We start from the raw sequence: 56,181 nt of genomic DNA, 5'->3' as shown, positions 1-56,181 counted from the left end.
CCAGAGGTGATGGTGGCGTAGGAATGTGCCACCGACAGGCGGCGGTTGGGGAAGAAACCTGCGATCCAAGCGGAGGTGGCCACGGAAATGTGTAATGCACCATCGGCGACTTCGCCGGAGCCAAGGGCCGAGGCCATCACATCAGAGGTGCCGCCGAGGACTTTAACAGAAGCGTCCAAGCCCAGCTCCGCGGCGGCTTGGGCCGTGAGGGGGCCGACGATGCTGTCAGCCTGCACAATGGGTGCAAGTTTGCTGCGGTCAATGCCAGTCAGGGCACAGAGGCTGTCAGACCAGCCTTCACGGCCGGTGCGGCTGTCCATAACCCAGCTCAGGTTGGCGCTTTCGGGGCTAGTGGTCATCTCGCCGGTGGCGCGGTGCACCAACCAGTCTTTCACATCCACCATCCATCGGGTTTTGGCGTAGATCTCTGGTTCCTGTTGCATGACCCAGAGCATCTTGGCCGTTGGGTCCATGCCGTTTTTGGCCGGTGCCCCATTGGCCAGACGCAGCCATTTCAGCAGGCGCGGCAGGTTGTAGCCATGCACCTCGGGGAAGCCGCCAGTGAGCTTCTTGCCCAAAGGCGCGGCACGTTTGTCGAGCCATGTCAGACAGGGGCGCAAGGGGGTGCCATTGGCGTCTGCGCAGATCACACCGCAGAGCTGTGAGGAAAATACCAGCGCTGCGGTGCGTTTGGATAGGTCTGGCAACTCCTGACGCAATGAGGCCAGCGCGTGGGCCAAAGCACCCCACCAGTCCTCCGGGGATTGCTCGGCGATGCCGCCGGTTTTCAGAACCAGTGGGTAGCTTTCGGTGACACGCGCCAAAACCGTGAGGTTGCTGTCGACAACGCCAACTTTCACGCCGGAGGTGCCAAAGTCGGCTGATATGACCAAATCGCCCTGTGTCACTCACCTCACCTCAAATACTGTCGTCATAAAAATAGTGCCTTTCGCAGGCAAAAACCCTGTCACCGGTGTGACATGGGGTCGGCAAGTTTGGCAAGGGGCGGAAGGCCTTAGGTTGGGCCGGCCAGTGCTTGTGCGTATAATTCCACATATTTGGGACCAACGGTGGACACATCAAAGTTCATGGCATGGGCGGAGGCCCAGTTGGTCAATTGAGCGCGCTTGTCAGGAGACTGTGCCAGCTTGATGAGTTTTTGCGCCAGCGCGCCAGCGTCTCCCGGGGGCACCAGCAGGTCTTCGCCCGTGCCGGTCATTACGGTGGCAAAACCTTCGTTGGCAGCGGCGACCGGAAGTGTGCCGGCGGCCAAGGCTTCAATCAACACAAGGCCAAAGCTTTCGCCATGCAAAGCCGGTGCCGCGAAGATGTCAGCGGAGGCGATCAAGGTGCGGGCGTCTGCGTTATTGGGAGGCGGTCGGAAGGTCACGCGGGTCAAGTCCTCGGCTTGGGCGCGTAGGGCGGTTTCCTCCTCGCCATGCCCGCCAATGATCAATTCGGCGTCGGGGACAGTGGCGACGACTGCGCGCCATGCATCGAGCAAAACGGACACGCCCTTGCGGGCTTCCAAGCGGCCCATATAGACCACGCGGAAGGGGCCTGACGGACCAGCAGCCTCTCCTGCTGTACGCCATTCCGAGAGGTCGATGGTGGGCGGCAGGATGGAGGGTAGCGGATTGGCCCCGGAGGTCTCCCATTGGCGATATGGTGCTTTGGAAGGCACAATAACCCGACTGATGCGGCGATTGAAGTAATGACCCACGCGGCGCAGGGCGGCGGACATCGGGTCAAAGCCTGTGTTTTCTGGCAGGGTGGCATGGAAGGTGGCGATGCTGGGCAAACTGAGCGCCCGCCAGACTTGCCATGGCAAAAGTGGTGTCCAGGGCGTGTGCATGTGCACGACCTCGGCGCCCCACTGGCGTAGCTCCGCCACGGCGGCTTTGAGTTCTGCTCGAGTGGCGCGGCTGACCTCAAAGCTGGTGCCGTGGATCGACCAAGGACGGGCACTGCCCACTGTCATGAGGTCGGTCTCGGTGTGATTGGGATCACCCGGAGGGGCGACGATGCGCACCTCATGACCTTGTGTGCGGCACCAGGTGGCAAGATCGCGGATGTTGGTTTGTACGCCGCCGGGGCGGTCCATGGCGTAAGGCGTCAGCTGCACAATTTTCATGGGCGGCTCCTTGCGGCGCGGCGGGGGGCTGGCAGGTATCCGGCCTGATGCAGTTGCAGGAGTGCGCATAGGCAGAGGGCAAAGAGTGCCGGCAGGGAGGCTGCGAGCATGGGCGGGAGCACACCGTGGATGCCAAGCGCCCAGAAGACTTTCACCGACACTACAGAGAGGTAGCCCACGGTGGCGAGTGCCAGCAGTTTGAAGGGGGACAGGCGGCGGTCTTGTGTGCCGAGGCTGGCGAGGCTCACGCCAAGAAAGGCAAAGATACCGGGCAGGAAGAGCGCAACCTTGCGCACGGCCAGTGCAGTGGCGGCGTCCTCTGCGGTGGGGGCTGCGGGCGTGGCCTCAGCGGCGACAATGGCGCGGGCGGCATCGTTGGGGAGGTAGTAGCCGTCGACGCCAAACCAGCGTAGTTTGTCCAGCGTGACGGCGAGCGGCATGTCGACTTGTGGTTCAAAGGTTGGAGGCGTGTTGGCGGCCACGTTCCAAGTTGTCACATTTGTTAGTGTCCAGATACCTGAGCGAAAACTTGGGGAGGCGGTTTGTGCATGTAGAATGTGGGTGATGTCCGGCCAATTGGCGGCTTCAAACAGCATCACGTCGCTGAGGGCGGCCTCTGGTCCACGGGTGACAGTCGCGCGAAGTGCGCGGGTGTCGGAGAACATCCACTGGGTGCCCACATCGGTCTTAAAGTAGCGGTTGCCGTAGTCGCCGAGATTGGCCGCGACCTGCGCCTGCACAGCTGCGGGGCGCAGCCAGTTTTCACCAACCATTTGCACAGTGCCCAGCAGCAGGCCGGAGATCATCAAGGCGGTCAGTCGCAGGCTGGGGCTGGCCCCGGCTGCGGACAACACCACGTCGTCCAACCGTTGGTGGCGCAGTAGGGTCACGACAAAGCCCCCCGCGACACAAGCCATGGTCAGAAGGCGGGTGGTAATGTCGGTAGTGCGGTAGCCAATGTATGGGAAGAGCACTTGCCAAAGACTGTTGCCAGTTGCCTCGGCGCGGGCGCGCACGGTATCGAGCCAGTTGGCCAAATCAATGGTCAGCGCGACCACCAACAAGACAAACATCATAAACCCAATGGCAGCCAGATCGCCTCGCACCATGGCGCGTACGGCGAGGCCGGTGTGGCGCCGCCAACTCATGTGCGGCCTCGTTGCGGGGTCATCAGCGCCTCGCCGCGCCAGAGCAGGTAGGCAAACGGTGGGCCGAGGTACAGGAGGGTTGCCAAAAGGAGGATGGCTGGTGTCGGAATCAAGATGGACCATTGCGCCAGCAAGGCGCGGCTGGCTACATCACAGGACATCATCAGAAGCGCGGCGAGCGGAAGGGCGGCGTGGCGCCATGGACCCGCGCCGCCAACCACCAAGGCCGCCAGCGCAAGAAGACCCGCCATGGGCACCATCAGCGCACGGGTAAAGAGGCGCGTCAGCTGGGCGGGTTCATTGGTGTTCAGATCAAGAAGTTGTTCAGCGGTCGTGCGGATATGGCTGGGTGCGGGCAGGGCGTCTGACATTTGAAAGGCAAAGCTGGCCTGTGTGGTGGTGAAACGGTTGAGAGGTTTGATCTGATCGTTGGGGTAGGGCGCTTCGAGCACGGAGAGCGATTGAAGTGTGATGGTGTGGGTGTCCGCCGGGGCTGGGTCGGTGACCTGCCAATCCTGGGACAAAGCCAGCCGCCAATTGCCGGTCACATTGGGTTGAAACACAAACAGCTGACCGCGGGTTTGTGTGGCGGCTCTTGGGGGGCTGGCAATGAAAGTGGTGTCGCGGATGGTTTGCACGGTGGTTTGAGGGCTGCCGTTTTGAATACGGGACAAGACGTGGTTTTTTTGCAAATCGGCAAGTGCAAGGCGTTCGCCAAACTTGGCCATCGGCAGGATGAGACCGGCATTTAGAAAACTGAGCGCGCCGCCGAAGATGCCAAGTGCCAGCACAAAGGCAATCACGCGGGCCCAATGGATGCCAGCGGTGGCGAGGATCACCAGCTCGCCGCGGTTGCGGGCGTCTTGGGTGGCAAAGTAGGTGGCGATCAGCAGGCTGATGGCAAGGGCCAGGTCGAGGATCTCTGGGGTTTTGAAACTGAGCAGATGTAACACGTCGCGGGCGGTTCCGCCGTAGCGCAGCGCGTGTTCCATGAGTGTGGTGAAGCTTTCGGCAAGAAAAATCGCTTCGATCACCAGAAGCAGCAGCAAAAGCCGCAGAATCAACGGTTTGCCCAAGACGCGCACAATCGGCAACCTTGGGAGAGGCAGCGCGAAACGGCGTTTTGAGGGGCGTTGGTAGCTCATGATCTGAGTGTCACTGTCAAAGTGGGGGCTGGCAAGCCTCTCACCACAGTTGTGCGAAGATGTGCAGCGCGGTGAGGCCTGCGCCAGCGGCAATCCAGCTGTCGAGACTGTCCAGAAGACCGCCCTGGCGGGGCAGGACTTGCGGGTAGTCTTTCACACCTGCGATGCGCTTATGGCGGGAGGCGGCGAGGTCGCCAACCACGGCCAAGGTGCCGACAAGCAGCGCGGTGAAAGCGGTGAGCAGGAGCGGCAGGCTGAGGAAGGCGGCGGTTATGAGGGACAAGGCTGCAAGGGAAGCAGCGCCACCAAGCAAGCCTTCGAAGGTTTTGTTGGGGCTGAGGGTGGGGAAAGCTTTGGTGCGGCCCCACATGGCGCCGAAGAATAGCGCAAAGCTGTCAAAAATTTCGACCATCAGATAGGCGGCGAGCAAGAGGGCTGCGAGGCCCGGTTCTATGGTGCCGGAGGCAAGCAGACAGGCGGGAAGCACTGGGTAAACCAGCATGTCGAGCACCTGCATGTTGCGGCTGTCAGGCCGCTTGGGGATCATGATCAGGCGGGCAAAGCAGAGCAGCCAGAGACCCAAAATGGCCACGGGGGCGATAGAGACCAGCATCGACATCAGTGCCAACATGCCCGAGGACAGACCAAAGGCAAAGCTTGTGCTGCGCTCGCCTGTGCGGACTTGCGACACTTCAAAGCTGACGCGGGCCGTGATGATGGGCAGGGCAATGAGCAGGGCTTTTTCGCCAAATAGGAACAGCGCCGTCATCACGGCGATCAGCGCGGTGGCTGTGCCTAGGATTTTGCAAAACTCAACGGCGTCTTTGCGGCGTGCAGGCATCATAGCAAGCACTCCAATGATGCCAAAGCCAAAGGCGTAGATCGCGGCAATGGCAGCGGCCACTTGAGCCAGAGTCAGGTCAGTCATTTGGCCTCGTGTTTGCGGATGATGCGCCGTTGGTGCCAGCGCAGGATTGGGGAAATCAGGCTGCTGAGACCATTGAGCAGAAGCATCTGTGGCCCTGGCGTGACCACTGGTTTTCCGTCTTCCATACCTTTGATCAGGTGGCCTGCCACGTCGACCGGTTGCCACAAGCCACCACCTTCGGTGATTTCTTGCGTTGCTGCGGGCTTGGTGCGCTTTTCGGCTTCAAGCTGTGGTGTGTCCGTGTCCGGTGGATAGATCAAGGTTACCGAAATATTGGTGTTTTCCAGCTCCAAATGCAGGATTTCTGCCAACCCACGCAGGGCAAATTTGGAGGGCGCATAGGCCCCATAGCCGTAAATGCCAAAGAAGGCTGCACCTGAGGCGATCAGGCCAAAACGCCCGCCACCTGCCGCCGCCATCGGGCCGCGCAGGGTTTCGATAAAGGTGAGCGTTCCGAAGTAGTTCACCTCCATGTGGCGCTTGTGCTGCTCAAAAGGCTGCTCTCTGAACAGGCCTGGTTCTGCAATGCCCGCACTGGCGATGGCCATGTCTGGTGGCCCCAATTTGCGGATTGCCATCTTGAGCGTCTCGACAAAGCTGTCCCGATTGGCGACATCCACGGCAAAAACCTCGACTTCAATGTCAGGAGCGGCTTCCAGAAGTGCATTGCGCGTGTCCAGAAGTTTGGCGGCATCCCTTGCAAACAACGCAAGGCTATGCCCCTTGATGGCCAACTCCCACGCCGCCGCAAAACCGATCCCACTGGAGCCGCCAGTTATGAAGGCCGTGGGCATCAGGGGCCTTCGTTGACAAAACGCAGGACAACGTCGTGGGCGTCGGTGTCTTCGATCTGTTCTGGCGGGTGCTTGAATAGGAAAGCGCAGGCCTCGGAAATCGGGCCGGCCAGGCCGCGGTCACAGGCAATACGGGCCAGACGGATGGCCACCAGAGCTTCGGCGGCGGCGTTGGGGCTGTCCTCTACATCAAGGCGTACTTCGATGTTGGTGCGGGCGCCGCCAAACAGGCGGCCTTCAAGACGTACATAGGCCACTTTTCGGTCTTTCAGCCACGGTACGTAGTCGGATGGGCCGATGCGGATGTCTGTGTCATCCAGGCGCTGCTCCATGGCCGCTTGCACCGCTTCGGTTTTACTTTCGCGCTTGTTTGTGAGGCGGGCGTTTTCGCTCATGTTGAGAAAATCGGTATTGCCGCCGACATTGAGCTGATAGGTGCGGTCAACTTCCACGCCACGCATTTCGGCCAGATTGGCAAGGGTGCGGTGCAGGATGGTAGCGCCCATCTGCGCTTTGAAATCATCGCCAAGAATCGGGACGCCCGCCGCGCGGAATTTCTCCGCCCAGACTGGATGGGAGGCAATGAAAACCGGGATGCCGTTGACAACGGCCACGCCCGCTTCAAGCGCACATTCGACATAGAATTCAACAGCCTGTTGAGAGCCAACCGGCAGGAAGACCATCATCACCTCGGCATCCAGCTCTTTGAGTTTGGCGACGATCTCGTCTTTTGTCAGGGCATCAGCGTCAGATAGGCGGAAGCTGCGGTCGGCGGGATTGGCCAACATATGTGCCGCAACCCCGTCCAAATCCGGGCCGCGCAAGACCGGTCCGTTTTGGTCGTCGAGGTCGGTGTGAAATTGTTCCGTACAATTGGGGGCGGCAAAGGCGGCTTCGCCCAACGTCTTGCCAACTTTGCGGCTGTCGACGTCAAATCCGGCGACCAGTTCCACGTCGCCGGGCGTGTAGCCTGCCAGCACTGGAAAACTGACCCCAACGGCCTCGTCCCCGAAGGCGCGGCAGTAGGACACGCCTTGGATCAGTGAACTTGCACAATTGCCAACACCAACAATGACGGTGCGGATGGGGGACGATACAGGGGCGTGGGTCATTCGGTATAAGCTCCGCCGGAAACGGCAATAGTATGAGTCACATAAAGACCGGTTAGCGGGTCATTTGTATAGAGTCTTAGGCGCGTGACTTTGGGAAAAAGACCGGATTCATCCACGTCCAGATAAGCGTAGATCAAGCGGTAGTTCCGATTGTTGATCTGGGCAAAGAGCGCAGCGGAAAAGGGCCCGGTTTGGCGCAGCTCCAACTCTTGCGACTTCAAACCGTTAAACGTCAGGCGTAAGGTGTTTGGTGTGTCGGACTTGCGCAACCTGACACCAAAACCAAAGGCACGTTCATACCACCGCAGCGGCATGACCTGTCCCTTTTCCTGAAAGCGGCGCCAATAGACCGCCACAGGTGTGTTGGCATCCAGATTGCCCGCTGCGTCAAAATGTGCGGTGTAAACCACGGTGTTGGCATTGATGGTGCGCTGCAAAAAAAACAGCTGATGCACATCGGTCGGATGGCGGAACTGCGGGTTCACATGAGGCAGGTGCGATGTTTTGGTGAGGGATTGGGGTGCCAGTGATGGCTTTGCGGTTGTGGCGGCAGTGGTCAGGCACAAGCACACGAAGGCCAGAATGGAAAAGGTCCAGACTGCACTGAGCGCCCGGCAACTGCGCGGCATGGTCCTGATGGCGTTCCCAGTCATGCCGCTATTCCGCACTGAGCCGTTGTCGGGTGGCTGTGGCTGTGGTCAGCGCCGCCGTAACGGCGGTTATCACCCGATCAATGTCGGCTTCTGAATGGGCCGCTGAAATGAAAAAGCGGATGCGCGGCATGTCTTTGGGGATGCCAACATGCACCACGGGCGGTGCATAAATGCCTTGTTGCATCAACGCCTCGGCCACAAATACACAGTCATCCGGCGTTTCAAATAGAATGGGCACCACCGCCTCGCCAATGGCCGTACCGGTGTTCAGCCCAGCGTCAGCAGCCTTCTGCATGAAACGTTGTGAGTTGGCGCGCAGTTTGGCCACGCGCTCCGGTTCGTCCCGCAGTAGGCGCAGAGCGGCATGGGCGCTGGCGGTTGTGGCGGGTGGCAGTCCGACTGAATATACAAAGCCCGGCAAGCAAAAGCGCATCCATTCGATCACATCGGCGTTGGCGGCGATGAAGCCACCGGAGGATGCAAAACTTTTGGAAAGGGTGCCAATGGCGACGTCCACCCGTGTCGGGTCTTCGCCAAAATGCTCGCACAATCCACGTCCGGTTTCACCCAGTACGCCGTAAGAGTGCGCTTCGTCCAGCAGAAGCCAGGCGTCATAGGCGTCTTTTAGATCCAGAAGACGGGGCAGATCGGTGATGTCGCCATCCATGGAGAACAGGCCGTCAGTGCAGATCAAAACACGGCCATAATCGGCGCGGTGCGCGTGTAGCAGGCGTTCGAGATCGTCAAGATCGTTGTGGGCGTAGGTTTCCATACGGGCTTTCACGCCGCGCGCGCCCACCATGATTGAATTGTGCGAGAGTTCATCCACCAGCACCAAATCGCGCGGCCCAAGCAGCAGGCCAATCACCGAGACATTGGTCAGGTAGCCGGAAATGATGGACAGCACGCCGCCCACGCCCAGGAAATCCGCCATGTCCTCTTCAAGGGCGCGGTGTGCAAGACGTTCGCCGCCCACAAGACGAGAAGCGCCCACTCCGGTGCCCTGGGCGTCAAGTGCGTCCTTGGCTGCGGCCACGGTATTCGGGTGATGCATCAGGCCCAAGTAATCGTAGTGCGACATGGACAGGTAGCCATCCGGCCACTGATCTGAGCGGGCTTCCAAGGTGTCGGTGGGCACAAAGTACGGGTGCCCGTTTTCGATTAGTGCGCGGCCGCTCAAACGAAAGCGACGTTCGGCAAAAGCGAGGAAGCTGGAGTTTGGTGTTGTCATTAAAATCTCTGCAGCCAAAGCTGCGCCAATTGCCAAAGGGTCTGGTTCAAAAATGGATCCAAAGAACACGCCGAACGTATATGCGCTTAGTTTAATATGACTGTTTAGTCGCATTCGGTCCAGAACATTGCAAGTAAAGGATTGCTTGACTGAAGGAAGAGGAGCTTAGAAAGGCGCTCTCAGCACATAAAACGGCCGCGAAGGGTGGTTGTGATAGGTCTAGACGCTTGCTCCGACTGGGATAATCATGTTGAGTTGACAAAAGGCGCTCCGCCACTTGGTGGATAATAACGAGGGCGTGACGAGGGAACTTGGTGTGACGGCACTTCTGACAGTAGAAAACCTGAGTATTGGCTTTGGGGGGGATGCCCCTGTGGTCGAAGATGTCAGCTTTTCCGTTAAAGCGGGCAAGACCCTGGCGTTGGTTGGGGAAAGTGGCTCTGGCAAGACGTTGAGTTGTCGGTCCGCGTTGCGAATTCTGCCGGCGGCGGCGCAGATGCGATCTGGTTCCATTGTGTTGCGTGATCGTGAGGGAGGGCACCCGGTTGACTTGATGGACATCAGCGAGCGGCGCATGCAGGACATTCGCGGCAATCGTGTGTCGATGATTTTCCAAGAACCGATGCGTTCCTTGTCGCCATTGCACCGAATTGGCAATCAGGTGTCTGAGGCGTTGAAGCTGCATCGGGATTACAATGCGGCAGAGCGCAAAAACCGTGTGCTAGCGATGTTTGAGCGGGTTGGTTTTGTTGATCCAAAGCGGGTTTATGAAAGCTATCCATTTGAGTTGTCCGGCGGCATGCGGCAGCGGGCGATGATCGCCATGGCCATGGTGGGTCGGCCAGATGTTCTAATCGCAGATGAGCCAACCACAGCGCTGGATGTGACCACACAGGCGCAGGTGCTGGGGCTGATCAAAGACCTTCAAGCCGAATACGGCATGGCGGTGGTTTTGGTGACACACGACTTGGGCGTGGTGGCCAACATGGCGGATGACGTGGTAGTGATGAACCGTGGCCGGGTGATGGAAAGTGGTCCAGCGGAGTTGATCTTGGGCGATCCACAGCACCCCTACACCAAAGATTTGATGGCGGCGGCCCCGGAAATTCCGGCCACGCCCGCAGATCGTCCAGACGAGGCAGATCGCGACTACATTTTGGAAATGCGCGATGTGAACAAGACGTACGTTCTGAAAGGCAGCGCACCTTGGAAACCCAAAACCGTTGTGCAAGCGGTGCGTGGTGTGGATTTTGGTGTCGAACGGGGCAAGACTTTGGCCGTGGTTGGGGAATCCGGCTCTGGTAAAACCACCTGTGCCCGGATGGCGCTGGGCGCGGAACGGGCGGACGCAGGCGCGTCGATCCTGTTTCGGGAGACGGCCGGGTCCGAGCCCGTGAACCTTCAGGATCTGGATGGCGATGCCAGATTGAAATTCCAACGCAAAGCGCAGATGGTATTTCAGGACCCGTACAGCACGCTCAACCCCCGTATGCGGGTGAAAGATGCGCTGTGTGAGCCAATGGAAATTCACGGCATCGGCTCTCCAAGTGAGCGCATTGATCGGGCGGTGGAAATTCTCAAATGGGTGGGGCTGAACGAAAACATGCTCACCCGCTATCCGCATGCGTTTTCCGGTGGTCAGCGGCAACGCCTGTCGATTGCCCGCGCGTTGATGTTGAACCCGATTTTGCTGGTGTGTGACGAGCCGACCTCGGCGCTGGATGTGTCGGTGCAGGAACAGGTGTTGCAGCTTCTTGAAGACATTCGTGATAGGCTGAACCTGAGCTATCTGTTCATCAGCCATGACCTTGCCGTGGTGGCACGGATTGCGGATGAGGTGGCGGTGATGCGTTCGGGTCTGGTGGTGGAACAAGGCCCGCCGGAGCAGTTGTTCTACAATCCAAAGCACCCATACACCAAAGCGTTGATCGCAGCGCAGCCAGAGCCGGATATCGACCGGCCGATTGACCTCAAAATTGTGGCGCAGGGGGCGGGCGAGCCGTCTAGCTGGCCTGAAGAATTCAGATTTGTCGGAGCGGATGCCCCACCGCTGACCGAAACCGACCCCGGACATAAGGTGCGTTTCCATGTTTAAAACCCCGATCCTAGCGGCGGCATTTGCTGTCTTGGGCCTGAGCGTCGCGCAAGCGGCGGATTATCAGGAGAGCACGTTCTGGCAATCCGATGTGGATGCAGGAAGCCTGCCGCCGGTGGCGGAACGGGTGCCAGACACGCCCAAGATTGTGGACCTCACACTGCGCAATCGCGAGCTAGGGCAACAAGGTGGCACGCTGCGCACTATGGTGACCCGCTCCAAAGACGTGCGTCAGATGGTGGTCTATGGCTATGGGCGTTTGGTGGGGTTCAACGAGCGTTACGAGTTGGTTGCGGATATTCTCAAAAGCTTTGAGAACGAAGACGATAAGAAGTTCATCTTGCATCTGCGCCCCGGCCACAAATGGTCTGACGGGCACCCGTTTACATCTGAGGATTTCCGCTATTTCTGGGAAAACGTGGCCAACAACGAGCTGTTGTCACCGTCTGGGCCAGTGGATTTCCTGCGAGTTGAAGGTGAGCTGCCGAAAGTCAGCTTCCCGGATGAGCACACCGTTATTTATGAATGGAGCAAGCCCAATCCGCAGTTTTTGCAGATGTTGGCCGAGGCCCGCCCGCCGTTTATCTACCGTCCGTCGCATTATCTGAAGCCGTATCACGCGGATTTCACCGACGAAGAGGAACTGCGCGAGCGGCTCTATGAAGCACGGGTGCGCAGCTGGGCGGCGCTGCACAATCGCCAAGACAACATGTATAAATTCGACAATCCGGACCTGCCCACGTTGCAGCCCTGGATGATGGCAACCAAAGACGGCAAAAGCCGGTTCCTGTTTGTGCGCAATCCCTACTATCACCGGGTCGACACCAGTGGCGTGCAATTGCCTTACGTTGATGTGATCGAAATGCAGGTGGTGGCACCGGGGCTGGTGGCAGCGAAAGCCAACGCCGGTGAAGTGGATCTTCAGGCACGTGGGTTGGATTTCAAAGACGCGGCGATCCTGAAAAAAGGCGAAGCGTCCGGCGGCTACAAAACCAAGCTATGGGGCAATGGTACCGCAAGTCAGATCGCGATTTATCCAAACCTGAACTACAATGATGATGGCTGGCGCGAGGTCATGCGTGATGTGCGCTTCCGCCGGGCGCTGTCGCTGGCGATCAACCGCAAGACCATCAACAAAGGCCTGTATTTTGGTCTCGCCAAACCTGGTGGCATGACGGTTCTGCCAATCAGCCCGTTTTTCAAAGAAAAGAACCGTGACGCTTGGGCGATCCGTGACCTGGAAATGGCCAACGCGCTGCTTGATGAAATGGGACTCGACAAGCGCAACAAAGATGGCTTTCGCCTGTTGCCGGATGGACGTCCGGCCTGGGTGGTGATTGAGACAGCTGGCGAGCGACAAGAGGTAGAGAATGCGCTGCAGATTATCACCGACAACTGGGCAGATATCGGTGTAAAGTTGATCATGCGCCCGTTGGAGCGCGATATCCTGCGCAACCGGGTCTATGCAGGCGAAACCATGGCCTCGACTTGGTTTGGCTGGGACAACGGTCTGCCGCAGCCCTATACATCGCCGTCTTATCTTGCGCCGTGGGATCAAGCGTTTCAGTCCTGGCCCAAATGGGGGCAGTATCATCAGAACCACGGCGCGGTGGGCGAGCCACCAGACCTGCCAGCAGCGATTGAGCTGAACGACTTGGCACATCAATGGACCAAGGCGTACTCTTCGGTGGATCGTGGTCTGATCTGGCAGAAGATGGTGGATATTCACGCGGAAAATGTCTTTGCGATTGGTATCATAAACGGCGCACCACAGCCGGTGGTGGTCAACAACAGACTGCGCAACGTGCCAGAGAAAGCCATCTGGGCTTGGTCGCCGGGCGCACATTTCGGGGTGCACCGCCCTGATGAATTTTTCTTCGCAGAATAGGAGCGCAGAATGGCCCTGCTGCGGTTTGCAGTCTTCCGGTTCCTGACCATGCTGGCGACACTTGTTGTGGTATCGGTGCTGGTGTTTTTGATCATCACCTTGCCGCCGGGGGACTATCTGTCCAACCAGATCAACGAGTTGCGGGCAACCGGACAATCAGCAGGCATCGCCAAGGCAGAATTTCTGCGGGCGGAATACTCGCTCGATCAACCGTTGTACAAACAATACCTGATCTGGGCCGGATTTATGCCGGGGCCACACGGATTTGCCGGGCTGTTGCAGGGCGAGTTTGGCTGGTCGTTTGAGTTTGACAAACCAGTGGCTGATTTGGTTGGCGGGGCGCTGTGGATGACCGTGTTGGTCAATCTGGCGGCGGTGCTGTTCATTTACGCGGTGGCGTTGCCGCTGGGGATTCTGGCCGCGGCAAAATCCAAAACCTGGGTGGATTATACTTCGGCTTTTGTCGGCTATCTGGGGTTGGCGACGCCCAACTTCTTGCTGGCGCTGATCTTGTTTTACTACGGCAATCGCTACCTCAATTTGCCAATTGGGGGTCTGATGGACCCGCAATACGAAGGCCAACCGATGAGCTTTGGCAAGATGAAGTCGGTGCTCATTCACTTGATCATTCCAACCTTTGTGATTGGCACCTCGGGCGCGGCGGCGATGATGCAGCGGCTTCGGGCTAACCTGCTGGATGAGTTGGGCAAACCTTATGTGGAAACCGCCCGCGCCAAAGGCATGAGCGAGCCGCGTATGTTGACGAAATACCCGCTGCGGGTGGCGTTTAACCCATTTGTGGCGGACATTGGTACGCTGTTGCCGTCGTTGATCTCTGGCTCGGTTTTGGTCTCGGTGGTGCTGGGCTTGCAAACAATTGGGCCGCTGTTGTTGACCGCATTGAAGTCACAAGACCTGTTCCTGTCGGCCTTTGTGCTGATGTTTGTGGCGCTGCTGACGTTGATTGGCACCTTGGTGTCTGACCTGTTGCTGGCGCTGCTGGATCCGCGCATTCGATTTGGAGGGCGGGAGCGATGAGCATGCAACCCGATGGGCGCTACGTCGATCAGGCGCCGTATGATCCCGAAGCGGCTGCCGAAGCACGCAGTGCTGAGCTGGACATGTCCAATGCGCGGTTGTTGTGGCTGCGGTTTAAGGAACACAAGTTGGGCCTGATTTCCGGTGCTTTCCTGCTGTTGGCCTATCTGTCGCTGCCGTTTGCTGGATTTTTTGCGCCCTATTCCCCCAATGAGCGGTTGGAAGATTACATCTACGCCCCACCTCAGATGGTGCATTTTATGCATGAGGGGACGTTTGTGGGCCCGCATGTCTATCCAACCGTGGCGGAAATGGATCTGGAGACCTTCAGCTGGAAATACGTGCAGGACACAGAAACGCCAGCCATGTTGGAGTTTTTTTGTGAAGGCTCCGATTACAAACTGGCTGGGTTGATCCCGTCCAACACCCATCTGTTCTGTGCCCCTGAGGGCGCTACGTTGTTCCTGTTTGGCGCGGATCGGCTTGGGCGGGATGTGTTCTCGCGTATCTTTTATGGGGCGCAATTGTCGCTGACCGTGGGCCTTGTCGGCATCACCGTGTCCTTTGTGATTGGCATCGTGTTGGGCTCAATTGCGGGCTATTTTGGCGGCTTCCTTGATTGGATCATCAACCGTGTGATCGAAGTGCTGCGCAGCCTGCCAGAATTGCCACTTTGGTTGGCCTTATCAGCCGCCGTGCCCTCACATTGGGGGCCGGTGTCGGTGTTTTTCATCATCTCGATTATCTTGGGGATACTCGATTGGCCCGGATTGGCGCGCGCAGTGCGCTCCAAATTCCTCAGCCTGCGGGAAGAGGAGTTTGTCAAAGCTGCCGAAATGATGGGCGCGAAACCCAGCCGTGTGATCAAGAAACACCTGCTGCCCAACTTCCTCAGCCACCTGATTGCCAGCGCAACGCTGTCGATCCCGGCGATGATTTTGGGGGAAACCGCCCTGTCCTTCCTGGGGCTTGGTTTGCGCGCGCCTGCGGTGAGTTGGGGGGTGATGCTGAATGATGCGCAGAACCTGGCGTCGATTGAGATCTATCCTTGGACGGCGATCCCGATGCTGCCAATTGTGATTGTGGTGCTGGCGTTCAACTTCTTTGGTGATGGTTTGCGCGACGCAATGGACCCGAACCGGAGCTGACGCTGCGGTTCGGCGAGTTCGAAAAACAAATTAGTGACAGGCTGAGAACGCTGGGCGGCGCGCCGCTGTGCTGAGCGTTTTACGCGTGCCTTCAAACGCCGCTCGGGCGGTGTTGATGAGGGATTGTTCCGTGCGGTTCCACTTGGCAGTTGCTGTCAGCGCCGTCTGCCGTGGTTTCGTCTTTTCGATCTGTGGTGCAGTATTGGCGGTTTGTTCTGTTTGTGCCGCCTGCCACGCTTTCGCGGCTTTGCGGGCCATTGCGTCGCGCTGACGACGCCAAGCTTGGCACTCTGCAGCTTGACGGGCTGTCCGTGAGCGGCGACGGGCGCGTGGCTTTGGCTGCTCATCTTTGAGCGCGCGGTGGTGGGCCACAGCATCATAGGCTGCGTTGATCTCACTCATGCGCCGCGAGGCTTCCTCAGGATTGATTTTGGCTAGGTCAGGATGGTAGCGCCGCGCCAGTTTACGCCAGGCTGCCTGCATCTCTTTTACCGAGGTTGTCGGTGTCACCTGCAAGAGGTCGTAAGCGTATGTGAGATCCTGTGCCATGCGTAAAGTGTCGGGCTTTTACCGGCATTCTTCAAGTATTTGGCTAAAATTCTAAGTATCTTCTTAAGGGCGCGTTTAGGAGTATGCAGTCTTTGGTAAACATTGCTGCCAAAGAAACAGGGCACGCGCCTTGTGTGCGTGCCCTGTTGTCTGTGTCCATTGTGACCGGGAAGCCGGTGCTTACCGATCGTCGCCGCCGTCGGGTCCACCTTCCATAGCGTCCTCGTCAATGGCGGCTTCTACTGCCCCAACCACTGCCTCGCGTTGTTTAGGGGTGAGATCTTCGGCGTTGGCGTCATCAGCAATGCGCACAGTGACCTCACGGTGGGCAAACTTGATGCCTTCGCGGGCAAACAGTTCGCGGATGTCCTGGTAGACACGCTTGCGCACCAGCCATTGGTCGCCCGGTTTTGTCATGAACTTCACCCGGATGATCATGGCGCTGTCTTGCATTTCGATCACGCCCTGAGATTTCAGGGGTTGGATGAAGTTGTGCCCAATCACCGGATCATCGAGCAGCTCAACACCTAGGTTCTTGACCAATTTACGCACCCGCTCCACATCCGTGTCATAGGTCACTCGCAGTTTCAGCTTCATGATCACCCAGTCGCGAGAATAGTTGGTGAGATGCTGAATTTCACCAAATGGGATGGTGTGCAAAGGTCCCAGGTGGTGGCGCAGTTGGAAAGACCGGACCGAAATTTTCTCAACCGTGCCTTTCACGGCTCCAATGTCGATATATTCGCCTTTGCGGAAAGCGTCATCAAATAGGAAGAACGCGCCGGAGAAGATATCACGCACAAGGGATTGCGCGCCAAAGCCCACAGCCAAACCCACGACACCAGCACCGGCAAATAGCGGGCTGACGTTCACGCCCATCTCCAGCAACACAATCAGCACGATGGTGACCACAATCACCAGCAGGATGGTGTTGCGAAAGAGCGGCAGAAGCGTGGCAAGACGCGACGCACTTGCACCGCCGCCTTCATCGCCAAGCTCGGCCTCTTCAGCCGGGTCACCCTGCTCTTCGCGGATTCTTCGGTCGATCCAGATACGGAAGGCGTGAAATCCAATGTAGCCCATGAACAGGATGACAATCACATCCAGCACGCGCCCGCCCAGCATTTCGTCGTCAATGATGCCATCTGCATCAAAGATATAGAGCGCTGCATAGAGGCCTGCGACCAGAGCCAGAACACCTGAAATCCGGCGTGCCAGTTCCTCAAAGGTGTGCATCTGACGATGGTCAATCAGGTTCTCGAGCTTGAATAGCTCTTCTTCCTGATGCTCACTTAGGCGACCTTCCTCATCAGCCTCTTCGCGCAGTGCATCGGCGGCGTCGTTCATTTCGGTGACGGCGCGGTTGCGCTCAAAGTAGCGTTCAATGCCGTAGTTGATGGTGGCGTACACCACGAGAACGGCTGTGAGGATAGCATAGGCACCCGCAATCAGCGGCATGCCGGTGTCATTGCCCAGGATGAGATCCCAGGACATGCTTGCCCAGCCATAGAACACGTACAGAATGAACAGCGGTGCCCAGAATGTGCTGGCCCATCGGGTGGCCAGTGGCACTCGGTTGGCTTCGCGGCCATTGCGGATCGCATAAGAAATGGCACGATAATTTGCGAAGACAAGCGCGATGTTGCCAAGCGCAAAGAGGGTCGATAGCAGAAGCGTCATGACCGCGGAGACGTCATAGACCAAGCCCAGTTCACTAAGCCATTCGCCAAAGATCATTGTGGTCACATCAACAACACCTAGGCCCGTGACCCAAAGGTGCAGTTTCTTTGCATCGTGGGTGGAGAATGGCGGCAGGCGGTACTGTGGCAAAAATGGCGACAGGATCATGCGCCATATCAATGCGATCAGGCGGGACAGTGCATAGGCGGCAAAAATCGAGGCATTGGTGAAGCGCACGGCGGTGTCATCAGAGGTGCCAAAGATCAGGAAGCCAAGCAGCACGGCAACCGCCATACTGACAAACACACCCAAGACACCGGCAGCAAAGCGCACCACAAGGAAAGGTAGCTTCTGCGTGTAGCCTTCTGGGGCTTCTTTAACCAACGGGATAACAAATCGGGCCGCCAGTCTGCGGCCGTAAATCTGCCGTTCAAAGATAATGCCAACGCCAAGTAAGGCAAGGGTTATGAACAGCTGTTTGGCAAAGAACAGGATGCTGCCGTCCGGGCTTGAAGCACGCAGGATGAACAACACCTCATTGATCGCAATTGGCAGGTGCCTAATGCGGTCCTGAAGCACCTTGTTGAAGCCTTCTAGCTCCCACTGAAGGCGCATCACCGAGGTCATGGTGGTGGTTTCATTAACCTCCTCCACGGCTTCGCTTGTCTCCTCGGACATTTTGGACGCGCCGTTGCCGTCCAGAATGATGACGGTCATGCCGTTTTCATTGGCTTGCTGTACAAGCTGAGACATGGCGTCGTTGGCGGTGCCGTCGTCCGCGTCCTGCGCGTGTAGGCCCGCGAGAGGCAAAAAGAGACATACCGAAAGAACGGCAAGCAGTAATCGGATCATGAGGTGGGCTTTCCTGTCGTCGTTTCTTGGTCTTACAGGAACTGACACGCGCCGCAAAACAGATAAGCGGTGGGCGTTGCGATTTTGGCCCGCTTCGCGCCTGCCTTACATCGCTTTGGGGGTGACATTCTCAGGGAAACCGGATAGCGCGAGTTGCTAGGGAATGATGCGCATTTTCACAAAGGCACGAGAGACGTGAGCCTGACAAAAACAGAAAAAATAGCCGTTTTGGGGCTGGGTTATGTAGGCCTGCCGCTGGCCTTGGGGTTGGCGCGCGCGGGCTTTGATGTGGTGGGGTTTGACACCAACACCACGCTGGTGGCGCGCCTGCTTGACGACCGCGACCCAAATGGCGAGGTTTCGTCTGAAACTTTGGCCAAAAGCACTGCGCTGTTTAGCCACGATGTGGATGATTTGGCGGGCTGCACCGCGTTCATTCTTGGCGTGCCAACGCCAATCACCGACGCCAAGGAGCCGGACCTTGGGCCGGTCTTGGGGGCGTGCAAAACAATTGCCCCCTATCTGACGTCCGGTGCGTTGGTTGTTTTGGAAAGCACGGTTTATCCGGGTGTGACCGAGGAGGTCTGTGGACCGGCGTTGGCAGAGGCCAGTGGTCTTGAGGTTGGCAAAGACATCAAGCTGGGCTATTCGCCGGAGCGGGTGAACCCCGGCGATGCAGAGCATTCGCTGGAACACGTGGTGAAAGTGGTGGCGGCGCAGGACGCTGAAACGCTGGACCGTGTGGATGCGATCTATCGCCCGGTGATCAAGGCGGGTCTGCATCGGGCCAGCTCAATCAAAACCGCAGAGGCGGCCAAAGTAATCGAGAACACCCAGCGGGATTTGAATATTGCGTTGGTGAACGAGTTCTCGCTGATCTTTTCGCGCATGGGTCTGGACACGTTGGAAGTGTTGGAGGCCGCTGGCACCAAATGGAACTTTCTGAAGTTCACGCCGGGTCTGGTGGGCGGGCACTGCATTGGCGTGGACCCTTACTACCTGACCTATCGCGCGGAGCAGTTGGGCTATCGTCCTGAGGTGATCCTTGCGGGCCGTCGCATCAACGACACTATGGGCCGCCATGTAGCGCAGGAGTTGATCAAAGGTCTGCTTGCCAAAGGCACCAATGCCTCCGGCGCCCGTGTGCTGGTGATGGGGCTGGCGTTTAAAGAAAACTGTGCGGACACACGCAACTCGCGCGTGGTGGATATTGTCGAAGAGTTGAAAAGCTACTCGGCAGATGTAGATGTCTGGGATCCTTGGGTGGATCCCGACGTTGTCGAGGCGGAATACGGGTTTTCGCTGATTGATCAGCCTCAGAATGCCACTTATGACGCGGTGGTCGTTGCCGTTGCGCATCGCCAGTTCCGCGAGATGGACAGTATGGCGATAAGAGCCCTCGGAAAGCCGGACGCTTTGCTTTACGATATCAAAGGGGTTTTGCCGAAGTCCGAGTCGGACTGGCGGCTGTAAGAGCGAGGCGGGTGACGTGTCCGAGGCGATTTCAATGACAGGTGATCTGGCGGCCAATGCGTCGCCACGCGTGCTGTTTTACAGCCACGACACCTATGGTCTGGGCCATCTGCGCCGTTCGCGCGCGCTGGCAACCGCGATCACACAAGCCGACAGCCGGATTTCCGCGTTGATCCTAACCGGGTCTCCTGTGGCGGGCCGATTCCCGTTTCCGGACAATGTCGACCACATTCGTCTGCCAGGTGTGACCAAGACGCCGGATGGCGACTATGAAAGCGAACGCCTTGGCCTGCATATTGATGAAACCACCGCGCTGCGGGCCGGTCTGATCAAAGCAACCGTGGAGCATTTTGATCCCGACATTCTGATTGTGGACAAGGAGCCCACTGGCTTTCGCGGCGAGCTGTTGCCCGCGCTGGAATGGCTTAAAGCCAAACGCAAAGCGCATTTGGTGCTTGGCCTGCGCGATGTTTTGGATGCGCCAAATGTCTTGGCTGCGGAATGGGATCGCAAAGGGGCCTTGGAGGCCGCAGAAAAATACTACGACGAGACATGGGTCTACGGGCTCCGCTCGATCTATGATCCGGTGGCTGGGCTTGACCTGTCTCAAAACTTCCGCTCACGGATGAAATACACCGGGTATTTGCATCGCGAGGCGCTGAGCGAAGGCGACACGCCGGAGCAGCCATATGTGTTGATCACGCCCGGTGGTGGCGGTGATGGCGCTGGCATGGTGGATTTGGTGCTTGCGGCTTATGAACAAGACCCGGACCTGTCTCCGCGCGCCATACTGGTCTACGGGCCTTTCCTAAGCGGGGACGTGCGGGCCGAGTTTGAAGAACGTGTGGCCAAGCTAAATGGACGGGTTCAGGCGGTTGGTTTTGAAAGTCGTATGGAAACCCTGATGAAAGGCGCTGCGGGCATTGTCTCAATGGGCGGCTACAATACCTTTTGCGAGGTGCTGTCGTTTGACAAACCTGTGGTGATTGTGCCGCGCACACGTCCACGCATGGAGCAACATATCCGTGCCAGCCGCGCCGAAAGCCTGGGCCTTGTGCGCATGCTGGATGAGAAACGTGACGGGTTCACCCCGCAGGCGATGATTGCTGCCATTCGCGCGCTGCCCGACCAACCAAAACCAAGCCACGCCTTTGTACCCGGTCTTCTTGATGGGTTGGACGTGGTGTCTGAACGTACTTTGGCAATGCTAGGTGTTGCCCGATCTCAAGGCGCTGCATGACTTCTGAAAGACCTAAAGTGGCGGTGGTGGTCAAAGGTTGGCCCCGCCTGTCAGAGACATTTATCGCGCAGGAAATTGTGGCCCTGGAAGAGACGGGATACGACCTGTCGATGTGGTCCTTGCGGTTCCCAACCGACAAGAAACGCCACCCGTTACATGAGCGCTTGCAAGCGCCGGTACATTATCTGCCAGAGTATCTGCATCAAGAGCCGCTGCGGGTTCTGAAAGGCGTGTTGGCAGGGCTGTTTAAGCCGCGTTTCTGGACCGCGGTTGGCGCTTGGCTGAAAGACCTGCGCCGCGACCTGACCCGCAACCGCCTGCGCCGTTTTGGGCAGGCCTGCGCGCTGGCACGGGAATTGCCGGACGACATTGACCTGCTCTATGCGCATTTCATGCACACGCCAGCCTCGGTGACCCGTTATGCGGCGATCATGCGCGATATGCCATGGTCAGTTTCGGCCCATGCCAAAGACATCTGGACCTCGCCTGAGTGGGAAAAACGCGAGAAGTTGCAGGAGAGTACCCATGGTGCCGCGTTCCTGGCGACCTGTACCAAAGTGGGCGCGGATCACTTGGCAGAGTTGGCGGATAAGGCGGACCGGGTGGAGCTGGTCTATCATGGCTTGGATCTGACCCGCTTTCCGGAGCCGCCCACCCAGCGGCGTGACGGTGAAAGTGTGCGCTTTCTGTCCGTAGGGCGTTTGGTGGAGAAGAAAGGTTTTGACCGTCTGATCTCTGCGCTGGCGTTGTTACCCAAGGATCTGGACTGGCATTGGGAGCACATTGGCGGTGGTGGTGATGGCAGCCTGCTGAAGGTTCAGGCAGAGACGCTGGGCGTTGCGGATCGGATTACCTGGCGTGGGGCTTGTGACCAGCCTGAGGTGATCGAGGCGATGCGCGTGTCGGACGTGTTTGTGCTGCCCAGCCGGATTGCCGAAGACGGTGATCGCGATGGGTTGCCAAATGTGCTGATGGAGGCGGCGAGCCAGAAGCTCTGCCTGTTGTCCACGCCGGTGTCGGCCATTCCGGAGTTCATCACCGACGGCGAACATGGCGTGTTGTCCAGCGATGCGCCGGAAGCACTGGCGGCCGCGATGGAGCGATTGGCGCGGGATGCGGGGCTACGGGAGCGCCTTACAGAGGCGGCTTATGGACGGCTGACGGCGCATTTCCTGATGCAGCCGGGCATTGCCCAGCTGGACGCGCGCCTACAAGCGGCTGCGGCGAAGGCCTAATCTCATGGGGCAGGTTGCATTCTACGCCCCACTCAAATCACCGCATCATCCGGTGCCATCTGGCGAGCGCCAGATGGCGCGCAATCTGATGCAGTTGCTGACACGGGATGGCGTTGCGCCGACGTTGGTGTCTGAGCTGCGCAGTTTTGACAAACGGGGCGATGCGGCGGTTCAAGCCGAGCTTTTGGCTCAGGCAGAGGCGGAGATACCGGCGTTGATCGCGCGCGGGCAAGCCGAGGGCTGGGGCGTCTGGACCACCTATCACAGCTACTACAAGGCACCGGACTTGCTGGGCCCAACTGTGAGCGCGGCTCTGAATATTCCATATGTGTCTTTTGAGGCGACGCGGGCGAACAAGCGTCTGGGCGGGCCTTGGGATGCTTTTGAGCAAAAGGCACAAGCAGCCTGTGATGCGGCAGACGTACTGTTTCATTTCACGGAACGGGACGCAGTGGCGCTGCGCGATCATCTGACGGACGGGCAGCAACTGGTGCATCTGCCACCGTTTTTGGCGCAGGAGGATTTGCCGACCCAAGCGCAGCCGGATGCGCCGATCGTTCTGGTGGCAGGTATGATGCGCAAGGGCGACAAGCTGGCGTCATACAACATCATCGCTGAGGCTTTGGGGCATCTGACTGGCGACTGGCAGGTCGAGATTGCTGGCGATGGGCCGTGTCGTGCGGATGTGGAAGCCCAGATGGCGCCATTTGGCGAGCGTGTGCAGTTCTTGGGCCAGCTGGACGCAGAAGGCATGGCCGCCGCGTACAGCCGCGCAGGTGTCTTTTTCTGGCCCGGCGTGAACGAAGCCTTTGGCATGGTCTATCTTGAGGCACAGGCACATGGCGTGCCGGTGGTGGCACAAGACCGCCCCGGCGTGCGCGATGTTGTGGCGTCAGCAGGGCTTGTGGCAGATGACACACCGGAGGCGCTTGCAGCGGCGCTTTGGTCGGTGTTGAATGACGCCGAAACCCACACGCAACGGGCGCAGGGCGCACGGGAGCTGGTGCAACAGCGCCACCTCCTGGAAGCGGCGCGGCGGACCGTGTGGGATGTGCTGAACCCATTGATGAAAGAGACATTATGATCCGATTGGCCATGCTGCGGCACGGACACACACATTGGAACCGCGCCGGACAAATTCAGGGACGCACGGACATTCCTTTGGACGATGAAGCGCGTGAAATCTTGGCGGAGTTCAAGCTGCCAGCGGGCTGGGAAAACACCAATCTGGTGGCGAGCCCATTGCTGCGCGCCCAAGAGACCGGCGAAATTGTGACTGGGCGTAAACCGGATGTGATTGACGCCTTGATCGAGATGGATTGGGGTGACTGGGAGGGCAAAAAGGGCGTGGAGCTCAAGGCCGATCCCAGCAACGGATTTCGCGATATTGAGCACTGGGGCTGGGACTATCAGCCACCCGGTGGGGAAAGCCCGCAAATGGTGTGGGACCGTCTGGCGCCGTGGCTGTTTGGCTTGCAGAGCGATTGCATTGCGGTTTGTCACATCGGCATTATGCGGATGATTTTGGCCAAGGCACACGGCTGGGATTTTGACGGACCCGCCTCTTTTGCTGTGAAGCGCAATCGGTTGTTTGTGGTGGAAATTGAGGGGGATACGGTTAAAGTCGCAGACCCTGATATTGTGCGGTTGGAAAGGCGCAACGCATGAAAGTTTTGATCGCTGTCACTCATCTTCTGGGCACCGGGCATCTTTCACGCGCGCTCACACTTGCCCGTGCCTTTACGCGGGATGGGCATGAAGCGGTGGTCCTGTCAGGTGGTATGCCTGCCCCCCACTTGGACAGCAAAGGTGTTGCGCTGGTGCAATTGCCGCCACTGGCATCAGATGGCGTGGATTTCACTAAATTGTTGACCGAATTGGGTGTTGAGGCGGATGCCGCCTACCGTGCAAAACGGCAAGCCATGATGGTGAAAGCGGTGGCAGACATGGCGCCGGATGTGGTGATCACCGAGCTGTTCCCCTTTGGGCGGCGCAGCCTGACGGCAGAGTTCGAGGCCCTATTGGAGGCTGCACACGCCTTGCCTCAGCGTGCGCTGGTTTTGGCTTCGGTGCGGGACATTCTGGCGCCGCCGTCCAAAGCAGCCAAGGCCGTTCGCGCGCGTGAGGTGGTCAAGCAGTATTACGATGGCATTCTGGTGCATGCAGATCCCGACTTGACCAAGCTGGACTTGAGCTGGCCCCTAACCAGCGATGTGACTGCGATGCTGCGCTACACAGGCTACGTGGCGCCAGCTGCGCCACAACAGCATCCGGACAATGTTGGCGCCGGTGAAATTGTGGTCAGCGCCGGTGGCGGCGCTGTGGGGCAGGCATTGTTTGAATGTGCGATCAAAGCCGCCAAGCGCAGCCCGTTGCGCTGGCGTCTGTTGGTGGGCGGCGCCAATGCCGAGGCGCGGATTGCGGCTCTCAAACAGTTGGCTGATGATCCAAGTATCACAATCGAACCGGTACGCTCCGATTTCCGACAGATGCTGCACCATGTGACCGCGTCGGTCAGTATGTGTGGCTACAACACCGCGCTCGACGTGCTGCAAACCGGAGTGCCAGCGGTGTTTGTGCCGTTTGATGACGGTGGTGAGGTTGAGCAAACCCTGCGCGCGCGGGCTTTGTCCAGTCAGCCCGGCATCGAAGTGCTCAGTGCCACAGACATGACGCCGCAGAGCCTGATGGCGGAGATCAAACGCGTCGCCTCTAAAGACCGCCGCAGCCCGTCTGGCCTACGGATGAATGGTGCCGCTGAAAGCGTGCGCATTGCGCACTCCATGCTGGCGGAGCTGCGCGGGTGATTGTGGACTGGACGCCTTTGCAAGCAGAGCTGGCGCAATGGCGTGCTGAGGGTTTGGAGTTGCCAATTTGGTGGCGCGATGATGACGCCATCGCGCCAACAGAGGCCCTTGATACGCTTACAGCATTGAGTGAGGCTGTTGGTGTGCCAGTGCATTTGGCTGTTATTCCCAAGGACGCAACCGACGAACTGGCGGGAAATATTGCTGAGTGTTTTGTGCCTGTCGTGCATGGTTGGGCGCATGTCAGCCATACGCCTGACGGAGTGAAGAATGCCGAGTTTGGGGCGGGGCGCCCTGCCGGCACGGCGCTGCAAGATGCCTCCGAAGGCCTTGTGCGGCTGAAAAGCCTGTTTGGCGACCGAGTTGCTCCGATGTTTGTGCCGCCGTGGAACCGGATAACACCGGAGATTGTTGCGGGATTGGCTGAGGCGGGATATGACGCGGTGTCGACCTATAATCCGCGCCAAACTGCGCTTGCCGCGCTAGGCGTGGCGCAGATCAACACCCATATCGATCCGATTTATTGGCGAGGGCACAGAGGCTTGGTCGAGGCGGAGACTTTGGTGTCTCAAGCCGTGACGCTGTTGCAAGACCGCCGCGCAGGCCTCACGGACAATCAAGAACCCTTGGGATATCTCACGCACCATCTTGTGCATGACGCCGATATCTGGGAGTTTTCGCGGCAGTTTTTGCTGGAAATTTGCGAGGGGCCGGTGCGGCTTTATCGCCACGACGGAAAGGGTATTTCATGAGCCGTTTGAACAGCATGATGCGCCGCCTTGCGGCACAAGCCGAAGGGCTGGAATGGGGTGCCACTATGGTGGACAGTCTTGAGGGAGATTTTCTGGACATGGGGCTGGGCAATGGCCGCACCTATGACCACATTCGCGAGATTGCGCCAGATCGCCGGATTTGGGTGATCGACCGCGCGTTGAACTGCCACCCTTCCTGTGTGCCACCTAAGGAAGATTTCCTGCAAGGTGAGGCAGAAGAGATGCTCAAGAAAATGGCCACCGATGGCACGAAAGTTGCCATGGCGCATTACGATTTTGGCTTTGGAGATAAGGCCAAAGACGTGGCCGAGGCGGCGCGCCTGTCTGCGTTCATCAAAGAGATCATGCTGGCCGGAGGTGTGCTTGTGTCTGGTCAGCCGCTGGTCGGCTTTGAGCAGGTGCGCGGGCCAACCACCGTGGCGCCAGAACGGTATTATTTCTACAGAACATAAAGAAGCGCCCGGTCAGTGACCGGGCGTTATCTTATTCAGCGGCAGGAAGCTTAAATTCGGCAGCTTCCGCGCGGCTCAGCATCGAGCCCATCTTGCGTTCTTTCAGAACCTCCCGCGCTTTGGCGTAAATCGGATCTTCCCAGAAAATCAAACAGCCGTTGCAGCCTTTGCCGCAGCAGCCTTCGGTGCCTTTGCGATTGGTTTTGAACCGCTTGGTGTTGGTGTCAGCTTCAATCGCCTCGACCAGCGCATCGCGGCGACGTTTGTAAGCGGTCTCACCGGTGCTGTCTTTGACTTCCATCGCCAGCGTGGTCTTGTCGAGTTGCAGGCGTTTCCACTGCTCTTCGGTCAGCGCACGCTCCTTGCGGATCACGGTCATGGGCGGGAAGTTGGTGCGCAGGTCGTCGATGTCTTCATGCTCAAACAGCGAGAATGGCAGGCGGATCACCGATTTGGTGGAGCCGTGGATGACCTCTTTGGTCTCGCCTGTTGCGGCGATCTCGTAGTCATAAGCGCGCAAAAGAATGGTGTTGCGGGCGATGGGCGAGACAATTTCCAGAACGTCACCGGGCTCTAGCTTGTTTTTCACTTCGACAAGGAAGGCGTCATCAGCAACATCGGTGACAAAGCCGGCATATTCCCATTGGGCAATCGCTTGGGTTTGCTCATAGCCATGGGCAAGATTGGTCAAACGGCCTTTGTGGAAGGCCAGCGTGTAGCCGCGGTTGCCCACGGTGCCCAGCTCTTCCATGTAGTCGGCGGCGTTCCAGTTCTCTGGATCGGCGTAGTAGTCATCAATTGCCATGCGGTACGCGCGGGCGACCACGGCGGCGTAATACTCCGATTTTCCGCGCCCTTCGACCTTGAGACTGTCCACGCCAATGCGCAGGTAGTCATCAAGCTTGGGCATCAGGCACAAGTCTTTGGAATTGAGGATATAGCTGCCACGTTCGTCTTCCTGAATCGGGAGGAATTCGCCGGGGCGCACGCCTTCCTCAAGCAGGAATTCAAACATATGCAGGTTGTCTTCGTCGACAATCAGTTCCTGCACGGTGCCGTCTTTTAGACGCATGTGGAACTTGTAGTTCCAGCGGCAGGAGTTGGCACAGTTGCCCTGGTTGGCGCCGCGCTCGGCCATGAAATTCGACAGTAAGCAGCGACCAGAATAGGTCATGCACATGGCGCCGTGCACAAAGGCTTCAAGCTTGATGTCGGGGCATTTCTCGCGAATCTCTTCGAGCTCAGGGAAGCTTACCTCGCGGGCCAGAACCACCAGATCGGCGCCTTGGGATTGCCAAAACTGCGTGGTGAGCCAGCTGGCGATATTGGCCTGTGTGGAGACATGCAACGGGATCTCTGGCGCGCGGTCTTTCACGTATTGGAACACGCCGGGGTCAGAGATGATCAACCCGTCGGGGTTCACTTGGCGGACGGTGTCGATGTACTCATCGAGCTTGGGAATGTCTTTGTTATGGCTGAACAAATTCAGCGTCAGGTAGGCACGGCGACCGTGCTCGTGGCAGAATTTCACGCCTTCGATCACATCAGCCAAAGAGAACTCTGACTTGGTGCGCAGGCTCATGTCGGGCGTGCCGAGATACACGGCATCAGCGCCATAGAGAACCGCCATTTTGAGTTTGCGGAGGTTGCCAGCTGGCATCAAAAGTTCGGATCTGTGTTGGGTCATCGCACGCGCTTTCCTGATCAGAGGGGCGTCATACACCGATCCCCGCTTTGGGGCAAATGGGGACGGATCGGCACATCTGCAATGCGTCGGTATTATGTCTGTATTGCGGAGGTGTGGATTTACGACAGAAAATCAGACAGGCCAGCCCACAAAAGACGCAGGGCAATCAGGATCAGAAGCACGTTGAGCACTTTGTGAAATCCGTGGTCACTCATGCGGCCAAGCACGTGTTTGCCAATCCACGTGCCTGCGGCTCCGCAAGCGATGAGACCGATAATGAACAGTGCCCAAGGCGCAAAACCAAATCCAAGCGCCGCAAACATCGCTACTTTGAGGCCGTGTTGCACGGTCATCAAGGCGGCGTGGGTGGCGACATGGGTGTGGCGGTCCAACTTCATGGTTTTCACGTAAGCCGCCACAAACGGGCCGGTGGCGCCAAAGAACATGGTCAGGAACGAAGAAAACGCCCCCGCACCAATCGGCCATTTGCCAATCCATGCCGGGGTTTTGCCAAGCACCACCCACAACAAGAACAGGCCAATGCCAATTTGAACGGTTGCCGGCGGTAGGCTCACCGCAACGCTGCCGCCAATCGCCACGCCAATCAGCGCGCCGAGGGTAAAGGCGGGCAAGGCGCTGCGCAGGATATGGCCGCGAAACATCGTGGCGCGCACGGCGTTGGACCCCAACTGCACCACGCCATGCACCGGGATCAGCGCGGCCGGGGGCAGGATGACTGCGGCCACAGCGAGGAAGACCGCCCCGCCACCAATGCCAAGCGCGGCGGTCATAAGCGAGGTGGCAAAGCTTACGCCCAACAGGAAAACTGCATGGGCCTGAGACAGGTCTGGCGGAAGGAGGTCAATCATGGCGCCACTATGCGGTGATTGATCGGAGGATCAAGTCTTTCACCCGATCCCCAACATCTCACGCGCTTCTGCCGGGCTGGCAATTCCTCGCCCTGCGTTGGTGGCGCAGGTGGCCAAAGCTTCAATCAATTGCCCATTGGAGCGCGTTTTGTCACCACTGGGCAGGTAAAACGTGTCCTCCACGCCAGTGCGCAACATGCCGCCAAGCTCTGCGGCCTTTTGATGGGTTGGCCAAATTTCGCTGCGGCCAATCAACGTGGCCTGCCAGAAGCTGCCTTCCAGCAGATACGGCATGAGAAACTCCAGAAGCTTGGGCTCCACCGGCATGCCGGACGCCACGCCCATCACCAGATTGTACTGTGCGCGGGTGGTCATGCCATTTTTCACATACATCGCCACCGAGCGCACAATACCCGTGTCAAAGCACTCAAGTTCGGGGAGCGTATTGGTCTCCGCCATCACATCCAGGTGGTCCTGGATTTTAGAAGGAGTGTTTTCAAACACCATCGGCGGCCAGGCCCACTCCCCATTGCTGCGCAGTTTGAGGTAGTTGAGCGATCCAGCGTTGCAGGCGGCGATTTCAGGTTTGAGCGCACGAAGACAGTCGAGTGCGCCAGAATAATCCGGGCCAACAACTCCGGTGGTGGCGTTGATCAGGATGTCGGGGCAGGCGTCGCGGATGGCATCAACAATCTCTCTGGCCACTTTCGGGTTCCAGCTTGGCAGGTGGGTTTTGCCTTTTTCCTGCTGGCGGAAGTGGATGTGGATCACGGCGGCGCCCGCGTCCATGGCTTCGCGTGCTGAAGCGGCGCATTGCGCGGGCGTGACCGGCACGGGGTGCTGTGTCGGATCGGTCAGAACGCCGTTGAGCGCACAGGTGAGAATGGCCTTGTCCATTTCAGCACTCCAGCTTGTGGCGGCTGCCCGGAGCGGGTGGTGTTTCGGCTGGGCCAGCAAAACATTGGGCGTTGGCCATCCAGGTTTGTGCAGCCGCGCCGTGGACCACGAGGCTGGTGTCACTCAGAGCGCGGGTTTGTGTGACCACTGCGGCGAAATCCAACGCGGACCCGGTGATGGCGCAGTTGTCGTCTTCGCCAAACGCCCACAACTCACCTGAGGGGGATGTCAGCGCGAGTTTGGGCATCGCTTCTGGTACCGGCAGGCCGTGCACCTGATGTGACCAGCCAAAGGTGTTTATGCCCAGCACCACAATGTTTTTGACCCGGTCGCTCTCAGCCCGACTTTTGCCAAGCGTGTCGAAGACTTCAAACCCATGTGCCCAGGTCTCCATTTGCCGGGCTGTCATGGAGGATCGCGCGGACATGGATGGGCCAACCCATGGCAGGCGGGTTTTTGGGTCTTTGTCGCGCCAGCGTGCGGCGATGTCGCGGGCCGTATGGATCCAGAGATCACGCAGTTCTGTTCCACGTTGTACAACGGTTTGATCTTCGAAGCCGCGCAAGGATCCAGTTTTTTTCAGGGATGCCAGTGCGGCACCCATGCGGTTCTTGAACGTGGTCACATCGCTGGCGGAAAGGTCCGCGCCGGTGTTCCAGAAATGCAGATGCACCACCACGTCTTCGATGGTCCAGCCTTTGAACTGAGTTTTGGCACGCAGGTCCGCATCCGACAATCCAGACAAGGCGTCATACAGGACTTCGGACTCGGTCAGAAAATCGTCAGCTTGGGTGAGGGTCATGATGGGTCTTCCATAGTCAGGATCAGTGCACCTTTGGTCAGCTGCTGGCCTGCTTCGGCGTGAAGGTCGACGACAATGCCATCAGCGGGCGCGCTCAATTGGTGTTGCATTTTCATGGCTTCGAGCACGGCGAGCGTATCACCCTTTGTGACGCTGTCGCCTGCCGAGATATTAAGCGCGACCAGCAGGCCCGGCATCGGCGCGGTTAGAGCGCCGGTTGAGGCGGCATCGGTTGTGTCCCAGGGCTGCGCTCGGGTGACGTGCAGATGGTGACCTGCGGTTTGCAAGTAGAGGCCACCGGTGTCATCGGCTGTATGGTGCGCTTGGGTGCGCAGTCCATCGATGCGGAGATCGGTCGAGATCGTGTGGGACCAGCCATCGCCAGCGCCAGCGACCGTGATGTGATCCGTGCCAACACCAGTGGCGGTGAGGTTGTGCGTGTCCCCGTCAATTGAGAGGTCCAGCGGGATGGGCAAGCCACCGTCGCTGGAAAACCCCAACAGGGATGTGTCTGATAGCAAGCTTTGTCGCTGTGCGGTTTGACTTTCGCTGCGCAGCAATTGCGCGGTCGCAAGGGCGATTGTTTTGGACGTGAGCGCGGGTTTGGATGGCCCATTGGGGTAGGTGTTATCTAGAAATGTGGTGCTGGCGGTGCCGGCTTTCACCTCTGGGTGATCCAGTAGACCACGCAGGAAGGGTAGGTTGGTGGTCACACCCAAGATCGCGGTGTTGTCGAGCGCCTGGATCAACTTGCGCAACGCCGCATCGCGGGTGTCCCCATAAGCAACGAGCTTGGCCAGCATGGGGTCATAAAAGGGAGAGACCGCGTCTCCGCTTTGCACGCCACGGTCCACGCGGATAGCGTTATCTATCTCAAATTGATGGATTTTTCCAATAGACGGCAGAAAGCCACTGGTGGGGTCTTCCGCATAAAGTCGGACTTCAATGGCGTGGCCTTGAAGCGTTACGTCCTCTTGAGACAGGGGAAGGGGCTTGCCTTGGGCGACGGCGAGTTGCAGCGCCACGAGGTCCAGACCGGTGACCATTTCGGTGACCGGATGCTCAACCTGAAGCCGGGTGTTCATCTCAAGGAAATAGAAATCCTTGCCGTTTTGATCGAGCAAGAACTCAACCGTGCCTGCGCCAACGTAGCCTACCGATTTTGCTACGGCGATGGCGGCCTTTTCCATACGCTTGCGTATGGTTTGCCCCATGCCGGGCGCGGGGGCTTCTTCGATCACCTTCTGATGGCGGCGCTGCACAGAGCAATCCCGTTCGCCCAAAGCAATGGTATTGCCCGCATGATCCGCAAAGACCTGAATTTCGATGTGGCGGGCGTTTTGCACCGCGCGCTCAAGGATCAAGGTGTCGTTGCCAAAAGCTGCGCTGGCCTCTGAGCGTGCCAAGGTGAGCGCCTCTGGCAGATCGTCTAGCGTGGTGACCAGCCGCATCCCTTTGCCGCCACCGCCAGCCGCCGCCTTAACCATAAGTGGCACACCGATGTCCTGCGCGTGAGACATTAGCGTCGCATCAGAACGGTCCGCGCCTTGATAGCCGGGCACACAAGGCACACCCGCTGCCAGCATATGGGCTTTGGCGATGGCCTTGTCGCCCATGATCTCGATGGATCCAGGTGATGGGCCAATAAAGGTGAGGCCAGCCTCCGCAACTGCGCGGGCGAAGGTCGCGTTTTCGGACAAAAAGCCATAGCCGGGATGGATCGCTCCCGCGCCGGAGGCTTTGGCGGCTGCTAGGATCGCGTCGATGTTGAGGTAGCTTTCGGCCGCTTGTGACGCGCCGATGTGATGTGCCTCATCTGCCATGGACACGTGCAGCGCGCGTGCGTCGGCCTTTGAGTACACCGCGACAGTACGCAGCCCGAGGTCTCGGGCGGTGCGGATGATGCGGCAGGCAATTTCGCCACGGTTGGCAATCAGCAGTGTGTCAAATGTTCTCATGCTCACATCCTCGCCACGCCAAAACTGTTGGGGTTGAGGTCGCGACGTCGCGCCTCGGCCACCGTGCCGAGGCAGAAAGCAATCACTTTGCGGCTGTCGCGCGGATCGATCACGCCGTGGTCGAGTATTTTTCCTGAGGTGAAAAACGGCGAGGATTGCGCGTCAAACAGCCCTTGGATGGCGGCTTCCTGTTTGGCCATACGGGCCTCATCGACCTCGACACCTTTGCGGGCAGCGCCAGCGCGGGCGACATGGCTCATGGTTTTCGCAGCCTGTGCGCCCCCCATCACGCCAGAGCGGGAGGTCGGCCAGGCAAACAGGAAATCCGGCTGATACGCGATGCCGCACATACCGTAGTTGCCCGCGCCAAAACTGGCCCCACAGTAGAGCGTGATCTTGGGTACGCGGGCGTTGGACACGGCTTGGATCATCTTGGAGCCGTGTTTGATCATCCCGGCCTGTTCATACGCCGTGCCCACCATGTAGCCGGTGGTGTTGTTGAGGAAGACAAGCGGGGTTCCCGCCTGATCACAGGCCTGAATGAAATGGGTCGCTTTGTTGGCTCCAGCGGGATCGATTGGGCCGTTGTTGGCGAGAATGCCGACGGTGTGGCCGTGGATTTGTGCCTGAATGCAGAGTGTGGCGGGGCCAAAATCCAGCTTAAATTCGTCAAAATCGGAGCTGTCCACAAGCCGGGCAACCAGTTCGCGCGCATCATAAGGCGTGGACCAGTCGGCGGGCACCACGCCGGCGATTTCCTCTACGTCAAAGCGCGGTTCGTCAAAGCTGCGCGCAGGAGGCTGGACCATGTCGCGGTTCCAATCCAGACGCGCCATCACGCGTCGGGCCAGTGCGATGGCGTGCCCGTCGTCTTCGGCGAGGTATTCCACCAGACCGGAGGTGGTCGCGTGCATCTCTGTGCCGCCAAGGTCGGCATCTTTCGCCACCTCGCCAGTCGCGGCATGCACCAGCGCGGCACCTGCGAGTGCCGCCATGCCGTTTTTCTTCACGCCAATCACGTAGTCTGACAGGCCGGGCATATAGGCCCCACCTGCGGTGGAGGGGCCGTGCAAAACCGCAATCGTGGGCAGGCCCGCCGCAGACAGGCGGGCAAGATTGCGGAACACACCGCCACCCAAGGCCCAGTCTTCCACGCGGTAATTCATTAGGTTGGCACCGGCGCTTTCCACCAGATGCACAAAGGGCAGCTTCTGGCGCAGGGCGATGTCTTGGGCCGATAACATCGCTTGCAAAGACATGGGGGAGAGGGCCCCGGCGTTGATACCGCTGTCATCCACCAGAATCATGCTGCGCACACCAGACACAAAGCCAATCCCCATCAGGAAAGTGCTGCCCGGCAGGGATTTTTCGGGATCGTCGCTGTCTTGCAAGTATCCAGCAAGGCTATGCAGTCGCAAGAAAGGCAGGCCTGGATCGAGCAGTTGAGCAAGCCGTTCACGTGGCGTGATTTGTCCACGCGCTGCAAAACGCTCGCGGCGTTGTTCGGATTTCTCGGCCGTGCGATTTTCGAGCGTGCGCAGCTCCGCAACAGCGTTCAACATGGCGTCTCGGTTTTCCCCAAACGCAGGCGCGTTGGGCGTGATCTGTGTCTCAAAAGACATGGGGGCTCCTCCTCCTGAGCGGTCCCGATGGATGCGACCACTGTGGGCCGGAGGGGTAAGCGCATCAAGAGAGTGTGAATGTGACGCTGCGGCCTATGCTTGTCGTTGCAGCCAGAGAGGCGTAAGATTGGCACCATGCAAACTGTTGATCTGCAAGAAGATATCAATGTCGTTTCCGGTTGTGGCCCGCTTAAGGTCTGGTCGGTTGTGGTCACCATTTTGGGGGACCTGCTTCAGAGCGAAGAGGCCTGGCTGTCTGGGCCGGTGCTGGACGCTTTGGTTGGTCGGCTGGGCATCAACAATCAGGCGCTGCGGGTTGCGGTACACCGGTTGCGCCGTGATGGCTGGATCATTTCGGAAAAACGCGGGCGTTTGTCTGCGCATAAACTGACCCCAAAAGGTTGGGATGAAACTGAGGCGGTGCGGGCGCAAATTTATGGGTTCGCAGAGGCCACAGAGGTTGTCTGGCTGGCGGTTGGCGGGCCAAGTTTGACCGCGGCGGAATTTCTTGAAACGCTGCCAGCGCAGGCGGTGTCCTTGTCTGCACGCAGCGCTTTGGTGGCAGGATCGGTGCGGTCCAACGAAGACGTATTGCTCAGCCGCTTTGCACCGGAGCGCTTGCCGAAATGGGCGGTGGCCGCATTGATTCCCGATGAGATGTCAGCAGAATACAACGCTTTGTCGACGGCGGTAGAGTACGTGCTGGCCCATACCACACCCGAGGGGATTCTGGATCGAGCGGCATTGCGTTTGGTGATTTTGCATCACTGGCGGCGGTTGCGGTTGCGCCATGGCGAAGTGCAAGACGCGGTGTTGCCATCTGATTGGTCGGGCGCAAGGGCGCAACGGCTGGTGATGCAGGCATTGACGCGGTTGGGGCGGCCCGATGTGGCAGAGCTTGAGCGGCAAGTGGGGCTGGGCTAGGCTTCTATAAAATGGGTTGAGGCAACAAAATTGGGCAGGATGATCCGGTTTTTGACGGACTTGAGGGATGGCGGGGTGCGTATCGCATGACCGTTTTGGGCGCGCCTGACCTCCGGGTCGAGCCCCAGGACGGGCGTGCAGTGGTGCACGTGTCCGGTGCTTTGCTGACAGCCTATTTGGCCGATATCGAAGCGGCGTTTGCGCAAGCCGCGCCCGCTGAAAAGCACGTGCAAATTGATCTGACGGACGTGCCGGCCTTTGACACCGGCGGCGCGTGGCTAGTGTCGCAACTGCGCAGGCGGTTGCAGCAAGGCGGCGCAGAGGTGCAGATTGCGGGTGCGGTTGATCACTTGGCGCTACTTGAAACCGTCACAACGGCCACGCCAGAAGTGACACCTCAGGACCTGCCCGAACACGGACGCTTGGAGTGGGTGGCCAACATTGGGCGCAACCTGGTGTTTGGCTGGCAGGACGCGCTATCGCTGGTGAGTTTTCTGGGCCAAACCCTTGTCGGTTTGGCGGATATAATTGTGCGACCACATAAAGTTCGCTGGGCCAGTTTGGTCACGCATATGCAAGACGTGGGGTTTAACGCGGTGCCAATCATTGCCCTTATGGGGTTCTTGATTGGTGTTGTGTTGGGCTTTCAAGGCGCAAGCCAATTGCAGCAGTTTGGCGCCGAGGTCTTTGTGGTTGAGCTGATTGGTATTTCGGTGCTGCGCGAGCTGGGCATTTTGTTGACCGCCATCATTGTGGCCGGTCGTTCGGGGTCGGCTTTCACCGCCTCGGTTGGATCAATGAAGGTGCAGCAGGAAATAGATGCGATGCAGACGCTTGGCCTTGATCCTGTGCGGGTGCTGGTGGTGCCGCGCGTGCTGGCGTTATTGATCATGCTGCCGCTATTGGGATTTGTGGCCAATCTGTTTGGCCTGTTTGGCGGTGCGTTGATGAGCTGGGTCAGCTTGGATGTGAACCCCGGCATGTTTGTCACGCGTCTACATGACAACATTGCTGTGAAACACCTGCTGGTCGGCATGGTGAAAGCACCGTTCTTTGCGCTGGTGATTGGGGTGGTCGCCTGTTGGCAGGCTTTCCAAGTTCAGGGCAGCTCCACCAGTGTGGGCAAGCGCACCACCTCTAGCGTGGTGCAGGGTATCTTTCTTGTGATCGCGCTGGATGCGCTTTTCTCGATCTTTTTCGCGCAGTTGGGGGTGTGAGCATGAAAGATGATACCCCACAGCGTGACGCCATCATCAAAGTGCGCGGGTTGCGCAATCAGTTTGGGCCGCAGGTGGTGCATGACAATCTGGACTTGAATGTCTGGCGCGGCGAAGTGCTGGGTATTGTTGGCGGCTCGGGCACCGGCAAGTCGGTGCTGCTGCGCACCATTGTTGGATTGAACAAACCGGCGGCGGGCACCATTGAAGTGCTGGGCACCAATGTGCTGACCGCACCGGAGGAAGAGCGGCGCAAGGTGGAGACCCGCTGGGGCGTGGCCTTTCAGGACGGCGCGCTGTTTTCCTCGCTCACGGTTTTGCAAAACGTGATGGCGCCGATGCGCGAGCATCTGAAGCTGTCGACCAATCTGATGAAAGAGCTGGGCGCGCTCAAGATCAGCCTTGTCGGCCTGCCGCAACTGGCCTGTGACAAGCTGCCCAGTGAGCTGTCCGGCGGGATGCGCAAACGCGCAGCCTTGGCCCGCGCCCTCGCGCTCGACCCGCAGATTGTGTTTCTGGACGAGCCCACAGCGGGCCTCGATCCGGTGGGCGCGGCGGCTTATGATGATCTGATTGGCGAGTTACAGCGCAGTCTGGGTATCACGGTCTTTATGGTCACGCATGATTTGGACAGCCTTTATGCGATTTGTGATCGCATTGCGGTGCTTGCCGAGAAGCGTGTTCTGGTAGAAGGTCCAATAGAAACAATGACAGATGTCGATCATCCGTGGGTGCAGGAGTATTTCACCGGCCCACGTGCGCGGGCGGCGCAGGTCAAAGGTATTGGGGGCGCATAGGGCATGGAGACACGGGCAAACTACCTCCTGATTGGGGTGTTCGCGCTGGTCGGCCTGATTGGCTCGTTCCTGTTTGTGCTCTGGCTCGCGAAGATCGATCTGGAAAAGCAATACGCCTACTACGACGTGCTGTTTGAGAACGTTGGCGGCCTCGGGATGGCGGGCAGCGTGCGCTACAATGGCCTGCCGGTGGGCCAAGTTGTGATGCTGGAACTGGATGACGAGAACCCTTCGCTGGTGCGGGTGCGCATCGAGGTTGGGGCAGACACGCCGGTAAAAACCGACACGATTGCGAAACTGCAGGGGCAGGGGGTCACGGGCGTGAGCATTGTGGCGCTGTCAGGAGGCACAATCGACGCGGCTGCTTTGCCACAATATGGTGAAATCATCACCGAGAAGAGTGCCCTACAATCGGTGGTCGAAGGCGCCCCGCAGTTGATGGAAAAGGCGATTGGCCTGCTGGAAAACTTGCAAAGTGTGGTCAGCGAGGAAAACACCGCTGCGGTGAATGAGTTGTTGGCCAATCTGGCAAGTGCGTCTGGACGGCTGGATCGCACGCTGGCGGAATTTGAAGAGCTGTCTGAAGATGTCGGCAGCGCGGCGCGGGAAATTGCGGCGTTTACCACACGGCTGGAGACGTTGTCTGATACGGCGGAGGAAACACTCGTGGAGGCGACGGGCGCGCTGGGCTCCATCAAGGAGGCGGCAGACCGCACCAAAGGCACATTGGAAAATGCTGAAAGCGCCTTTGCCACTGCTGATGGCCTGATGAAAGAGGACCTCAAAGATTTCATCCAACGTGGCGCGGATGCGGCGGCAGCCTTGGAAAATGTGGTTGCGGTTTTGGAGCCTTCTGCGATTTCCGCGATGCAATCAGCGCAGGCGTTGATTGATGAGCGCTTGCCTGCCTTGGTGCAGCAGGTGCAGGACACGGCTGCCGTGATGGAAACTCAGATCGCCCAAGTTGGCACCGATGCCTCCAGCCTGATGACACGATATGAAGAAGTGGGCACCAGCGTGCAGGCGCGTGTGGAGCAGACCCAAACCGCGATTTCCGCTTTTGAAACGGCCACAAATGCGGCGACCGACACGCTCAATTCGGTGCGGGTGGCCTCGGATACGGCCACCACCGTTATGAACACGGACCTGCAACCGCTTGCGGATGAGGCGACAGCAGCCCTGACCACGGTGCGGGATTTGGCCACCACCAAGGTCTCGCCGCTGATTGATCAAACCAATGAAACTCTGGTGGCAATTGAAACTGGTGTGCAGGAGATCACGGACCAAGGCACCGTGATGCTGGAAACCGCGACGGCGCGGTTGGTTGAGGCGCGTGGCACGTTGGCGAATTTCAACGAGGCGTTGGAGCTGTCTGATGAAATGCTGCGGTCGCTGGATGACACAGCGGATGCGGTGAACACGCTGGTACGCGGCGGCGCAACAGACATGGTAGAGGATGCCCGCGAGGCTGCCGCCAGTGCACGCAGCGCATTAGACGCCATTCACGTGACCGTGGATGAACGCCTGCCGGAAGTGGTGGAAAACATCTCTGAGGCCGCGCAGGCAGCCAACACGATGATCGCCAGCATCGACACGCTGGCCGTGGATGCAACCGGGCAAATGGCAACGCTGTCGCCACAGGCCAGCGAGGCCTTGGTGACCGCAATCGACACGTTTGAGCGCTCCAACCGCACGCTGGAAGCGATCTATCAGGCGATGGAAACCGCAGACGCCACACTAGATACGGCAGGCGACACTTTCAGCGGCGTGAACCGCATTTTGGACGAAGATGTGGATCAGATCATGACGGATATCAGCGGCGCTGTTGCGGCCGTCTCAGGCACTGTCACCGGCGTGTCGGATGACATCAACAAGGCAGCAGATGAGGTGCTTGCGGCGTCCAAGTCGGCTTCCAATCTGTTGGGTACAGTGGACGGTATTGTGCAACGCAACGAGCGACAGGTGTCTGAGTTCTTGCGGCTAGGTTTGCCGCAAACTGTGAAATTCATAGAAGAATCCCGCTATCTGGTCGGCAATCTGGACCGGTTGGTGGCACGCATCAAACGCGACCCGGCACGGTTTCTTCTGGGCACGCAAGGATCGGAGTTTAGCCGATGACACAATGTAGATGGGCAGGATTGCTGATTGGCGCAGTGGTGCTTTCTGGATGCAGCAGTCTGGGCACACTGAACCGGGCCGCAGCGCCAACGGACCTCTACACATTGACGCCCAAAAGCACGTTTTCCGCTGGGCTTCCCCGGCTCAGTCATCAGCTTGTGATCGAAGAGCCGACTGCCCATGCCGCTGTGGACACGGACCAGATTGCGGTGCAGCCAACGCCCTATCAGTTTGAGTATCTGCCGGTGGCCCGCTGGGTCGACCGCGCACCGGTGATTGTGCAGACATTGCTGATCGAGAGCTTTGAAAACAGCGGCAAGGTGGCCGCTGTGGGCCGCTCGTCTGTGGCGTTGCGCCCGGATTTCCTGATTGTGTCAGATCTGCGGGAGTTTCAAGCGCGCCTGCCAGCGGTGGAGACCGAAAGTGGTGCGCTGGAAATACACGTGCGCATGAATCTCAAGATTGTGGATGCCTACGACGACCACATTATTGGCTCCAAGTCCTTTGAAAAGGTCGTGATGTCGCCAAGTGATGAGATGAGCGACGTGGTGGTGGCATTTGATGATGCCTTGGGCAAAACCATGCGCCGTGCAGTGGAGTGGAGCGTGAAAACAATCTACAGCCACGGCCAACGCAATCCGCGTCCCGCCCTGCGCTAACAAGGCTTTGGCGCGGGCTCTGTCAGGCTCCGGTCTTGCGCTTTGCGACCCAGCTGCGCAACCAAGCAATTGGGAGCAGGGCAAAAAACCAGAACTTTTTCAGAAAGATCAATGCCACGGCAATTAGGCCGGTTTTGGCGGCCACCTTGCCAGCGATCAATCCACCAATGCCAATGGCGGCCACTTGATCGATGGAGGGGTCAAAATCAGCATAGCGGGCGCCTTCCTGAAATGCGGTCATCTTGGCCACAGAAGGCAAGGCTGTCTTGACCTCTTCCAACTGATACATGCCGGCCACAAAATTCAGCTGCAACACCCCTTTTCGGCCAAGCGCACGCAGATTGTAGTTGAGCGTATTCACCGGCGCGCCGTCAAAGGCCAGTTCTTGCGCCCAGTGTAGTTTGCGCACAGCGACGTCGTATTTGGGCGCCTCGGCCCAGCCCTCCAGAGTGATTTTCTCGTAGCCGTTGGACACCCGCCACTCGTTTTCTGCCAAAGTGTCTTTCTGCATGGAGCGCAGCAGGTCGTCATAATCGATGGTGGCGGCGTCTTTGTCAGACACATAACCGATATCATCCCAGCTCAAAATTGCGCCCCAGGCGTTTTCGTCCAGTGGCGTGTAGCTGACGGGGAAAATCATGCCTAGGCTGTCGCCGTTGGGGTTGCCCCAAAGATCCACCAAAACCGTGTTCGTGTCGGCTGGGGACAGATAATAGTAGTCGTCTGGCACATCCAGATAGGCCTGTCCGCCGGGCAGGTCGATCCGCCCCTGTTGGTAATCCATGGAGGATAAAATTGCGAAAATTGGGTCGGATTTGTCCTGAAACTCAACATCGGGAAAAACCGTTTCAAAGGGTTTCGCCAGGCCCGTGTGGGCCAGACAACTCAGCACAATAGCCGAAAGTATACGTTTCATAGCAATGCCTTAATCCAGTTCAATTTTGGATATCAGGCTAAAGCAATAAATCAACCATAAATAGCACTGACGCGGGCGGCACCCCAATAAGGCGGGCGCGGGGGCCAGGCAAAGGAGTGATCAGTTCACAATCAGTCGACAAATCAGCGTGTTGTTGGTTTCCAGATCCGGTCCCCAGATGAACTCCGCTTTGCGGTGCCAATCGACTTTGTCGTAGCCATCTTTGGGACGGACCTGACGCTTTTTGTATTCCGTGGCGCGGGGCCAATCGGAATCGTCGAAGTATTCTGCTGTCCAACCGCGTGGTGGTTCACTTGCCTCAAATCCACAAGGGCCTTCGCCAACACGAGGGGTGCGTTCTTTGGCGCAAGATTTGTTGAGTGGGGCTTCATGGATGACTTTGCAGCGCCAGTCCTTGTCTGACACAGCCACAATGTTTCCGGCTGCATCCTTGACCTGCAGGATCACACCGCCATCCCCCATCTGTTGTTTGTTGGTGCCGATGTATTCCAAGCCGGTATCGTTCTCTTTGAAATCCTTGGCAATCAGCGCCAACATAAAGGGACGTTCGGCCTGGAAGGTGAAGCTTTCGGCATTAAACGAACGTTCTGTGTTGATGGAAATCCGGTCCTCCGCCACCAACGACCGATTGGCGTATAGCGCAAACCAGTTGTCCGCCCAGACATCGGCCTTGAACGTTTCTGCGGAGGCTGCAGTGCTTAATACAAGCGTCAGGGCGCCCCCAATCAGATGCTTCATAACCGTCCTCATAAACCACTTATGATAAAACGTAGCAGGTTGCACATTCTGTCGGAAAACAAATTGCCAATAAGGTAAAGGCGCCCCAAAGGACGCCTTTTGTTTTTTCGCAGATAACGCCTGTGCTTACAGGCTGGCGTCCAGAGCGGCCAGCAGGGCGTCGCCCATCTCAGAGGTGGACACCGGGGTGCCACCATCCGCTTGCATCAGGTCCGCGGTGCGCACACCATCGGCGAGAACTTTCTCCACAGCCGCTTCCAGTCGGTCGGCTTCTGCACCTTGATCAAAGGAGTAACGCAGGGCCATAGCGAAGGAGAGCACACAGGCACATGGGTTGGCTTTGGCCTGACCTGTGATGTCTGGTGCGGAGCCATGTACGGGCTCATACATGGCTTTTGGACGGCCGTTATCCATTGGCGCACCAAGGGAGGCGGAGGGCAGCATGCCCAGCGAACCGGTTAGCATCGCCGCACAATCTGAGAGAATGTCGCCAAACAGGTTGTCGGTGTAGATCACGTCAAACTGCTTAGGTGCGCGCACCAGCTGCATCGCGCCGTTGTCGGCATACATATGGGACAGCTCGACCTCTGGGTAGTCTTTGGAGACTTCGGTCACAACGTCGCGCCACAGAATGCCGCTTTCCATCACGTTGGCTTTTTCCATGGAGCACAGACGCTTGTCGCGCTTCATAGCCAGTTCAAACGCCGCACGTGCGCCACGCTCGATCTCGGATTCGGTGTAGCGCTGGGTGTTGATGCCAACCCGTTCGTTGCCTTCTTCAAAGATACCGCGCGGCTCACCGAAATAGACGCCGGAGGTCAGCTCGCGCACGATCATGATGTCCAGGCCAGCAACGATGTCGGTTTTCAGCGAGGAAAAATCTGCCAGCGCGTCAAAACACTGTGCCGGGCGCAGGTTGGCAAACAGATCCATCTCTTTGCGCAGGCGCAGCAGGCCGCGCTCTGGCTTCACGGAGAAGTCGAGATCGTCGTATTTAGGGCCACCCACAGCACCAAGCAGAACCGCGTCCACTTCTTGCGCTTTCGCCATGGTGTCGTCATGCAGCGGCACGCCGTGTTTGTCATACGCTGCGCCGCCAACAAGGTCTTCGCTCACGTCAAATTTCAGGCCACGTTTGTCACCAAACCAGCCAATAATGCGCTGAACTTCGGTCATGACTTCGGGGCCGATGCCGTCGCCAGCGAGGATGAGAAGCGAAGGGGTGCTCATTGGGATGCGTCCTTGATCAAATAGGTTCGCTACGGGTTACCGAGTGACGTGTGAAAGATCAAGAAACAAAGGGCTTTAATGCGCTCTCAAGCAGGCTCCAAACGCGGGAAATGCGCGGGGTGTGGCGCAGGCTTTCATGGGCGGTGAGCCAAACCGGCAGAAGTGGCAGTGGAAAGCCAAGCGGGATCTCTTCGATTCCCAGAGTTTGGCGGGCAATGTGGCTCTGACAAAACCCCAAGCCACAGCCTGCGCGCACCAATTCCCAATAGGTGGTTTGATGGTCACAGCGCACCGCAAACCAGTCCCGATTGGCAGGGATACCCATGCGGCGCATTTCGCGGATGATGTCGTCATTGGCGTCATAGCCGACAATGTCGTGGTGCGGCAGATCCTCGGCTCCCGTGGGACGGCCTTTGCGAGCGATGTAGCTCTCGGCGGCAAACATGCCCAGTTCGATGTCACCCAGATGTTTGGTGATCATGTCGAGCTGCTCAGGCCGGTACATGCGCACAGCAATGTCGGCTTCGCGAAACAGAAGGTTTTGGGAGTCATCAGACGGCACCAGCTCAATCTGGATTTGCGGTTCCTGTTGACGCAGGTCGGCAAGGATGTCGGGCATCACGTGATGTGCCATGAAGACAGAGGTGGCGATGCGCACGGTGCCGGCAAGGTCGGTTTCCCCGCCCGCTGCAGCCAGCGACAGATCGGCCATTGCGGCCGCCATGCGTTGGGCAGGGGCCAACAAGGCTTGGCCGGTGTCCGTCAATTCAAAGCCGCGGGCGTGCCGATGAAATACTTCGACCTTCAGCGTGTCTTCCAGGGTTTTGATGTGGCGGCCCAATGTGGGTTGAGAGGCGTTGAGCTGCCGCGCGGCGCCTGACAGGGAGCCAGTTTGGGCCACAGCCAGGAAGGACTGGATCAATGACCAGTCGAGGTTTGAGAGGGTCTTTTCCATTCATTTATGAATAGCACGGCTGCGAATTTCGCCAATACCTATCTGCAGGCGTATGCCGCATGTTTGTTTCAGGACGCCAGACAGCAGGAGACAGACCATGGCAGACACCGTTTTGATACTTGGCGCAAATGGCCGGTTTGGACGCAACGCCGCGCAGGCTTTTGCCAAGGCAGGTTGGAACGTGCGCCGCTTTGATCGCAGCAGAGATAAACTGCGAGAGGCCGTGCACGGGGTGCAGGTGATCGTGAACGCCTGGAACCCACAGTATTTTGATTGGGCCACCCAAGTGCCGAGATTGCATGACGAGGTGATCGCCGCGGCAAGGTTGGTTGATGCGACAGTGATTGTTCCCGGCAATGTCTATGTTTTTGGCAAAGGCACTCCAAGCCCTTGGGGCGTGACCACACCGCATCAAGCGCAAAACCCTCTGGGCCAAATCCGGCGAGAGATGGAGCGGGCCTATCGCTTTAGTGAGGTGCGCACGATCATTCTGCGCGCCGGAGATTTCATCGACACTGAAGCCTCAGGCAATTGGTTTGACATGATCATGACGCCGAAGATTGGCCGTGGCGTGCTGACCTACCCCGGCAAGCGGGATGTGGATCATGCTTGGGCGTACCTGCCAGATTTGTGTCGTGCGGCCGTGATGTTGGCGGAAAAGCGCGACCAGCTGAACCGGTTCGAGGATGTGCCGTTTCCGGGGTACACCTTGACCGGGAATGCGTTAACTCAGGCGCTGGAGCAGGTTTTGGGGCAGTCGCTGAAGGTCAAATCCATGGCGTGGTGGGCTATTCAGCTGGCTTCACCAGTGTGGAAACTGGCGCCACATCTGCTGGAGATGCGCTACCTGTGGAACACCCCCCATCGCTTGGACGGCGCACGGTTTAAGGAGCTGTTGCCGGAGTTTGCAGCCACGGAGCTACACAAGGCGTTGGCCTCTGCGCTGCCAGAGACAGCTGTGCCTCAAAAATCGATGTCGACCCAAACCATATGATGGCGGCTGGCTTTGATGTCTTTTTTTGCCAGCAGCTCATAGGCCGGTTCATCGGGTTTGGGCCAAAATTCCCCGGCGTCGGTCACCTTCAGATCGATGCCGGGCAAGACATAATCGACCCGCAGATCTCCCGGCGTCGGCTCGCGCCAATCCACAGTTGGGCCAGCTTGTGCCAACGGGTCTTGTAGACGTGGATCGTTGAGCAGCGCCTGAATGGCCGCGTGTTGCCCTTCGCCTTTTTCTGGATCAAGGTTCGCCCCGCCCATCAAGACAAACGGCGGCTCGGGCATGGGGCCAAGTTTACCGTTCATTAGATGAGTCCACAGCCGGATTTCGTCGGCATTGCGGAGCCCGTTCTGATCCTCTGGTCCGTCAAATACCGGAGGTCCCGCAGCAAATAGAAATAGCGTCACCAGCTTGACTGGATGCTGAACCGGCAATACCCAATGGCCTTTGGACGACAGGCGCTGAATGTCTTGCGCCTCCTCGGAGGGGAACGGTTGCCCATTCACTTCGGGCAGCGTGGCCTCGGGCAACTCGCGCCACAGCAGCGTACTGAAATCCCGCGCATCCCCAAACGGCCAGCGTGACAGCACCACCATGCCGCTTGCCCCGCGAAACTTGCCATAGCCTTGCGCATCTGCAGGCGTGTGTAGCCGTCCGTCGCCGTTCATGTCCAAGCCAGTGGGAATGCCGGTGTTGGGAGGCAGTGCAAAGACATGCGGATAGTACAAGCCGCCTTTCCCAAACTGATCGCGCAGCGCCTTGGCTCCTAGCAAATCGGCGTCATAGTCCACACCTTGCAGAAACAGCACGTCTGGCCTGAGGTGGGTCACCACCTGCGTGATCGCCACAACCTGCGGATCATCTCGCGTGATGTCGCGCAGCATCAACCCCGGCCCCTTGCGGGACAGCTCCACATCATAAGTCGCCACGCGGATGGTTTCCGCATGGGCGCATGTCACAAAGAAAAGAAGGCCGATCAGGCGGCTGAGGACACCGGATGTGCGCCGCGTGACGCGGCATAGGCGCGACGGCGGTTTTCGTCGATCATGGTGGCCACGCGGGTCATGGCGATGCCGCGCATGATCATGCTGGCGGGAATGAATGCCCATGCGCTGATGGTCCAAATCATTGTCATCGGATCGCTTAAGTAGATCGGATCAATCAGGTCCGACATCATCTGAATGATCGCCGGGATTAAGAATGGCATAAGAAATCCTAACGCAATGTTAAGACGGCCATCCCGCTGCAGCCGTGGCAGCACATCGCCGCCCGCGGTCGGGTCAAACAGCGGCAGGTTGATCCAGACGTTAAACGCCCCATTGCGTGCGGGCCATTCCAGCACGCGCACAAAGAAGTAGAACACCGCCAGCGTCATCAGCGAGATCAAATAGCTGAGGCCAGACGCCGTCCGCACCTCGGTGATCAATTCCCGTGTGGCGTCCTCTGGCAGCATGATCACCATCAGGCGCACAGGGGAGTAGGGGAAATCAATCGCGTCACCCACAATGATGCCAAGCGCATGCAGAAAAGCGGTGAAGGCATTGGGTGCCACTTCGCCGCGCGCAATCACAGAGAGCGCAAAGACAGTGAAGAAAATTGCCAGGAACCGCAGCCGGTTGAACGGCGGGGCGTGGCGGAATTCGATGAAAGACGGCGCGGTGGTCACATATTCGATGAACACCAGCAACGAGGAGAAGATCGCAAACAGCAGCACAATATGCACCACGTCTTCGCTCACCGATGGCAAGATGATGGCTGGCAAGGCAAACAGCAATGCCACCAGTCCCGCGCGCGTTGCCGCGCCAATGATTCTGCCTATCACAGCTCGTGTCCCTTCAAACCGGATGTCGCGTTTTGTGGCTCTTTGGCCGTGCGATCTTGTTCCAACTTGATCCCGTCTTTGCGACGAGGTGCCTCATTTATGCCTTATTGTGGCATCGGATGTCGGCGGGCCTCAAGGTTTTGTTTGGAAATTGTCCAAGATATCCAAGTGAGCGGGGGGGACTGGTGCGCGAATGCATCAATTGGGTCTCTGGAAAAAGCACAATTTTTCAGGGCTGTACTAAATCTGGTGGTGGTGTTTGGGGTGACAACAAGGCGCCTCCAGCGGGAGAGGCTCTGTGCACCCAGCTGCGCCACATTTCCGCCTTATTTGGTTCTCAAAACATTCCAAAAGAGGAATGTGTATTGATTTATGTCAATGCGGCCCCAAATTTTCATCATATGCTGAAATTAGAATATGAAAGGAAATGTCATGTCATCCCCCTCTGAGGCGCAGATGCGCCCGCCATACTCTCCCCTCTACTTTCTCGCCACACTTGGTGCCGGTGGCCTGATGGTCACCTTCTTTATGTTTCTGATGTTCTGGGTGCCGCATCCGGGCCGCCCCGTGCCCATTTTTGAAGACATAATGGGGGCGTTTGCCAGTGGCGCCGTACCGCTCAAGGCTGCCATTGTGGCGGCCATGGTTGGCATCGCCGGGCTTGCCTTCCTAATGATCAAATCGTTGATCTGGAACTTGCGCGGTGTCGCTGCCTTCAAAACAACCGACGCCTATGCGGCGCTGCGCACCTCCAATGCGGAAACACAATTGATGGCCATCCCGCTCGCCTTGGCGATGGTTGTGAACGGCGGTTTCATTGTGGGTTTGGTGTTTGTTCCGGGATTGTGGAACGTCGTCGAATATCTGTTCCCGCTGGCGATGATCGCCTTTGTGCTGATCGGCGGCTATGGCTTGATGATCATGCGGGACTTCTTTGGTCGCGTGTTGATCAACGGCGGCTTTAACTGCGCCAAAAACAACAGTTTTGCGCAGGTGCTTCCGGCGTTTGCCTTTGCCATGGTGGGTGTTGGCCTCGCAGCGCCGTCCGCGATGAGCGGGTCAGCCATGATCGCAGGCCTGTCCTTCATCCTGTCGAGTTTCTTCATCGTGGTTGCGATCCTGTTGGCGGTTGCCAACGTGATCCTAGGCTTGCGGTCGATGATGGAAAACGGTGCCAACGCCGAAAGCGCGCCCACACTGCTGATCATCGTGCCGCTGATCACGGTGATCACAATTGCCTGGATGCGCCAGAACCACGGGTTACATGTGCATTTTGACGTGCATGGTGGTGCTGGCGAAACCCTGTCGATGTTGACCACCTTGCTGATGGTGCAGTTGGCTGTGTTTGCGCTTGGCCTGACCGTGCTGCGTCGCTTTGGCTATGTGTCCAAATTTGTGACCGGACCGGAAAAGTCTGCTGGCTCCTATGCGCTGGTCTGCCCCGGCGTGGCGCTGTCGGTGATGTTGCACTTCTGGCTCAACAAAGGGCTGGTGGCGAGCGGCTTGGTCGATAAGTTCTCGCTGGCCTATCTGCTGATTTCCGCCGTGGCGATCGCGCTGCAAGTCACGATGATCTGGCTGGTGCTGAAGCTCAACGCCAAGCATATGGGCGGCACGGATCGTCAGGTGGCAGTACCTGCGGAGTGATGTGGATGTAGATTGCGATAAGACGCCAAAGCGACGCTTTGGCGAGCGTCCGAACCGCCCCCACGGGGCGGGCGCTTCGCTTTCGCCCCTCGGCTCGGTCGCTGCGAAGACTTCGGAGGTTGCCTACTGAAGCCGACGCCAATCGTCTCGGCTCAGATGCCAGAACGCGCAGTCCTCGAACCTCTGTCGGGCAGGGGCCCAAATTGCTTCCACGCCGTCTCGTGTCATCCCGAGCTTTGCCAGCAACGCCAAGGATGCTGTATTGCCAACCTGCGCACCGGCACGCACCGACGTCACGCCCAGCTGGTCAAAGGCAAACGCAATCGCGCCCCGCGACAGCTCAATTGCATAACCTTTGCGCTGAAAGGCTGCGCCAATCCAATAGCCCAGTTCAGCTTGATCATCGGCAATGTCGAGCTTGCACCAGCCGATGATGTCACCGCTGTCTTTGCACATCACCACGGTGGCAAACACCGCGTCCTGCTGCATGGCTTCGATGTTGTTGCGGAGGATCTCTTGAGTGTCTTGTTTCAAAAGCGGGGTCGGCCAAACGGCCACCGACTGGCTGATCTCCGGTGTCATCAAGGTGGTGAGCGCGTCTGCGTCTTCCTTCCGACAGGGGCGGAGCAGAAGGCGTTCGGTTTCAATGGAGGTATCCATAAACCAATCGAGGGGACCGATGGTCGCCGTTGTTTCTTCCATCCTCACGTGTGTTTTTGGGTAAAGCCATATAGGCGACTCTTGTGGTGACAAAAACGTTCATTCAAAAGGTTGAGCTCCTCTTCGGTGCCCGTATCTCCATTCAATTTGTGAAACACGATGTCATTGAATGACCCCATGCCGCCGTACATTGTCTGGATGCCATGACACAGCTGGGTTTCGTTTGTGACCTTCTTCAGACTGCGCAATTGGCTGGCCCAAAACTCCCGCCCTTCGGAACTCTCTATTAGCCCGATCAACACCTTTAGTTCGTCGTGGATACGTTCAACCCGGCTTTTCCGTCTGAACAAGTCTTTAAACATGCACATCAATCCAAAAAGAAAACCCCGCACAACTTGAACGGTTGTGCGGAGCTATGTCAATCAAAGGCCGAGCAGATTACACCCACGGACGCGCGGCACCCGCTTTGGCTTCATAGGCGTCGATGGAAGCTGCTTTCTCCATGGTCAGGCCAATGTCATCCAGACCGTTCAACAAGCAGTGCTTTTTGAATGCATCCACGTCAAACTTCACCACATCCCCATCGGACGAAGTGATTTCCTGGGCTTCCAGATCCACAGTCATACGCGCGTTGGCGCCTTTTTCTGCGTCTTTCATCAACAGGTCGACCTGCTCCTGCGGCAAGACAATTGGCAAGATGCCGTTCTTGAAGCAGTTGTTGAAGAAGATGTCCGCAAAGGATGTTGAGATCACACATTTGATGCCAAAATCCGCAATCGCCCAAGGCGCGTGCTCACGCGACGAGCCACAGCCAAAGTTGTCACCGGCCACGAGAATTTCCGCACTGCGATATTGCGGCTTGTTCAGCACAAAATCTGCAATTTCGGTGCCGTCGCGGTTAAACCGCATCTCATCAAACAGGTTTTTGCCAAACCCGGTGCGCTTGATCGATTTTAGGTGCACCTTCGGGATGATCATGTCGGTGTCGATATTCACCAGCGGCATGGGTGCTGCGATACCCTGCAGTTTTTCAAACTTTTCCATTACATCATCTCCCGAATATCAGTCAGCTTGCCGGTGAGGGCAGCGGCGGCAGCCATGGCAGGGGACACAAGGTGTGTGCGTCCCTTATAGCCCTGACGGCCTTCGAAGTTGCGGTTGGACGTTGCGGCGCAACGCTCCCCTTCGCTCAACTGATCAGGGTTCATCGCCAGACACATGGAGCAGCCAGCCAGACGCCATTCAAAGCCCGCCTCGCGGAAGATGTCCGCCAGACCTTCTTCTTCGGCTTGCGCCCGTACAAGGCCAGAGCCCGGTACAATCATTGCCCGCATGCCGTCTTTGATCTTCTTGCCTTTGACAACCTCAGCCACAGCGCGGAAGTCTTCGATCCGGCCGTTGGTGCAGGAGCCGATGAACACGGTGTCGATCTCGATGTCGGTCAGTTTCTGACCTGGCGTCAGACCCATGTATTCGATGGAACGACGGGCCGCTTCAATCTTGCCGCCTTCAAAATCTTCCGGGTTTGGCACAACTCCGGTGATTGGCAGCACATCCTCGGGCGAGGTGCCCCATGTGACAACCGGCTGAATGTCTTCGCCTTTCAGCGTGACAACCTTGTCGAAATGCGCACCTTCGTCGGTGAAGAGTGTTTTCCAGTACTCCAGGGCCTGCTCAAATGCACCCGCCTTTGGCGCGTGTGGGCGGCCTTTGACGTAGTTGAACGTGGTTTCATCCGGTGCAATCAGACCAGCGCGCGCGCCGCCTTCGATGGCCATGTTACAGACGGTCATGCGGCCTTCCATCGACAGATCGCGGATCGCTTCGCCACAATACTCGATGACATACCCAGTGCCACCACCAGTGCCGGTTTCACCAATCACCGCCAGGGTGATGTCTTTGGCGGTCACGCCCGGCTTCAATTTGCCAGTGATCTCCACTTTCATGTTTTTGGATTTCTTCTGGATCAGCGTCTGCGTGGCAAGTACGTGCTCGACCTCAGAGGTGCCAATGCCGTGGGCCAAAGACCCAAATGCGCCATGCGTCGCCGTGTGGCTGTCACCACAGACCACGGTCATGCCGGGCAAGGTCCAGCCCTGCTCTGGACCAACAATATGCACGATGCCCTGACGCACGTCAGACACCGGATAGTAATGCACGCCAAACTCGCGGGCGTTGGTGTCCAGTGCAGCCACCTGAATGCGGCTTTCCTCGGTCATCTGGGACGGATCATCCCGGCCTTCGGTGGTTGGCACGTTGTGATCCGGCACTGCGATGGTTTTCTCCGGCGCGCGTACTTTGCGACCAGTCATGCGCAGCCCTTCAAAGGCCTGCGGGCTGGTCACTTCGTGTACAAGGTGACGGTCGATGTACAAAAGGCAGGTGCCATCGTCGGCTTCATGCGCAACATGGGCATCCCAGATCTTATCATAGAGCGTTTTGGGGGACATAGGTCCTCTCCATTCTGTTTGGATAGCTGAAGTTATGGCTGACTAACGGGCACAGCGAAGCTGCGCCAAAAGCTCATAGCGCGGCGATGATGGATTTGCTCTGACCAAAGAAGCGCCAAGGCAAAAAGGCGTGGTCAGCAATATCATAGATGCGTTTCATGGCTCTCCCCTACAGGGTCGCGCAGATTCCTTCAAGCAGAAGCGCACAATCCGTGACTGCTGCGTTGCCGCAAGGGGATCGGACGTGCAAGGATGCCTCTATGGCTGAGGAGAACACCGCAGAGACACAAGGCGTTGGCGACACGCAGGAATCCGAGTTGGACCGTATCGCCGGAGCCGAACGGCAGGTCACGTCGACGCCGGAGTCTGAAACCACCACGGAAACCACAGAAATTGCCTTGGGCATTTGGGAGCAGGTTGTAAATTTTGGCGAAAGCCTGCTGCGGCCCTGGGCGTTTTATCAAGTTGTCATAGCGCTTGGTTTATTCGGGCTGTCCTTTGCCATTGCTGCCTGGCTCAAACCGCGGTTCTACGCTTGGCTAAAATCGCGCGAAGGCTGGTCCAAGCTGCGCTACCGCTATGCCATGATGGTGCATCGGCGCATGCCGCTGTTTGTGTTCAACCTGTTGATTTGGTTCACTGTCTGGCTGATGCAGGCGGTGACATGGCCGAGCCGGTCTTACCTGTTGGTGGGCTTGGCTAACTTGGCCTTGGCGTGGTTGGTTGTTGTCGCGGTATTGCGCGTGGTTCAGAACACCACACTGCGGACCTTTCTGCGCTATGGCGCATGGATTTGGGTCACGCTTGTTTTGACCGGATTGCGCGACGACGCGGTGCAGCTGATGGACAGCATGGCGTTGGTGTTTGGCGACTCCCGACTGTCCCTTTGGATGATCGCGCAGGCGGTTGTGTTGCTTGGCCTGACCTTTGCCATCACCCGCCTGTTGTCACGCCAAGCGGATGCGAGGCTCAAGCGTAGCGAAGACATCTCGCCTTCCATGCGGGTGTTGTTTGGCAAGCTGTTACAGGTGTTTCTCTACACCGCCGCTTTCTTTGTTGGATTGCGCATCATTGGCTTTGATCTCAAAGGCCTCGCCTTCTTGACCGGGTTCATCGGTGTGGGCCTTGGTTTTGGTCTGCAAAAGGTGGTGTCCAATCTGGTCTCGGGCCTGATTATCGTGATGGATAAATCGATCAAGCCTGGCGATGTGATCTCACTTGGCGAGACCTTTGGCTGGATCAACTCCCTGGGTGCGCGCTACATCTCTGTGGTCACACGGGACGGCAAAGAGTTCCTGATCCCCAATGAAGACCTGATCACCAATCAAGTGGTGAACTGGTCCCATTCGGACAGCTATGTGCGGCTTGATATCTTTTTTGGCACGGCCTATGGCGACGACCCGCACGTGGTGCGCAAAGTGGCGATTGAGGCGGCAAAATCGGTACAGCGCGTGCTGCATTATCCCAACACACCTGTCTGCCACATCGTTGGATTTGGCGACAGCAGCGTGGACTATATCCTGCGTTTCTGGATTGAAGACCCAACCGGCGGGCTGACCAACATTCGCGGCAATGTGTACCTGGCGCTGTGGGATGCGTTCCATGAGAATGGCATTTCGTTGCCGTTCCCTCAGCGAGAGGTGCGTATGTTGGAGGACGAAGGGGCGACCATTCCAGCACCGTCAATGACGCCTAGTCCAGATTGAACCAGACAACGTTGATCAAGGAATCATAGGTTTCCTGCGTGCTGAACACACCAAGGTTGCTGTGAAACAGACAAGTGGCGGGTGTGTTTTTCACCAAATGCACGCAGCTTCCCTCATTTCGTCTTGGGGAAACTTTTAGATCGCCGCTTTTGCACCCCATTTTTTCGACAAACCGCGTGGCCGCCATGACGCTCACCTGAAAGGCGTCGTCGCTCCACTCTCCCAAATCATTCAGCTCAATGAGCATGTGAGCGGTGGAATTGACATGTTCATTGGAAATTTTGGCAACACAGTCCCCTTCTGCAAAGGCTGGCAAGGCGGAGAGGGCAACGATGAAGGGAGCAAAACGGAGGCTACGCATGACAATATCTTTCAAAGATCGGAAGGTGATTTAATCTCGCTCACCCTAAAAGGAATGGGCCAGTTCACAAGGTTTGATTGCTTTGAAGGCGAATCCCCCTTGCCTTTCGTTGAGAAAAGCGCCAACCGGTGCTATCTTGAATTTATGCTCGGCACCGGGGCAAACGGGTGCGATTTAAGGAGGACAGACTTCTGTCTCTGAACAACGACGTGGCCAATGCTACTGACACTGGTTCGATTGTAACGTCGGACTCTCCGGATACGACAAGCGAGGCACTGCTTGCCCGTATCCTCACCTCTCTGGATGAAGACAAAGCTGAAGATGTGGTGCAGATCGATCTGCGCGGCAAAACGTCTATTGGCGACTACATGGTGATCTGCACCGGGCGCTCCTCGCGTCAGGTGACCGCGATTGCCGAGAAGCTGATTGAACGGCTGAAGGCTGAGTTTGGGCGCGGCGCCAAAGTTGAAGGCAAGGAAACAGGTGACTGGGTTCTTGTGGACACTGGTGACGTGATTTTGCACATCTTCCGTCCGGAAGTGCGCGAGTTCTACCAGCTCGAAAAGATGTGGGTCCCCGGCGGCGCCGCATAAGCATTTGGGTGACCTGCGTTGTTCGCAGGTCGGGAGGGCATGACATGGCACTCAAGGTGCACATCTGCGCCGTTGGGCGGCTGCGGTCTGGTCCCGAGCGCGACCTTCTTGACGACTACCTCACTCGATTTGATCGCACCGGACGGGCCTTGGGCCTTGGTCCGGTTGCGGTGCATGAGGTTGAGGACCGCAAAGGTGGCGGCATGGCGGCTGAGGCCGGCTTGCTGGATGGTGTCATTCCCAAAGGCGCGGTGATCTGTGCGCTGGATGAACGTGGCAAGCTGATGAGCAGTCCTGACTTTGCCACTATGCTGGGTGGCTGGCGCGACGATGGGCGTGGGGATCTGGCCTTCGTAATCGGCGGGGCGGACGGCATTGATCCAACCTTGCGGGCGCGGGCCGATGCCAAATTGAGTTTTGGTAAAATGGTTTGGCCACATATGCTGGCGCGGGTGATGCTGAGTGAGCAGCTTTATCGCGCGGCCAGCATTTTGGCTGGCGCGCCGTACCACCGCGTCTAAATTTCATTTAGCCTTTGAAAAGTTAATGCGCACGAGGTTTGCGAAAGTGCACCTCCGCAAAGCAGTCGTGATACCGACGCGATACCGACGTGGATTTTGAGGTGTTAATTCAGCGCGGTTCTTGCAGCAAAGCGGCCCGTGATTGGGAGGCAAATTCACGCCGTCCGAGCACAATCACAGTCACCAAAACGCCCAGAATAAGCATCATCGGACCCAATATCCACGCAGCCGCAGCAAGGCCAAAATAGATCGCCCGAATCCCGCGGTTGAAACTGCGCGAGGCGGTGATGTTGATGGTTCCAGCTTTCCTAGCCCGCGACAGTGCGGTCGGGTCATTGGCGTCGTTTGGCACGGCGGCCATAAGCACCGAGCAATAGCCGAAGAGCCTGTGAGACCACACAAATTTCAGAAATGCATTGCCAATAAACAGCAGCACCAGCACCAGCTTGAGCTCCAGAACGGAGGCCGGTTCAGCAGTCTGGGTCAGGTCTTTGGTAACACCGGCAATTTGGTCCGTATTTCCGATCAATGCCACCAAACCACCAATCGCAATCATCGAAGATGAGGCAAAAAACGCCGTGCTTTGGCGTAGATTTCCCATGATTTGTGCGTCAAAAACCCGCGTCTCGCGCTTCACATAATGCACCATCCATTCCTGCCGGTAAAACGCCATCAACCGTGACACGGAAGGTCGGCTTTTAGGTGGGTTTTCAATAAGATGCGTGGCAAGCGCCCAGGCCAAAAAGATGGTGCCAACAGCGGTGTAATCAAGGGTGGAGAACTGGGCGAGAAGCATGTTTGGAGTCATGTTTGCACCCTAACGTGAAGCGGCCTCACTTGCCAACTTGGATTATTGGTTATATTAATTTACCAATTACAACGGAGGTCAGCCATGGACATGCCAATCCCAAACCCCGAGGTGCTTGCCAATAAGGCGCGCATTGTGGCGCGTTTGAAAGAGGTCCTGCCGCCGGATGCGGTGATCTCTGACGAGGTCGAAGTGCGGGCCTATGAGTGTGACGCGCTGACGGCTTACCGATGCCCGCCGCTCGCTGCGGTGCTTCCGGCCTCAACGGAAGAGGTCGCGGCGATTCTAAAAGTGTGCCATGCGGAGAACGTTCCGGTGGTCCCGCGCGGCGCAGGGACGTCTTTGGCAGGCGGCTCTATGCCCACAGCAGATTCGGTGATCCTTGGGGTGGCCCGCATGACTGAAGTGCTTGAAACAGATTATGAAAACCGCTTCATCCGTGTGCAGACCGGCCGCACAAATCTCAGCGTGTCCGGTGCCGTGGAGGAAGAAGGCTTCTTCTATGCGCCTGATCCATCAAGCCAATTGGCCTGTGCAATTGCAGGCAATATCGCGATGAATTCTGGTGGGGCGCATTGCCTGAAATACGGTGTGACCACCAACAACTTGATGGGCGTGACGATGGTCACCATGAACGGCGAGGTTGTTGAGATTGGCGGCGCATATCTGGACGCTGGTGGTTTGGATTTGCTTGGCGTGATTTGCGGTAGTGAAGGCCAGTTGGGTGTGGTGACCGAGGCCACACTGCGCATCCTGCACAAGCCAGAAGGTGCGCGACCTGTTTTGATGGGGTTTGACAGCAATGAGGTGGCTGGGCAATGCGTGTCG

At 58.0% G+C, this 56,181-nt stretch carries 53 protein-coding genes (2 of these 53 cut by a window edge); 24 read left to right on the top strand and 29 right to left on the bottom strand.

Going from position 1 to position 56,181, the window contains the following annotated elements; genetic code table 11:
* The 9 genes from QOL67_RS01810 to QOL67_RS01770 form a co-directional block, all read right to left on the bottom strand.
* Positions 1–908: the 5' portion of a xylulokinase gene (locus QOL67_RS01810; protein WP_283424227.1), read on the bottom strand. It extends 619 nt beyond the left edge of the window; the window shows 908 of its 1,527 coding nt (coding positions 1–908); it begins with the start codon at positions 906–908; its stop codon lies beyond the left edge, outside the window.
* A gap of 107 nt (positions 909–1,015) precedes the next feature.
* Positions 1,016–2,134, bottom strand: a complete 1,119-nt coding sequence (locus QOL67_RS01805; RefSeq protein WP_283424226.1) for a glycosyltransferase family 4 protein — start codon at positions 2,132–2,134, stop codon at positions 1,016–1,018.
* Positions 2,131–3,282, bottom strand: a complete 1,152-nt coding sequence (locus QOL67_RS01800; RefSeq protein WP_283424225.1) for an LptF/LptG family permease — start codon at positions 3,280–3,282, stop codon at positions 2,131–2,133. Before QOL67_RS01800 ends, QOL67_RS01805 begins: the two co-directional genes overlap by 4 nt.
* Entirely contained in the window at positions 3,279–4,427 is a 1,149-nt protein-coding gene (locus QOL67_RS01795; protein WP_283424224.1) for an LptF/LptG family permease, read from the bottom strand. Before QOL67_RS01795 ends, QOL67_RS01800 begins: the two co-directional genes overlap by 4 nt.
* A 40-nt stretch (positions 4,428–4,467) precedes the next feature.
* A complete protein-coding gene (locus tag QOL67_RS01790; protein ID WP_283424223.1) occupies positions 4,468–5,355 on the bottom strand; it encodes a phosphatidate cytidylyltransferase in 888 nt (295 codons plus the stop codon).
* On the bottom strand, positions 5,352–6,149 hold the full coding sequence (locus QOL67_RS01785; protein ID WP_283424222.1) for an SDR family oxidoreductase: 798 nt from the start codon (positions 6,147–6,149) through the stop codon (positions 5,352–5,354). The genes QOL67_RS01790 and QOL67_RS01785 overlap by 4 nt, the downstream gene beginning before the upstream one ends.
* Positions 6,149–7,261 carry an inositol-3-phosphate synthase gene (locus QOL67_RS01780; RefSeq protein WP_283424221.1) on the bottom strand — a complete coding sequence of 371 codons (1,113 nt, stop codon included), beginning with the start codon at positions 7,259–7,261 and terminating at the stop codon, positions 6,149–6,151. The genes QOL67_RS01785 and QOL67_RS01780 overlap by 1 nt, the downstream gene beginning before the upstream one ends.
* Positions 7,258–7,914 carry a DUF4833 domain-containing protein gene (locus QOL67_RS01775; protein WP_283424220.1) on the bottom strand — a complete coding sequence of 219 codons (657 nt, stop codon included), beginning with the start codon at positions 7,912–7,914 and terminating at the stop codon, positions 7,258–7,260. Before QOL67_RS01775 ends, QOL67_RS01780 begins: the two co-directional genes overlap by 4 nt.
* 4 nt (positions 7,915–7,918) lie before the next feature.
* The gene (locus tag QOL67_RS01770) at positions 7,919–9,145 is read right to left on the bottom strand and encodes an aminotransferase class I/II-fold pyridoxal phosphate-dependent enzyme (protein ID WP_283424219.1); all 1,227 of its coding nucleotides are present in this window, start codon (positions 9,143–9,145) and stop codon (positions 7,919–7,921) included.
* Positions 9,146–9,461: 316 nt separating this feature from the next.
* Here QOL67_RS01770 and QOL67_RS01765 point away from each other — a divergent pair, with 316 nt between their 5' ends.
* From QOL67_RS01765 to QOL67_RS01750, 4 genes are read left to right on the top strand one after another with little or no spacing between them, the layout of a single operon-like run.
* Entirely contained in the window at positions 9,462–11,240 is a 1,779-nt protein-coding gene (locus QOL67_RS01765) for an ABC transporter ATP-binding protein (RefSeq protein WP_283424218.1), read from the top strand.
* Positions 11,233–13,128, top strand: a complete 1,896-nt coding sequence (locus tag QOL67_RS01760) for an ABC transporter substrate-binding protein (protein ID WP_283424217.1) — start codon at positions 11,233–11,235, stop codon at positions 13,126–13,128. The genes QOL67_RS01765 and QOL67_RS01760 overlap by 8 nt, the downstream gene beginning before the upstream one ends.
* A gap of 9 nt (positions 13,129–13,137) precedes the next feature.
* The gene (locus tag QOL67_RS01755; RefSeq protein WP_164644085.1) at positions 13,138–14,166 is read left to right on the top strand and encodes an ABC transporter permease; all 1,029 of its coding nucleotides are present in this window, start codon (positions 13,138–13,140) and stop codon (positions 14,164–14,166) included.
* A complete protein-coding gene (locus QOL67_RS01750) occupies positions 14,163–15,314 on the top strand; it encodes an ABC transporter permease (RefSeq protein ID WP_283424216.1) in 1,152 nt (383 codons plus the stop codon). Before QOL67_RS01755 ends, QOL67_RS01750 begins: the two co-directional genes overlap by 4 nt.
* A 30-nt stretch (positions 15,315–15,344) precedes the next feature.
* On the opposite strand, the gene QOL67_RS01745 is transcribed toward QOL67_RS01750, so the two are convergent.
* Positions 15,345–15,863 carry a J domain-containing protein gene (locus tag QOL67_RS01745; RefSeq protein ID WP_283424215.1) on the bottom strand — a complete coding sequence of 173 codons (519 nt, stop codon included), beginning with the start codon at positions 15,861–15,863 and terminating at the stop codon, positions 15,345–15,347.
* Between the two features lie 180 nt (positions 15,864–16,043).
* The gene (locus tag QOL67_RS01740; protein WP_283424214.1) at positions 16,044–18,395 is read right to left on the bottom strand and encodes a mechanosensitive ion channel family protein; all 2,352 of its coding nucleotides are present in this window, start codon (positions 18,393–18,395) and stop codon (positions 16,044–16,046) included.
* A 201-nt stretch (positions 18,396–18,596) separates the two neighbouring features.
* Between QOL67_RS01740 and QOL67_RS01735 the strand changes: the two genes are divergently transcribed.
* Genes QOL67_RS01735 through QOL67_RS01700 form a run of 8 tightly spaced genes read left to right on the top strand, consistent with a single transcriptional unit; the run spans position 18,597 to position 26,375 of the window.
* The gene (locus QOL67_RS01735; RefSeq protein WP_283424759.1) at positions 18,597–19,868 is read left to right on the top strand and encodes a nucleotide sugar dehydrogenase; all 1,272 of its coding nucleotides are present in this window, start codon (positions 18,597–18,599) and stop codon (positions 19,866–19,868) included.
* Between the two features lie 34 nt (positions 19,869–19,902).
* Complete coding sequence (locus QOL67_RS01730) at positions 19,903–21,108, top strand: glycosyltransferase family protein (protein ID WP_283424213.1); 1,206 nt, start codon at positions 19,903–19,905, stop codon at positions 21,106–21,108.
* Positions 21,105–22,343 (top strand): glycosyltransferase family 4 protein, encoded by a 1,239-nt coding sequence (locus tag QOL67_RS01725; protein ID WP_283424212.1) that lies wholly within the window; start codon positions 21,105–21,107, stop codon positions 22,341–22,343. Before QOL67_RS01730 ends, QOL67_RS01725 begins: the two co-directional genes overlap by 4 nt.
* 4 nt (positions 22,344–22,347) lie before the next feature.
* Positions 22,348–23,427: a glycosyltransferase family 4 protein gene (locus QOL67_RS01720; protein ID WP_283424211.1), complete on the top strand. Its 1,080-nt coding sequence runs from the start codon at positions 22,348–22,350 to the stop codon at positions 23,425–23,427.
* On the top strand, positions 23,424–24,011 hold the full coding sequence (locus QOL67_RS01715; protein ID WP_283424210.1) for a histidine phosphatase family protein: 588 nt from the start codon (positions 23,424–23,426) through the stop codon (positions 24,009–24,011). Before QOL67_RS01720 ends, QOL67_RS01715 begins: the two co-directional genes overlap by 4 nt.
* Positions 24,008–25,150, top strand: a complete 1,143-nt coding sequence (locus QOL67_RS01710) for a glycosyltransferase family protein (RefSeq protein ID WP_283424209.1) — start codon at positions 24,008–24,010, stop codon at positions 25,148–25,150. Before QOL67_RS01715 ends, QOL67_RS01710 begins: the two co-directional genes overlap by 4 nt.
* Positions 25,147–25,902, top strand: a complete 756-nt coding sequence (locus QOL67_RS01705) for a polysaccharide deacetylase family protein (RefSeq protein ID WP_283424208.1) — start codon at positions 25,147–25,149, stop codon at positions 25,900–25,902. The genes QOL67_RS01710 and QOL67_RS01705 overlap by 4 nt, the downstream gene beginning before the upstream one ends.
* Positions 25,899–26,375 (top strand): class I SAM-dependent methyltransferase, encoded by a 477-nt coding sequence (locus QOL67_RS01700; RefSeq protein ID WP_283424207.1) that lies wholly within the window; start codon positions 25,899–25,901, stop codon positions 26,373–26,375. Before QOL67_RS01705 ends, QOL67_RS01700 begins: the two co-directional genes overlap by 4 nt.
* A gap of 31 nt (positions 26,376–26,406) precedes the next feature.
* On the opposite strand, the gene QOL67_RS01695 is transcribed toward QOL67_RS01700, so the two are convergent.
* From QOL67_RS01695 to QOL67_RS01670, 6 genes are all read right to left on the bottom strand, one after another.
* Positions 26,407–28,062: a U32 family peptidase gene (locus QOL67_RS01695; RefSeq protein WP_283424206.1), complete on the bottom strand. Its 1,656-nt coding sequence runs from the start codon at positions 28,060–28,062 to the stop codon at positions 26,407–26,409.
* A gap of 119 nt (positions 28,063–28,181) precedes the next feature.
* Positions 28,182–28,931 carry a sulfite exporter TauE/SafE family protein gene (locus tag QOL67_RS01690; protein ID WP_283424205.1) on the bottom strand — a complete coding sequence of 250 codons (750 nt, stop codon included), beginning with the start codon at positions 28,929–28,931 and terminating at the stop codon, positions 28,182–28,184.
* A 39-nt stretch (positions 28,932–28,970) separates the two neighbouring features.
* Positions 28,971–29,828 carry a beta-keto acid cleavage family enzyme gene (locus tag QOL67_RS01685; RefSeq protein ID WP_283424204.1) on the bottom strand — a complete coding sequence of 286 codons (858 nt, stop codon included), beginning with the start codon at positions 29,826–29,828 and terminating at the stop codon, positions 28,971–28,973.
* 1 nt (position 29,829) lies between these two features.
* Positions 29,830–30,630 (bottom strand): TIGR03084 family metal-binding protein, encoded by an 801-nt coding sequence (locus QOL67_RS01680; protein WP_283424203.1) that lies wholly within the window; start codon positions 30,628–30,630, stop codon positions 29,830–29,832.
* Positions 30,627–32,588 carry an acetyl/propionyl/methylcrotonyl-CoA carboxylase subunit alpha gene (locus QOL67_RS01675; protein WP_283424202.1) on the bottom strand — a complete coding sequence of 654 codons (1,962 nt, stop codon included), beginning with the start codon at positions 32,586–32,588 and terminating at the stop codon, positions 30,627–30,629. Before QOL67_RS01675 ends, QOL67_RS01680 begins: the two co-directional genes overlap by 4 nt.
* Positions 32,589–32,590: 2 nt before the next feature.
* The gene (locus tag QOL67_RS01670) at positions 32,591–34,210 is read right to left on the bottom strand and encodes an acyl-CoA carboxylase subunit beta (protein ID WP_283424201.1); all 1,620 of its coding nucleotides are present in this window, start codon (positions 34,208–34,210) and stop codon (positions 32,591–32,593) included.
* Positions 34,211–34,345: 135 nt separating this feature from the next.
* Here QOL67_RS01670 and QOL67_RS01665 point away from each other — a divergent pair, with 135 nt between their 5' ends.
* From QOL67_RS01665 to QOL67_RS01645, 5 genes are all read left to right on the top strand, one after another.
* Positions 34,346–35,134 (top strand): PaaX family transcriptional regulator C-terminal domain-containing protein, encoded by a 789-nt coding sequence (locus QOL67_RS01665; protein ID WP_283424200.1) that lies wholly within the window; start codon positions 34,346–34,348, stop codon positions 35,132–35,134.
* Between the two features lie 86 nt (positions 35,135–35,220).
* Positions 35,221–36,351, top strand: a complete 1,131-nt coding sequence (locus QOL67_RS01660) for an MlaE family ABC transporter permease (RefSeq protein ID WP_283424199.1) — start codon at positions 35,221–35,223, stop codon at positions 36,349–36,351.
* 2 nt (positions 36,352–36,353) lie between these two features.
* On the top strand, positions 36,354–37,148 hold the full coding sequence (locus QOL67_RS01655; protein WP_283424198.1) for an ABC transporter ATP-binding protein: 795 nt from the start codon (positions 36,354–36,356) through the stop codon (positions 37,146–37,148).
* Between the two features lie 3 nt (positions 37,149–37,151).
* Positions 37,152–39,266 carry an MlaD family protein gene (locus QOL67_RS01650; RefSeq protein WP_283424197.1) on the top strand — a complete coding sequence of 705 codons (2,115 nt, stop codon included), beginning with the start codon at positions 37,152–37,154 and terminating at the stop codon, positions 39,264–39,266.
* Positions 39,263–39,925, top strand: coding sequence for an ABC-type transport auxiliary lipoprotein family protein (locus QOL67_RS01645; protein WP_283424196.1), 663 nt, complete (start codon positions 39,263–39,265; stop codon positions 39,923–39,925). Before QOL67_RS01650 ends, QOL67_RS01645 begins: the two co-directional genes overlap by 4 nt.
* A 22-nt stretch (positions 39,926–39,947) precedes the next feature.
* Here QOL67_RS01645 and QOL67_RS01640 read toward each other — a convergent pair whose 3' ends face one another.
* The 4 genes from QOL67_RS01640 to QOL67_RS01625 form a co-directional block, all read right to left on the bottom strand.
* Positions 39,948–40,841, bottom strand: a complete 894-nt coding sequence (locus tag QOL67_RS01640) for a DUF2167 domain-containing protein (protein ID WP_283424195.1) — start codon at positions 40,839–40,841, stop codon at positions 39,948–39,950.
* A gap of 120 nt (positions 40,842–40,961) precedes the next feature.
* The gene (locus QOL67_RS01635; RefSeq protein ID WP_283424194.1) at positions 40,962–41,600 is read right to left on the bottom strand and encodes a PEBP family protein; all 639 of its coding nucleotides are present in this window, start codon (positions 41,598–41,600) and stop codon (positions 40,962–40,964) included.
* A 126-nt stretch (positions 41,601–41,726) separates the two neighbouring features.
* Entirely contained in the window at positions 41,727–42,830 is a 1,104-nt protein-coding gene (gene leuB, locus QOL67_RS01630; RefSeq protein ID WP_283424193.1) for a 3-isopropylmalate dehydrogenase, read from the bottom strand.
* A gap of 58 nt (positions 42,831–42,888) precedes the next feature.
* Complete coding sequence (locus QOL67_RS01625; RefSeq protein ID WP_283424192.1) at positions 42,889–43,785, bottom strand: LysR family transcriptional regulator; 897 nt, start codon at positions 43,783–43,785, stop codon at positions 42,889–42,891.
* Positions 43,786–43,882: 97 nt separating this feature from the next.
* Here QOL67_RS01625 and QOL67_RS01620 point away from each other — a divergent pair, with 97 nt between their 5' ends.
* Entirely contained in the window at positions 43,883–44,779 is an 897-nt protein-coding gene (locus tag QOL67_RS01620) for a Rossmann-fold NAD(P)-binding domain-containing protein (protein ID WP_283424191.1), read from the top strand.
* On the opposite strand, the gene QOL67_RS01615 is transcribed toward QOL67_RS01620, so the two are convergent.
* Both QOL67_RS01615 and QOL67_RS01610 read right to left on the bottom strand, forming a co-directional pair.
* Positions 44,749–45,669: an endonuclease/exonuclease/phosphatase family protein gene (locus QOL67_RS01615; protein WP_283424758.1), complete on the bottom strand. Its 921-nt coding sequence runs from the start codon at positions 45,667–45,669 to the stop codon at positions 44,749–44,751. The two genes, QOL67_RS01620 and QOL67_RS01615, sit on opposite strands and share 31 nt — an antisense overlap.
* A 92-nt stretch (positions 45,670–45,761) precedes the next feature.
* Positions 45,762–46,607, bottom strand: coding sequence for a hypothetical protein (locus QOL67_RS01610; RefSeq protein WP_283424190.1), 846 nt, complete (start codon positions 46,605–46,607; stop codon positions 45,762–45,764).
* Between the two features lie 119 nt (positions 46,608–46,726).
* Here QOL67_RS01610 and QOL67_RS01605 point away from each other — a divergent pair, with 119 nt between their 5' ends.
* The gene (locus QOL67_RS01605) at positions 46,727–47,056 is read left to right on the top strand and encodes a hypothetical protein (RefSeq protein WP_283424189.1); all 330 of its coding nucleotides are present in this window, start codon (positions 46,727–46,729) and stop codon (positions 47,054–47,056) included.
* Positions 47,040–48,254, top strand: a complete 1,215-nt coding sequence (locus QOL67_RS01600; RefSeq protein ID WP_283424188.1) for a TsoY family (seleno)protein — start codon at positions 47,040–47,042, stop codon at positions 48,252–48,254. The genes QOL67_RS01605 and QOL67_RS01600 overlap by 17 nt, the downstream gene beginning before the upstream one ends.
* 123 nt (positions 48,255–48,377) lie before the next feature.
* Here the strand turns inward: QOL67_RS01600 and QOL67_RS01595 are convergent, their stop codons facing one another.
* From QOL67_RS01595 to leuC, 4 genes are all read right to left on the bottom strand, one after another.
* Positions 48,378–48,914 carry a GNAT family N-acetyltransferase gene (locus QOL67_RS01595; RefSeq protein ID WP_283424187.1) on the bottom strand — a complete coding sequence of 179 codons (537 nt, stop codon included), beginning with the start codon at positions 48,912–48,914 and terminating at the stop codon, positions 48,378–48,380.
* A gap of 44 nt (positions 48,915–48,958) precedes the next feature.
* Positions 48,959–49,276, bottom strand: a complete 318-nt coding sequence (locus tag QOL67_RS01590) for a DUF6966 domain-containing protein (protein ID WP_283424186.1) — start codon at positions 49,274–49,276, stop codon at positions 48,959–48,961.
* 76 nt (positions 49,277–49,352) lie between these two features.
* A complete protein-coding gene (leuD, locus tag QOL67_RS01585; protein WP_283424185.1) occupies positions 49,353–49,958 on the bottom strand; it encodes a 3-isopropylmalate dehydratase small subunit in 606 nt (201 codons plus the stop codon).
* Positions 49,958–51,364, bottom strand: coding sequence for a 3-isopropylmalate dehydratase large subunit (gene leuC / locus QOL67_RS01580; protein ID WP_283424184.1), 1,407 nt, complete (start codon positions 51,362–51,364; stop codon positions 49,958–49,960). The genes leuD and leuC overlap by 1 nt, the downstream gene beginning before the upstream one ends.
* A gap of 260 nt (positions 51,365–51,624) precedes the next feature.
* Between leuC and QOL67_RS01575 the strand changes: the two genes are divergently transcribed.
* On the top strand, positions 51,625–53,070 hold the full coding sequence (locus QOL67_RS01575; RefSeq protein WP_283424183.1) for a mechanosensitive ion channel family protein: 1,446 nt from the start codon (positions 51,625–51,627) through the stop codon (positions 53,068–53,070).
* On the opposite strand, the gene QOL67_RS01570 is transcribed toward QOL67_RS01575, so the two are convergent.
* Positions 53,057–53,431, bottom strand: a complete 375-nt coding sequence (locus QOL67_RS01570; RefSeq protein ID WP_283424182.1) for a hypothetical protein — start codon at positions 53,429–53,431, stop codon at positions 53,057–53,059. The genes QOL67_RS01575 and QOL67_RS01570 overlap by 14 nt on opposite strands.
* Before the next feature lie 209 nt (positions 53,432–53,640).
* Between QOL67_RS01570 and rsfS the strand changes: the two genes are divergently transcribed.
* Positions 53,641–54,024: a ribosome silencing factor gene (gene rsfS / locus QOL67_RS01565; protein ID WP_430458934.1), complete on the top strand. Its 384-nt coding sequence runs from the start codon at positions 53,641–53,643 to the stop codon at positions 54,022–54,024.
* A gap of 44 nt (positions 54,025–54,068) precedes the next feature.
* Entirely contained in the window at positions 54,069–54,545 is a 477-nt protein-coding gene (gene rlmH, locus QOL67_RS01560) for a 23S rRNA (pseudouridine(1915)-N(3))-methyltransferase RlmH (RefSeq protein ID WP_283424181.1), read from the top strand.
* Between the two features lie 109 nt (positions 54,546–54,654).
* Here rlmH and QOL67_RS01555 read toward each other — a convergent pair whose 3' ends face one another.
* Complete coding sequence (locus QOL67_RS01555; protein WP_283424180.1) at positions 54,655–55,353, bottom strand: DUF599 domain-containing protein; 699 nt, start codon at positions 55,351–55,353, stop codon at positions 54,655–54,657.
* An 84-nt stretch (positions 55,354–55,437) separates the two neighbouring features.
* Between QOL67_RS01555 and QOL67_RS01550 the strand changes: the two genes are divergently transcribed.
* Positions 55,438–56,181, top strand: the 5' portion of a protein-coding gene (locus QOL67_RS01550) for an FAD-linked oxidase C-terminal domain-containing protein (RefSeq protein ID WP_283424179.1). 696 nt of this gene lie beyond the right edge of the window; only the first 744 of its 1,440 coding nucleotides appear in the window; it begins with the start codon at positions 55,438–55,440; the stop codon falls past the right edge of the window.

The sequence above is a fragment of the Shimia sagamensis genome, from assembly GCF_900182745.1.
In the GTDB taxonomy this organism is placed as follows: Bacteria; Pseudomonadota; Alphaproteobacteria; order Rhodobacterales; family Rhodobacteraceae; genus Shimia; species Shimia sagamensis.
Note: the sequence above shows the minus strand (reverse complement) of the source record. Positions and strands in the feature narration are given on the sequence as shown.

What these genes read in the sequence shown, in the direction of transcription:
- QOL67_RS01805 (WP_283424226.1), bottom strand. Translation starts at nt 2,134, where the DNA reads ATGAAAATTGTGCAGCTGACGCCTTACGCCATGGACCGCCCCGGCGGC.
- QOL67_RS01800 (WP_283424225.1), bottom strand. Translation starts at nt 3,282, where the DNA reads ATGAGTTGGCGGCGCCACACCGGCCTCGCCGTACGCGCCATGGTGCGA.
- QOL67_RS01795 (WP_283424224.1), bottom strand. Translation starts at nt 4,427, where the DNA reads ATGAGCTACCAACGCCCCTCAAAACGCCGTTTCGCGCTGCCTCTCCCA.
- QOL67_RS01790 (WP_283424223.1), bottom strand. Translation starts at nt 5,355, where the DNA reads ATGACTGACCTGACTCTGGCTCAAGTGGCCGCTGCCATTGCCGCGATC.
- QOL67_RS01785 (WP_283424222.1), bottom strand. Translation starts at nt 6,149, where the DNA reads ATGCCCACGGCCTTCATAACTGGCGGCTCCAGTGGGATCGGTTTTGCG.
- QOL67_RS01780 (WP_283424221.1), bottom strand. Translation starts at nt 7,261, where the DNA reads ATGACCCACGCCCCTGTATCGTCCCCCATCCGCACCGTCATTGTTGGT.
- QOL67_RS01775 (WP_283424220.1), bottom strand. Translation starts at nt 7,914, where the DNA reads ATGACTGGGAACGCCATCAGGACCATGCCGCGCAGTTGCCGGGCGCTC.
- QOL67_RS01770 (WP_283424219.1), bottom strand. Translation starts at nt 9,145, where the DNA reads ATGACAACACCAAACTCCAGCTTCCTCGCTTTTGCCGAACGTCGCTTT.
- QOL67_RS01760 (WP_283424217.1), top strand. Translation starts at nt 11,233, where the DNA reads ATGTTTAAAACCCCGATCCTAGCGGCGGCATTTGCTGTCTTGGGCCTG.
- QOL67_RS01755 (WP_164644085.1), top strand. Translation starts at nt 13,138, where the DNA reads ATGGCCCTGCTGCGGTTTGCAGTCTTCCGGTTCCTGACCATGCTGGCG.
- QOL67_RS01750 (WP_283424216.1), top strand. Translation starts at nt 14,163, where the DNA reads ATGAGCATGCAACCCGATGGGCGCTACGTCGATCAGGCGCCGTATGAT.
- QOL67_RS01745 (WP_283424215.1), bottom strand. Translation starts at nt 15,863, where the DNA reads ATGGCACAGGATCTCACATACGCTTACGACCTCTTGCAGGTGACACCG.
- QOL67_RS01740 (WP_283424214.1), bottom strand. Translation starts at nt 18,395, where the DNA reads ATGATCCGATTACTGCTTGCCGTTCTTTCGGTATGTCTCTTTTTGCCT.
- QOL67_RS01730 (WP_283424213.1), top strand. Translation starts at nt 19,903, where the DNA reads ATGACAGGTGATCTGGCGGCCAATGCGTCGCCACGCGTGCTGTTTTAC.
- QOL67_RS01725 (WP_283424212.1), top strand. Translation starts at nt 21,105, where the DNA reads ATGACTTCTGAAAGACCTAAAGTGGCGGTGGTGGTCAAAGGTTGGCCC.
- QOL67_RS01720 (WP_283424211.1), top strand. Translation starts at nt 22,348, where the DNA reads ATGGGGCAGGTTGCATTCTACGCCCCACTCAAATCACCGCATCATCCG.
- QOL67_RS01715 (WP_283424210.1), top strand. Translation starts at nt 23,424, where the DNA reads ATGATCCGATTGGCCATGCTGCGGCACGGACACACACATTGGAACCGC.
- QOL67_RS01710 (WP_283424209.1), top strand. Translation starts at nt 24,008, where the DNA reads ATGAAAGTTTTGATCGCTGTCACTCATCTTCTGGGCACCGGGCATCTT.
- QOL67_RS01700 (WP_283424207.1), top strand. Translation starts at nt 25,899, where the DNA reads ATGAGCCGTTTGAACAGCATGATGCGCCGCCTTGCGGCACAAGCCGAA.
- QOL67_RS01695 (WP_283424206.1), bottom strand. Translation starts at nt 28,062, where the DNA reads ATGACCCAACACAGATCCGAACTTTTGATGCCAGCTGGCAACCTCCGC.
- QOL67_RS01690 (WP_283424205.1), bottom strand. Translation starts at nt 28,931, where the DNA reads ATGATTGACCTCCTTCCGCCAGACCTGTCTCAGGCCCATGCAGTTTTC.
- QOL67_RS01685 (WP_283424204.1), bottom strand. Translation starts at nt 29,828, where the DNA reads ATGGACAAGGCCATTCTCACCTGTGCGCTCAACGGCGTTCTGACCGAT.
- QOL67_RS01680 (WP_283424203.1), bottom strand. Translation starts at nt 30,630, where the DNA reads ATGACCCTCACCCAAGCTGACGATTTTCTGACCGAGTCCGAAGTCCTG.
- QOL67_RS01675 (WP_283424202.1), bottom strand. Translation starts at nt 32,588, where the DNA reads ATGAGAACATTTGACACACTGCTGATTGCCAACCGTGGCGAAATTGCC.
- QOL67_RS01670 (WP_283424201.1), bottom strand. Translation starts at nt 34,210, where the DNA reads ATGTCTTTTGAGACACAGATCACGCCCAACGCGCCTGCGTTTGGGGAA.
- QOL67_RS01665 (WP_283424200.1), top strand. Translation starts at nt 34,346, where the DNA reads ATGCAAACTGTTGATCTGCAAGAAGATATCAATGTCGTTTCCGGTTGT.
- QOL67_RS01660 (WP_283424199.1), top strand. Translation starts at nt 35,221, where the DNA reads ATGACCGTTTTGGGCGCGCCTGACCTCCGGGTCGAGCCCCAGGACGGG.
- QOL67_RS01655 (WP_283424198.1), top strand. Translation starts at nt 36,354, where the DNA reads ATGAAAGATGATACCCCACAGCGTGACGCCATCATCAAAGTGCGCGGG.
- QOL67_RS01650 (WP_283424197.1), top strand. Translation starts at nt 37,152, where the DNA reads ATGGAGACACGGGCAAACTACCTCCTGATTGGGGTGTTCGCGCTGGTC.
- QOL67_RS01645 (WP_283424196.1), top strand. Translation starts at nt 39,263, where the DNA reads ATGACACAATGTAGATGGGCAGGATTGCTGATTGGCGCAGTGGTGCTT.
- QOL67_RS01640 (WP_283424195.1), bottom strand. Translation starts at nt 40,841, where the DNA reads ATGAAACGTATACTTTCGGCTATTGTGCTGAGTTGTCTGGCCCACACG.
- QOL67_RS01635 (WP_283424194.1), bottom strand. Translation starts at nt 41,600, where the DNA reads ATGAAGCATCTGATTGGGGGCGCCCTGACGCTTGTATTAAGCACTGCA.
- leuB (WP_283424193.1), bottom strand. Translation starts at nt 42,830, where the DNA reads ATGAGCACCCCTTCGCTTCTCATCCTCGCTGGCGACGGCATCGGCCCC.
- QOL67_RS01625 (WP_283424192.1), bottom strand. Translation starts at nt 43,785, where the DNA reads ATGGAAAAGACCCTCTCAAACCTCGACTGGTCATTGATCCAGTCCTTC.
- QOL67_RS01620 (WP_283424191.1), top strand. Translation starts at nt 43,883, where the DNA reads ATGGCAGACACCGTTTTGATACTTGGCGCAAATGGCCGGTTTGGACGC.
- QOL67_RS01615 (WP_283424758.1), bottom strand. Translation starts at nt 45,669, where the DNA reads ATGCTGCGCGACATCACGCGAGATGATCCGCAGGTTGTGGCGATCACG.
- QOL67_RS01605 (WP_283424189.1), top strand. Translation starts at nt 46,727, where the DNA reads ATGTCGGCGGGCCTCAAGGTTTTGTTTGGAAATTGTCCAAGATATCCA.
- QOL67_RS01600 (WP_283424188.1), top strand. Translation starts at nt 47,040, where the DNA reads ATGTCATCCCCCTCTGAGGCGCAGATGCGCCCGCCATACTCTCCCCTC.
- QOL67_RS01595 (WP_283424187.1), bottom strand. Translation starts at nt 48,914, where the DNA reads ATGGATACCTCCATTGAAACCGAACGCCTTCTGCTCCGCCCCTGTCGG.
- QOL67_RS01590 (WP_283424186.1), bottom strand. Translation starts at nt 49,276, where the DNA reads ATGTTTAAAGACTTGTTCAGACGGAAAAGCCGGGTTGAACGTATCCAC.
- leuD (WP_283424185.1), bottom strand. Translation starts at nt 49,958, where the DNA reads ATGGAAAAGTTTGAAAAACTGCAGGGTATCGCAGCACCCATGCCGCTG.
- leuC (WP_283424184.1), bottom strand. Translation starts at nt 51,364, where the DNA reads ATGTCCCCCAAAACGCTCTATGATAAGATCTGGGATGCCCATGTTGCG.
- QOL67_RS01575 (WP_283424183.1), top strand. Translation starts at nt 51,625, where the DNA reads ATGGCTGAGGAGAACACCGCAGAGACACAAGGCGTTGGCGACACGCAG.
- QOL67_RS01570 (WP_283424182.1), bottom strand. Translation starts at nt 53,431, where the DNA reads ATGCGTAGCCTCCGTTTTGCTCCCTTCATCGTTGCCCTCTCCGCCTTG.
- rlmH (WP_283424181.1), top strand. Translation starts at nt 54,069, where the DNA reads ATGGCACTCAAGGTGCACATCTGCGCCGTTGGGCGGCTGCGGTCTGGT.
- QOL67_RS01555 (WP_283424180.1), bottom strand. Translation starts at nt 55,353, where the DNA reads ATGACTCCAAACATGCTTCTCGCCCAGTTCTCCACCCTTGATTACACC.